This is a genomic window from Roseovarius sp. MBR-79, from assembly GCF_053628555.1.
In genome coordinates this window covers 1-53,753 of sequence record NZ_JBRJGP010000011.1, presented here as the reverse complement: position 1 = coordinate 53,753, position 53,753 = coordinate 1, and the positions used below count along the sequence as shown (strand labels likewise).

59 protein-coding genes and 1 pseudogene (1 of these 60 running past the window's edge) are annotated in these 53,753 nt (G+C 63.3%); 30 read left to right on the top strand and 30 right to left on the bottom strand.

Annotated elements, in window-relative coordinates:
* Positions 1-233 carry the 3' portion of a hypothetical protein gene (locus ACSSV8_RS12580; RefSeq protein ID WP_454282672.1) on the top strand. 166 nt of this gene lie to the left of the window's left edge, so only the last 233 of its 399 coding nucleotides appear in the window; its start codon lies off the left edge, out of view; its stop codon occupies positions 231-233.
* A gap of 18 nt (positions 234-251) precedes the next feature.
* Positions 252-671, top strand: a complete 420-nt coding sequence (locus tag ACSSV8_RS12575; protein ID WP_454282671.1) for a hypothetical protein — start codon at positions 252-254, stop codon at positions 669-671.
* Between the two features lie 15 nt (positions 672-686).
* Here the strand turns inward: ACSSV8_RS12575 and ACSSV8_RS12570 are convergent, their stop codons facing one another.
* The 11 genes from ACSSV8_RS12570 to ACSSV8_RS12520 all read right to left on the bottom strand — a co-directional run bounded on the left by ACSSV8_RS12570 (position 687) and on the right by ACSSV8_RS12520 (position 13,034).
* Complete coding sequence (locus ACSSV8_RS12570) at positions 687-1,577, bottom strand: isocitrate lyase/PEP mutase family protein (RefSeq protein WP_454282670.1); 891 nt, start codon at positions 1,575-1,577, stop codon at positions 687-689.
* Complete coding sequence (locus ACSSV8_RS12565; protein ID WP_454282669.1) at positions 1,556-2,833, bottom strand: TRAP transporter large permease; 1,278 nt, start codon at positions 2,831-2,833, stop codon at positions 1,556-1,558. Before ACSSV8_RS12565 ends, ACSSV8_RS12570 begins: the two co-directional genes overlap by 22 nt.
* 5 nt (positions 2,834-2,838) lie before the next feature.
* A complete protein-coding gene (locus ACSSV8_RS12560; protein ID WP_454282668.1) occupies positions 2,839-3,351 on the bottom strand; it encodes a TRAP transporter small permease subunit in 513 nt (170 codons plus the stop codon).
* A gap of 5 nt (positions 3,352-3,356) precedes the next feature.
* Positions 3,357-4,340 carry a TRAP transporter substrate-binding protein gene (locus tag ACSSV8_RS12555; protein ID WP_454282667.1) on the bottom strand — a complete coding sequence of 328 codons (984 nt, stop codon included), beginning with the start codon at positions 4,338-4,340 and terminating at the stop codon, positions 3,357-3,359.
* Between the two features lie 111 nt (positions 4,341-4,451).
* Positions 4,452-6,869 (bottom strand): DNA topoisomerase (ATP-hydrolyzing) subunit B, encoded by a 2,418-nt coding sequence (gyrB, locus tag ACSSV8_RS12550; protein ID WP_454282666.1) that lies wholly within the window; start codon positions 6,867-6,869, stop codon positions 4,452-4,454.
* A gap of 89 nt (positions 6,870-6,958) precedes the next feature.
* Complete coding sequence (locus ACSSV8_RS12545) at positions 6,959-7,579, bottom strand: LysE family translocator (protein ID WP_454282665.1); 621 nt, start codon at positions 7,577-7,579, stop codon at positions 6,959-6,961.
* The gene (recF, locus tag ACSSV8_RS12540; protein WP_454282664.1) at positions 7,576-8,685 is read right to left on the bottom strand and encodes a DNA replication/repair protein RecF; all 1,110 of its coding nucleotides are present in this window, start codon (positions 8,683-8,685) and stop codon (positions 7,576-7,578) included. Before recF ends, ACSSV8_RS12545 begins: the two co-directional genes overlap by 4 nt.
* Before the next feature lie 54 nt (positions 8,686-8,739).
* Entirely contained in the window at positions 8,740-9,858 is a 1,119-nt protein-coding gene (gene dnaN / locus ACSSV8_RS12535) for a DNA polymerase III subunit beta (RefSeq protein ID WP_354537668.1), read from the bottom strand.
* 126 nt (positions 9,859-9,984) lie between these two features.
* Positions 9,985-11,328, bottom strand: a complete 1,344-nt coding sequence (dnaA, locus tag ACSSV8_RS12530; protein ID WP_354537823.1) for a chromosomal replication initiator protein DnaA — start codon at positions 11,326-11,328, stop codon at positions 9,985-9,987.
* 469 nt (positions 11,329-11,797) lie between these two features.
* The gene (rpsT, locus tag ACSSV8_RS12525) at positions 11,798-12,061 is read right to left on the bottom strand and encodes a 30S ribosomal protein S20 (RefSeq protein WP_354537824.1); all 264 of its coding nucleotides are present in this window, start codon (positions 12,059-12,061) and stop codon (positions 11,798-11,800) included.
* Between the two features lie 154 nt (positions 12,062-12,215).
* Entirely contained in the window at positions 12,216-13,034 is an 819-nt protein-coding gene (locus tag ACSSV8_RS12520; protein ID WP_454282663.1) for a sulfotransferase family protein, read from the bottom strand.
* 148 nt (positions 13,035-13,182) lie between these two features.
* Between ACSSV8_RS12520 and ACSSV8_RS12515 the strand changes: the two genes are divergently transcribed.
* The 3 genes from ACSSV8_RS12515 (at position 13,183) to ACSSV8_RS12505 (ending at position 16,038) form a co-directional block, all read left to right on the top strand.
* Positions 13,183-14,760 carry a DUF5928 domain-containing protein gene (locus ACSSV8_RS12515; RefSeq protein ID WP_454282662.1) on the top strand — a complete coding sequence of 526 codons (1,578 nt, stop codon included), beginning with the start codon at positions 13,183-13,185 and terminating at the stop codon, positions 14,758-14,760.
* A 9-nt stretch (positions 14,761-14,769) separates the two neighbouring features.
* The gene (locus ACSSV8_RS12510; RefSeq protein WP_354537671.1) at positions 14,770-15,156 is read left to right on the top strand and encodes an HIT domain-containing protein; all 387 of its coding nucleotides are present in this window, start codon (positions 14,770-14,772) and stop codon (positions 15,154-15,156) included.
* A gap of 72 nt (positions 15,157-15,228) precedes the next feature.
* Positions 15,229-16,038 carry an ion transporter gene (locus tag ACSSV8_RS12505; protein WP_454282661.1) on the top strand — a complete coding sequence of 270 codons (810 nt, stop codon included), beginning with the start codon at positions 15,229-15,231 and terminating at the stop codon, positions 16,036-16,038.
* A 145-nt stretch (positions 16,039-16,183) separates the two neighbouring features.
* Here the strand turns inward: ACSSV8_RS12505 and ACSSV8_RS12500 are convergent, their stop codons facing one another.
* From ACSSV8_RS12500 to hslO, 3 genes are read right to left on the bottom strand one after another with little or no spacing between them, the layout of a single operon-like run.
* Positions 16,184-17,329 carry a CCA tRNA nucleotidyltransferase gene (locus ACSSV8_RS12500; RefSeq protein ID WP_454282660.1) on the bottom strand — a complete coding sequence of 382 codons (1,146 nt, stop codon included), beginning with the start codon at positions 17,327-17,329 and terminating at the stop codon, positions 16,184-16,186.
* Positions 17,326-17,949: a CoA pyrophosphatase gene (locus ACSSV8_RS12495; RefSeq protein WP_454282659.1), complete on the bottom strand. Its 624-nt coding sequence runs from the start codon at positions 17,947-17,949 to the stop codon at positions 17,326-17,328. Before ACSSV8_RS12495 ends, ACSSV8_RS12500 begins: the two co-directional genes overlap by 4 nt.
* Positions 17,918-18,913 carry an Hsp33 family molecular chaperone HslO gene (gene hslO / locus ACSSV8_RS12490; RefSeq protein ID WP_354537675.1) on the bottom strand — a complete coding sequence of 332 codons (996 nt, stop codon included), beginning with the start codon at positions 18,911-18,913 and terminating at the stop codon, positions 17,918-17,920. The genes ACSSV8_RS12495 and hslO overlap by 32 nt, the downstream gene beginning before the upstream one ends.
* Positions 18,914-18,988: 75 nt before the next feature.
* On the opposite strand from hslO, the gene ACSSV8_RS12485 reads away from it, so the two are divergent.
* Positions 18,989-19,432, top strand: a complete 444-nt coding sequence (locus tag ACSSV8_RS12485) for an NUDIX hydrolase (RefSeq protein ID WP_454282658.1) — start codon at positions 18,989-18,991, stop codon at positions 19,430-19,432.
* On the opposite strand, the gene ACSSV8_RS12480 is transcribed toward ACSSV8_RS12485, so the two are convergent.
* A complete protein-coding gene (locus ACSSV8_RS12480; RefSeq protein ID WP_454282657.1) occupies positions 19,407-20,684 on the bottom strand; it encodes a PP2C family protein-serine/threonine phosphatase in 1,278 nt (425 codons plus the stop codon). The genes ACSSV8_RS12485 and ACSSV8_RS12480 overlap by 26 nt on opposite strands.
* A gap of 147 nt (positions 20,685-20,831) precedes the next feature.
* On the opposite strand from ACSSV8_RS12480, the gene ACSSV8_RS12475 reads away from it, so the two are divergent.
* A complete protein-coding gene (locus ACSSV8_RS12475; RefSeq protein WP_354537678.1) occupies positions 20,832-21,149 on the top strand; it encodes an Hpt domain-containing protein in 318 nt (105 codons plus the stop codon).
* A gap of 30 nt (positions 21,150-21,179) precedes the next feature.
* On the opposite strand, the gene ilvA is transcribed toward ACSSV8_RS12475, so the two are convergent.
* The gene (ilvA, locus tag ACSSV8_RS12470; protein WP_454282656.1) at positions 21,180-22,418 is read right to left on the bottom strand and encodes a threonine ammonia-lyase IlvA; all 1,239 of its coding nucleotides are present in this window, start codon (positions 22,416-22,418) and stop codon (positions 21,180-21,182) included.
* A gap of 103 nt (positions 22,419-22,521) precedes the next feature.
* Here ilvA and ACSSV8_RS12465 point away from each other — a divergent pair, with 103 nt between their 5' ends.
* Positions 22,522-23,748: an argininosuccinate synthase gene (locus tag ACSSV8_RS12465; protein WP_454282655.1), complete on the top strand. Its 1,227-nt coding sequence runs from the start codon at positions 22,522-22,524 to the stop codon at positions 23,746-23,748.
* A gap of 221 nt (positions 23,749-23,969) precedes the next feature.
* Positions 23,970-24,470 (top strand): L,D-transpeptidase family protein, encoded by a 501-nt coding sequence (locus ACSSV8_RS12460; RefSeq protein ID WP_454282654.1) that lies wholly within the window; start codon positions 23,970-23,972, stop codon positions 24,468-24,470.
* On the opposite strand, the gene ACSSV8_RS12455 is transcribed toward ACSSV8_RS12460, so the two are convergent.
* Positions 24,471-24,989: a CAP domain-containing protein gene (locus ACSSV8_RS12455; protein ID WP_454282653.1), complete on the bottom strand. Its 519-nt coding sequence runs from the start codon at positions 24,987-24,989 to the stop codon at positions 24,471-24,473.
* Positions 24,990-25,157: 168 nt separating this feature from the next.
* Between ACSSV8_RS12455 and ACSSV8_RS12450 the strand changes: the two genes are divergently transcribed.
* Together ACSSV8_RS12450 and ACSSV8_RS12445 are read left to right on the top strand one after the other, a co-directional pair.
* Positions 25,158-25,760, top strand: a complete 603-nt coding sequence (locus tag ACSSV8_RS12450; RefSeq protein WP_354537683.1) for a L,D-transpeptidase — start codon at positions 25,158-25,160, stop codon at positions 25,758-25,760.
* Between the two features lie 144 nt (positions 25,761-25,904).
* A complete protein-coding gene (locus tag ACSSV8_RS12445; protein ID WP_354537684.1) occupies positions 25,905-26,093 on the top strand; it encodes a hypothetical protein in 189 nt (62 codons plus the stop codon).
* 72 nt (positions 26,094-26,165) lie between these two features.
* Here the strand turns inward: ACSSV8_RS12445 and hemH are convergent, their stop codons facing one another.
* Both hemH and ACSSV8_RS12435 read right to left on the bottom strand, forming a co-directional pair.
* A complete protein-coding gene (hemH, locus tag ACSSV8_RS12440; RefSeq protein ID WP_454282652.1) occupies positions 26,166-27,230 on the bottom strand; it encodes a ferrochelatase in 1,065 nt (354 codons plus the stop codon).
* A 55-nt stretch (positions 27,231-27,285) separates the two neighbouring features.
* Complete coding sequence (locus tag ACSSV8_RS12435; RefSeq protein WP_454282651.1) at positions 27,286-28,092, bottom strand: methyltransferase domain-containing protein; 807 nt, start codon at positions 28,090-28,092, stop codon at positions 27,286-27,288.
* 48 nt (positions 28,093-28,140) lie between these two features.
* Between ACSSV8_RS12435 and ACSSV8_RS12430 the strand changes: the two genes are divergently transcribed.
* The 4 genes from ACSSV8_RS12430 to ACSSV8_RS12415 are packed head-to-tail and all read left to right on the top strand — an operon-like array spanning position 28,141 to position 30,415.
* Positions 28,141-28,848 (top strand): ComF family protein, encoded by a 708-nt coding sequence (locus ACSSV8_RS12430; protein ID WP_354537687.1) that lies wholly within the window; start codon positions 28,141-28,143, stop codon positions 28,846-28,848.
* A 33-nt stretch (positions 28,849-28,881) separates the two neighbouring features.
* Positions 28,882-29,139, top strand: coding sequence for a glutaredoxin 3 (grxC, locus tag ACSSV8_RS12425; RefSeq protein WP_454282650.1), 258 nt, complete (start codon positions 28,882-28,884; stop codon positions 29,137-29,139).
* Between the two features lie 4 nt (positions 29,140-29,143).
* The gene (locus tag ACSSV8_RS12420) at positions 29,144-29,974 is read left to right on the top strand and encodes a carbon-nitrogen hydrolase family protein (protein ID WP_454282649.1); all 831 of its coding nucleotides are present in this window, start codon (positions 29,144-29,146) and stop codon (positions 29,972-29,974) included.
* Positions 29,975-30,415 (top strand): MarR family winged helix-turn-helix transcriptional regulator, encoded by a 441-nt coding sequence (locus tag ACSSV8_RS12415; RefSeq protein ID WP_454282648.1) that lies wholly within the window; start codon positions 29,975-29,977, stop codon positions 30,413-30,415.
* A gap of 6 nt (positions 30,416-30,421) precedes the next feature.
* Here the strand turns inward: ACSSV8_RS12415 and rlmH are convergent, their stop codons facing one another.
* The 3 genes from rlmH to ACSSV8_RS12400 all read right to left on the bottom strand — a co-directional run bounded on the left by rlmH (position 30,422) and on the right by ACSSV8_RS12400 (position 32,754).
* On the bottom strand, positions 30,422-30,892 hold the full coding sequence (gene rlmH, locus ACSSV8_RS12410; protein ID WP_454282647.1) for a 23S rRNA (pseudouridine(1915)-N(3))-methyltransferase RlmH: 471 nt from the start codon (positions 30,890-30,892) through the stop codon (positions 30,422-30,424).
* Positions 30,893-31,258, bottom strand: coding sequence for a ribosome silencing factor (gene rsfS, locus ACSSV8_RS12405; RefSeq protein WP_354537692.1), 366 nt, complete (start codon positions 31,256-31,258; stop codon positions 30,893-30,895).
* 182 nt (positions 31,259-31,440) lie between these two features.
* Positions 31,441-32,754, bottom strand: a complete 1,314-nt coding sequence (locus ACSSV8_RS12400; RefSeq protein WP_454282646.1) for a mechanosensitive ion channel family protein — start codon at positions 32,752-32,754, stop codon at positions 31,441-31,443.
* 94 nt (positions 32,755-32,848) lie between these two features.
* Here ACSSV8_RS12400 and ACSSV8_RS12395 point away from each other — a divergent pair, with 94 nt between their 5' ends.
* The 8 genes from ACSSV8_RS12395 (at position 32,849) to ACSSV8_RS12360 (ending at position 39,289) form a co-directional block, all read left to right on the top strand.
* Positions 32,849-33,778 carry a histone deacetylase family protein gene (locus ACSSV8_RS12395; RefSeq protein ID WP_454282645.1) on the top strand — a complete coding sequence of 310 codons (930 nt, stop codon included), beginning with the start codon at positions 32,849-32,851 and terminating at the stop codon, positions 33,776-33,778.
* A gap of 229 nt (positions 33,779-34,007) precedes the next feature.
* Positions 34,008-34,724 (top strand): succinate dehydrogenase/fumarate reductase iron-sulfur subunit, encoded by a 717-nt coding sequence (locus ACSSV8_RS12390; protein ID WP_454282728.1) that lies wholly within the window; start codon positions 34,008-34,010, stop codon positions 34,722-34,724.
* Entirely contained in the window at positions 34,717-35,049 is a 333-nt protein-coding gene (locus ACSSV8_RS12385; protein ID WP_354537695.1) for a succinate dehydrogenase, read from the top strand. The genes ACSSV8_RS12390 and ACSSV8_RS12385 overlap by 8 nt, the downstream gene beginning before the upstream one ends.
* Positions 35,046-35,387, top strand: a complete 342-nt coding sequence (gene sdhC, locus ACSSV8_RS12380) for a succinate dehydrogenase, cytochrome b556 subunit (protein ID WP_354537696.1) — start codon at positions 35,046-35,048, stop codon at positions 35,385-35,387. The genes ACSSV8_RS12385 and sdhC overlap by 4 nt, the downstream gene beginning before the upstream one ends.
* The gene (locus ACSSV8_RS12375; protein WP_354537697.1) at positions 35,387-37,141 is read left to right on the top strand and encodes an L-aspartate oxidase; all 1,755 of its coding nucleotides are present in this window, start codon (positions 35,387-35,389) and stop codon (positions 37,139-37,141) included. The genes sdhC and ACSSV8_RS12375 overlap by 1 nt, the downstream gene beginning before the upstream one ends.
* Entirely contained in the window at positions 37,138-37,665 is a 528-nt protein-coding gene (locus ACSSV8_RS12370) for a hypothetical protein (protein ID WP_354537698.1), read from the top strand. The genes ACSSV8_RS12375 and ACSSV8_RS12370 overlap by 4 nt, the downstream gene beginning before the upstream one ends.
* Positions 37,662-38,621 carry a fumarate hydratase gene (locus tag ACSSV8_RS12365; protein WP_454282644.1) on the top strand — a complete coding sequence of 320 codons (960 nt, stop codon included), beginning with the start codon at positions 37,662-37,664 and terminating at the stop codon, positions 38,619-38,621. The genes ACSSV8_RS12370 and ACSSV8_RS12365 overlap by 4 nt, the downstream gene beginning before the upstream one ends.
* Positions 38,618-39,289 carry a fumarate hydratase C-terminal domain-containing protein gene (locus ACSSV8_RS12360; protein WP_454282643.1) on the top strand — a complete coding sequence of 224 codons (672 nt, stop codon included), beginning with the start codon at positions 38,618-38,620 and terminating at the stop codon, positions 39,287-39,289. Before ACSSV8_RS12365 ends, ACSSV8_RS12360 begins: the two co-directional genes overlap by 4 nt.
* On the opposite strand, the gene ACSSV8_RS12355 is transcribed toward ACSSV8_RS12360, so the two are convergent.
* Complete coding sequence (locus ACSSV8_RS12355) at positions 39,286-40,029, bottom strand: sulfite exporter TauE/SafE family protein (protein WP_454282642.1); 744 nt, start codon at positions 40,027-40,029, stop codon at positions 39,286-39,288. The two genes, ACSSV8_RS12360 and ACSSV8_RS12355, sit on opposite strands and share 4 nt — an antisense overlap.
* Positions 40,026-40,934 (bottom strand): LysR family transcriptional regulator, encoded by a 909-nt coding sequence (locus ACSSV8_RS12350; protein ID WP_454282641.1) that lies wholly within the window; start codon positions 40,932-40,934, stop codon positions 40,026-40,028. The genes ACSSV8_RS12355 and ACSSV8_RS12350 overlap by 4 nt, the downstream gene beginning before the upstream one ends.
* Before the next feature lie 309 nt (positions 40,935-41,243).
* Between ACSSV8_RS12350 and ACSSV8_RS12345 the strand changes: the two genes are divergently transcribed.
* The 4 genes from ACSSV8_RS12345 (at position 41,244) to ACSSV8_RS12330 (ending at position 45,492) form a co-directional block, all read left to right on the top strand.
* Positions 41,244-42,221: a tripartite tricarboxylate transporter substrate binding protein gene (locus ACSSV8_RS12345; protein WP_454282640.1), complete on the top strand. Its 978-nt coding sequence runs from the start codon at positions 41,244-41,246 to the stop codon at positions 42,219-42,221.
* A 48-nt stretch (positions 42,222-42,269) separates the two neighbouring features.
* Positions 42,270-42,761 (top strand): tripartite tricarboxylate transporter TctB family protein, encoded by a 492-nt coding sequence (locus ACSSV8_RS12340; protein ID WP_354537704.1) that lies wholly within the window; start codon positions 42,270-42,272, stop codon positions 42,759-42,761.
* Complete coding sequence (locus ACSSV8_RS12335) at positions 42,758-44,248, top strand: tripartite tricarboxylate transporter permease (protein ID WP_354537705.1); 1,491 nt, start codon at positions 42,758-42,760, stop codon at positions 44,246-44,248. The genes ACSSV8_RS12340 and ACSSV8_RS12335 overlap by 4 nt, the downstream gene beginning before the upstream one ends.
* A gap of 221 nt (positions 44,249-44,469) precedes the next feature.
* Positions 44,470-45,492, top strand: coding sequence for an aspartate-semialdehyde dehydrogenase (locus ACSSV8_RS12330; protein WP_354537706.1), 1,023 nt, complete (start codon positions 44,470-44,472; stop codon positions 45,490-45,492).
* Here the strand turns inward: ACSSV8_RS12330 and ACSSV8_RS12325 are convergent.
* Entirely contained in the window at positions 45,468-45,971 is a 504-nt protein-coding gene (locus ACSSV8_RS12325) for a hypothetical protein (RefSeq protein WP_354537707.1), read from the bottom strand. The genes ACSSV8_RS12330 and ACSSV8_RS12325 overlap by 25 nt on opposite strands.
* A 121-nt stretch (positions 45,972-46,092) precedes the next feature.
* Here ACSSV8_RS12325 and ACSSV8_RS12320 point away from each other — a divergent pair, with 121 nt between their 5' ends.
* Positions 46,093-47,706 (top strand): DUF4139 domain-containing protein, encoded by a 1,614-nt coding sequence (locus ACSSV8_RS12320; protein WP_454282639.1) that lies wholly within the window; start codon positions 46,093-46,095, stop codon positions 47,704-47,706.
* Positions 47,707-47,710: 4 nt separating this feature from the next.
* Here ACSSV8_RS12320 and ACSSV8_RS12315 read toward each other — a convergent pair whose 3' ends face one another.
* The gene (locus tag ACSSV8_RS12315; RefSeq protein WP_354537709.1) at positions 47,711-48,232 is read right to left on the bottom strand and encodes an invasion associated locus B family protein; all 522 of its coding nucleotides are present in this window, start codon (positions 48,230-48,232) and stop codon (positions 47,711-47,713) included.
* 188 nt (positions 48,233-48,420) lie between these two features.
* On the opposite strand from ACSSV8_RS12315, the gene ACSSV8_RS12310 reads away from it, so the two are divergent.
* Both ACSSV8_RS12310 and ACSSV8_RS12305 read left to right on the top strand, forming a co-directional pair.
* Complete coding sequence (locus ACSSV8_RS12310; RefSeq protein WP_454282638.1) at positions 48,421-49,413, top strand: asparaginase; 993 nt, start codon at positions 48,421-48,423, stop codon at positions 49,411-49,413.
* Between the two features lie 259 nt (positions 49,414-49,672).
* Positions 49,673-49,924, top strand: coding sequence for an EF-hand domain-containing protein (locus ACSSV8_RS12305; RefSeq protein ID WP_354537711.1), 252 nt, complete (start codon positions 49,673-49,675; stop codon positions 49,922-49,924).
* A gap of 38 nt (positions 49,925-49,962) precedes the next feature.
* On the opposite strand, the gene ACSSV8_RS12300 is transcribed toward ACSSV8_RS12305, so the two are convergent.
* The 4 genes and pseudogenes from ACSSV8_RS12300 to ACSSV8_RS12285 form a co-directional block, all read right to left on the bottom strand.
* Positions 49,963-50,955: a Hint domain-containing protein gene (locus ACSSV8_RS12300; RefSeq protein WP_454282637.1), complete on the bottom strand. Its 993-nt coding sequence runs from the start codon at positions 50,953-50,955 to the stop codon at positions 49,963-49,965.
* A 78-nt stretch (positions 50,956-51,033) separates the two neighbouring features.
* Positions 51,034-51,915: a phosphoserine phosphatase SerB gene (gene serB, locus ACSSV8_RS12295; protein WP_454282636.1), complete on the bottom strand. Its 882-nt coding sequence runs from the start codon at positions 51,913-51,915 to the stop codon at positions 51,034-51,036.
* Positions 51,916-52,025: 110 nt separating this feature from the next.
* Positions 52,026-52,793, bottom strand: coding sequence for an amino acid ABC transporter ATP-binding protein (locus tag ACSSV8_RS12290; RefSeq protein ID WP_454282635.1), 768 nt, complete (start codon positions 52,791-52,793; stop codon positions 52,026-52,028).
* A 14-nt stretch (positions 52,794-52,807) separates the two neighbouring features.
* A pseudogene (locus tag ACSSV8_RS12285) lies at positions 52,808-53,659 on the bottom strand (amino acid ABC transporter permease); the annotation flags it as partial.
* Positions 53,660-53,753 lie beyond the last annotated feature (94 nt).

Here is a 53,753-nt window from a genome sequence, read left to right as displayed (position 1 = left end):
ACAATCGTGGCCATGTCTCGCGGAATCATCATCGTGACCAGGGCTACTACGCGCCGCGTCACAATCGCGGGCAAGGTTACTATGCGCCCCGGCCCCCTCGCGGCAACGCCTATGGGTATCGCAGCCACCGCAATGACGGATATCGGTCGCATCGCGGCAATGCCTATCGCCCCTATTACGGCAATCGTGGCTACGGCCATGCCGGGGGCCGCTACCGCCATGACGGCAAGTGATCCGGGAGGGTGCCGACCATGACCCTGTTTCCCCGTTTCACCGCGACCCTGAGTGCTGCCGCGCTCGCCCTCGGGGTCGCCACCACCACCCCTGCCGCCGCCAGCAATGAAGCGGGATATCTCTTCGGCGGGCTTGTGCTTGGCGGGCTTGTCGGAGCGGCCATCGCCAATGACAGCCATCGCAGCCGGGGCGGGCATCACGTCTCGCGCGGGAGCAACTATCGTGGCGACGACTATCGCGGCGGCCATCACCGGCGCGTGAACCTGCCCGGCCAATGCCGTGTCCATAGCGGCCATCGCTCGGGCTATTCCGGCAACTGCCTCTACCGGTATGATTATGATCATGCCGCCCTGCCCTCGGCCTGCGCGATACGGGTCGGCGGTCATCACGGCACGATCTACAGGGACAATTGCCTTAACCAATACGGCTATTACTGAGCGCCGCGCAGACCTTCAGTCAAGATCGCGACGGCCCGCATAGCGGGCCTCGCTCTCGTAATACGCATCAAACCCCACCCGTGAGCGCAATTCGCCAAAGGGCATGAGCCTCTCGGGCAGGTGACCCGCCTTGAACGCCTCCAGCGCCTCGCACATGGCGCGCATCGCCGCCGACATCAGGGTAAGCGGAAAGGCCGCGTGGTGATAGCCGATCTCGGCCAGAACGGTCGGCGTCAGCACCGGCGTATCCCCGCCCTCGACCATGTTGGCCATCTTCCAACCGGGCAGATCGGTGCAGATGCGGCGCATCTCGGCCTCGTCGCGGGGGGCCTCGACAAAGAGAATGTCGGCCCCCGCCTTGTGAAACGCCTCGGCGCGCCACAGCGCCTCGTCGATCCCGTGGGTATGGCGCGCATCGGTGCGCGCGATGATCAGGATGTCGCTTTCGGCCTCGTTTCGCGCATCGGCGGCGGCGCGGATACGGTCCACCGCCTCGGCACGGTCCACCACCAGCTTGCCGCGCGTGTGGCCGCAGCGTTTGGGCGCAAGCTGATCCTCGATCATCACCGCCGCAGCACCCGCGCGCGCATAGCCCGCCACGGTGCGGCGCACATTCATCGCGTTGCCATAGCCGGTATCGCCATCGGCCAGCACCGGGATCGACGTTGCGGCGCAGATATCGCGCACCGCATCGCGCATCTCGCCATAGGAGATCAGCCCCGCGTCGGGCGCGCCGATCCGGTGCGCAGAGACGGCAAAGCCCGACATGAACATCGCGTCGAACCCCGCCTGCTCGATCAGCCGCGCCGAGAGCGCATCGCCGCAGGACGGCGTGACCAGCAATGCGCCGGTCCCAAGCCGCGCGCGCAACCGCGCGGCGGCACTCAGAGAACCCTTGGAAGCCATAGAACGATATCCTCGACCCAGTAGATGATGAACACGGTCAGGAGCATGAGCGCGACGAACGGTGCCGCACCACGCGCCACCTCACCCAGCGTGGCGCGCCCGATGGCCTGAATGACATAGAGGTTGAGGCCCACGGGCGGCGTGATCAGCGCGCATTCCACCATCAGCACGAAGAAGATGCCGAACCAGATCGGATCAATCCCGAGGGCCGCGACCGCGCCCGCCAGCACCGGCATCATGATGAGCATCATCGACAGCGCCTCCATGAAAAGGCCCATGAGCAGCAGGGTGCAGCCGATCGCCACGATGAAAAGGCCCACCGTATCGACATTGGCGGTAATGAAGCCCGACACATCCTGCGGAATGCGCCAGAGCGCGATGGCCTTGCCGAAAACCTTGGCCCCCGCCACGATCAGAAGGATCGCGGCCGAGGCGCGCATGCTGTCCATCACGGCCAGCCGAAGCCCCGCGAGGTCGATCGAGCGCAACACGACGAAAGTCAGGAACAGCGCCCCGATGAAACCGATGGCCGAGGCCTCGGTCGGCGTGAACCAGCCCGCATAAATCCCCACGATCACAACCATCGCCAGCCCCATCGTCGGCAGGGCGCGCAGGCCCGTGCTGCGCCGCTCCTCCCACCCGGCACGGGGCATGGTCTGATACCGGGGCGAGAGCCGCGCATAAAGCATGGAATAGAGGATGAAGAGCGTCATCAGCAAAAGCCCCGGCCCGATTCCGGCCAGAAACAGCCCCAGGATCGAGGTTTCGGTGATCACCCCGTAAACGATGAGGATGATCGAGGGCGGAATGAGAATGCCGAGCGTTCCCCCCGCCGCCAGCAGGCCAAAGACGAAGCTGCGCGGATAGCCGCGCTTTGTCATCTCCGGAATGGCGACGGCACCGATGGTCCCCGCCGTGGCAACCGACGAGCCGGAAATGGCGGCAAAGAGACCGCAGGACAGCACCGTCGCCACGGCAAGGCCCCCCGGCCAGTGCCCCACCCATGCCTGCACGGCGGCGAAGAGGTCGCGCCCCACGCCACCGCGCAACAGCACGTTGGACATCAGCAGAAAGAGCGGCACGGCGATCAGGATGAAACTGTCGAGTGACGACAGCAGCGCCGTGCTCGCCATGCGGGGCGCGAAATCCCCGATGATGAGCAGCGCCATGCCAAGCCCCCCAAGGGCAAAGGCCACCGGCACCCCGATCAGCAGAAGCGCGAAGAGCGCGGCGAGAATGAGAATGACTGTGAGCACGGGCGCTATTCCGGGTGGGGGGCGTCAGAGGGCAGCGGCGCGCCCATGGCGCAGCGCAGGAATTCGAGCGCGGCCTGAAGCCCCACAAGCGCGAAGGTAAGCGGCACCGCCGATTGCGCCCACCATGCCGGGATATCGAGCATCGAGCCGGAGGTGCGCCCGCGCGCATAGGAATTGAGCGGCGCATCTATCCCGTGCCAGACCAGCAATACGCAGAACAGGATCACCACCGCCAATGCCATAAGCCGCATCAAACGCTGCGCCCCCTCCCCCATCAGCGCGGTCAGAGCGGTCACGCGGATATGCTGGTTGTGCCGCAGAAGGGCAGGCGCCGCCAGAAGCGTCGCAAAGACGAAGATCAGCCGCGACAGTTCCTCGGCCCAGATCGTCGGCGCAGTGAAGAAATACCGCGCCACCACCTCATAGCCGAGCATCAGGCCCACGACGAAATAGGCCCAGCCGCAGAGCCGGGCCAACCCGTCGGAGGCCCGGTCCACAAGAGAGGCAATCGCCTGCATCGCGCTCAGAACTGGCTTGCGGCGTCAAGCAGTTGCTGGCCAAGCGGCCCGGCTTCCTTGAGCCAGGTCTCGATCACCGGGGCAGAGGCGGCGCGCCAGGCGTCAATCTCCGCGTCGGTCGGGAAATGCACCGCCATGCCGTTGGCCTTGGCCTGTTCCACGGCGTTGATCTCGAACTCGGTCATGTAGTCCCGCACCGCCGTTTCGGCATTGCGCGCGGCCGTTGTCAGGACCTCGCGCTGCGCCTCGGTCAGCCCGTCCCAGATATCCTCGTTGATGATCACGAGAAACTCGATATCGGCATTGTTCACGACGGTGATCGTGTCCATCACCTCCCAGAGCTTGCGCGAGACGACCCCGGACAGCCCGGTCATGCCGATGTCGACGGTCCCGCGCTGGTAGGCCAGAAACTGCTCCGATCCGGAAATCAGGGTCGGCGCGCCGCCCAGTTCCTTGACCCATTCCCCGAGCCACTTGCCGAACACCCGCGCCTTCTGGCCCTTCATGTCCTCGGGGCCTTTGAGCGGCGCTCCCTTGCTCAGAAGAACGTTGCCGCCATAGGCCTGCCACCAGAGCACATGCGCGCCGGTCTCGCGGATGGCGTCGTCAATCGGCTGACGCACGGTCGAGCCGGGGGCGACGGCGGCCCGCACCTTGTCCTCGGTGTTCAGCACGAACGGCATGTAGAAGATATCGACCGCCGGTATCTCGCCCACGTATCGGGTGAGCGAGGCCACGCCCATCTCGATCTCGCCAGAGCCCACGGCCTCGGGCACTTCGGCATCGCGATAAAGCTGCGCGCTGTCGAAGATCTCGATCTTCATGTCGGACTTGGCCTCGACCTCTTCCTTGAACACCAAGAGGTTCTGGCCAAGATGGCTGGTCATGGGCAGTTGCAGCGTTATGCGCAGCGTGGTTTCTGCCAGGGCGGGCGAGACCACGAAAAACGCAGCAGTGACGGCACCGGCCAGGCGGCTGAAATGAAGCATGTGAACTCCTCCCAAAGTTCGTTGTCTTTCGCGCGCCCATGCTCCGGGTGCGCGTGCCGTGACACGGTGCGGCAGAATTCAGCAGGGATCAAGCGTTTTGCCGAGCGTGCCTCAAAAGTCGAGATTGGCGACGTTGAGCGCATTGTCCTGAATGAATTCGCGGCGCGGCTCCACCACATCGCCCATCAATTTGGTGAAAAGGTCGTCGGCCTCGGCCACATCGTCAATCTTGACCTGCAAGAGCGTGCGCGCGTCCGGGTCAAGCGTCGTCTCCCAGAGCTGGCCGGGGTTCATCTCGCCCAAACCCTTGTAGCGTTGCAGCGTCAGCCCCTTTTCACCCTCTTTCAGGATCGCATCGAAGAGGTCGAGCGGGCCGTAAATCGGCTGACTCCGGTCCTTGCGGACAAGCGTGGCGGGCTCTGCATAGACCTCGCGCAGCGTTTCGGTCATCTGCGCCATGCGCCGCGCCTCGCCGCCGCGCAGGACCGGGCCGTCAAGCACGCGCGCCTCTTCGACACCGCGCACCATGCGGCTCAGGCGCAACCCGTGATCCTGTGTCGGGCGGCCCTGCCAGCCGCGTTCGTATTCGTTCGAGATGAGATCGAGCCTTGCCGCCACCGCATCGGCCACGCCCTGTAGATCACCATCGACACGCCCCGGCAGGAACGCCTCGGCAATCGCCGCCTGTTCGAGAATGTGGCGGGGAAAATGCGTCGGAAAGGCCTCGAGGATGCGCCGCGCCTGACGCGCCTCTTCGACCACGCGGACAAGATCCGGTCCGGCGATCTCCTCGCCCGAGCCAAGCCGCAGCGCAGCGTCGGTCGTGCCCTGTGCAATGAGGTAATCCTCCAGCGCCGGCTTGTCCTTGAGATAGACCTCGGACTTGCCGCGCGCGACCTTGAAGAGTGGCGGCTGCGCGATATAGAGGTATCCGCCCTCGATCAATTCGGGCATCTGCCTGTAGAAAAACGTGAGCAGCAGCGTGCGGATATGCGCGCCGTCGACATCGGCATCGGTCATCAGAACGATCTTGTGATAGCGCAGTTTCGAGATGTCGAACTCGTCCCGCCCGATCCCGGTGCCAAGCGCCATCACCAGATTGCCGATCTCCTGGCTCGACAGCATCCGGTCAAAGCGCGCCCGCTCGACATTGAGGATCTTGCCTTTGAGCGGCAGGATCGCCTGTGTGCCCCGGTCGCGCCCGGTCTGGGCAGAGCCACCCGCCGAATCACCCTCGACGATGAAAAGCTCGGTCTTGGACGGGTCCTTGCTTGAGCAATCCTTGAGCTTGCCGGCAAGGAAATTCACGTCCATCGGGTTCTTGCGGCGCGTGAGGTCACGCGCCTTGCGCGCCGCCTCGCGGGCGTGGGCCGCCTCGATGATCTTGCTCACGACGATCTTGGCGATGGCCGGGTTTTCCTCGAACCATTCGGCCAGCTTCTCGTTCACCAGCCCCTCGACCGCCGGGCGCACCTCGGAACTGACCAGCTTGTCCTTGGTCTGGCTGGAGAATTTCGGATCGGGCACCTTGACCGAAAGCACGCAGGTCAGCCCCTCGCGCGCGTCATCGCCGGTAAAGCTCACCTTTTCTTTTTTCGCGATCCCGGTGGTCTGGGCATAGTTGTTGATGGTGCGCGTGAGCGCGCCGCGAAACCCGGCCAGATGCGTGCCGCCGTCGCGCTGCGGGATGTTGTTGGTAAAGGGCAGCACCGTCTCGTGGTAGCTGTCGTTCCACCACATCGCCACCTCGATGCCGATCTCGTCGCGCTCGCCGGTGATGAAGATCGGTTCCGGCATGGCGGGGGATTTGTGGCGGTCAAGATATTTGACGAATTCCTTGACGCCGCCCTCGTAGAACAGTTCCGAAGTAAGCGGCTCGGTGGGGCGCTCGTCGCGCAGGATGATGCGCACACCCGAGTTGAGAAAGGCCAGTTCGCGCAGGCGTTTTTCCAGCGTCTCGAAGCTGTAGTCGAGATTGGAAAAGGTCTCCAAAGATGCCAGAAACCGCACCTCGGTGCCCTTGCGGCCCTGCGCCTCGCCCACCACGCGCAGCGGCTCCACGGTAAAGCCGCCCTCGAAGCGGGCGTAATGTTCCTTGCCGTTTCGCCAGATGCGCAGTTCCAGCCATTCCGACAGCGCGTTCACGACCGAGACGCCAACCCCGTGCAACCCGCCCGAAACCTTGTAGGAATTGCTGTCGAATTTGCCGCCCGCATGGAGCTGGGTCATGATGACCTCGGCCGCCGACACGCCCTCACCCTCGTGGATATCCACCGGAATGCCGCGGCCATTGTCACTGACCGACACCGATGAATCGGCGTGGATGGTGACGTTGACCGCATCGGCGTGACCGGCCAATGCTTCGTCGATGCCGTTATCCACGACCTCATAGACCATGTGATGCAGGCCAGAGCCGTCATCGGTATCGCCGATATACATGCCGGGGCGCTTGCGGACAGCCTCCAACCCCTTGAGAACCTTGATGGAATCGGCACCATATTCCTCTGGCACGCGGACGGGTTCGGACATGCGGTTTTTCCTTCGGATTTTTGTGAACTTTATACGAAGTCTGGGGGGGAATGTCACGGCCCTCCCCCATATTTTGCGGTGCCACACGGTCAGGTGAAGGGAATGACAATCCCCACCAGAATGAGCAGCCCGCCAGAGGCCATGTTCATCCGGCGAATGGCCGCCGGACTCTGCAAGAGCCTGCGCGCCCGGTCGAGAAAGAAGGCAAGGCCGAGGTTCCCCAACATCGGCACGATGGCCGAAACCGCGAGAATGGCCGCGATGTCGGGCACCGTGACGGAGGACAGATCAAAAAAGCCCGGCAGGAACCCCATGTAGAACAGGATCGCCTTGGGGTTGCCGATCACCGCCGCCATGCCGACCGAGAACCCGGCCCAGATGCCGGGCCGCGTCATGCGGCTGTCGGCGCCCGGTGCGCGGGCGGGTTTGCGGATCAGGAGCACCCCCATCACGATGAACACCCCCGCCGCGACCCAGCGCATGAGTTCCAGCGCATCGCCATAGACCGACAAGACCCATGCAAGGCCAAGGATTGCGCAAAGCGGCCAGATCAGATCGCCCAAGGCCACGCCCACGGCCAGCGGCCATGCCCCCGCCATCCCGCCCGAAAGGGCGCGCGCGGTAAGCGCCACCCAGACCGGCCCCGGCACGGCCCAAAGCCCCGCCATGGCAGCGGCGTAAAGCATGAGATCGAAAGCGGCGATGGTCATGGTCTCGGGGGCTCTATCCGGCTGGTGCCATCGCTTTCGGTCACATGGATATGCTGTGCGCGCGCGCCCAGTTCGGAAAACAGTTCCGGACCCGTGCCGGTCATCCACGCCTGAGCACCGAGGGCGCAGATTTCGTCATAAAGGGCCGCGCGGCGGGTGGCGTCAAGATGCGCTGCCACCTCGTCGAGCAACAGAATCGGCGGCGCGCCGAAATCGCGGGCCAGCGTACGCGCATTGGCAAGAATGAGCGACACAAGCAGCGCCTTCTGCTCGCCGGTGGAACAGTCGGCGGCAGGCACGCCCTTGGCGGCATAGACAGCGTAAAGGTCGGCGCGGTGCGGCCCCACCAGCGTGCGCCCGGCGGCCAGATCACGAAACCGGCTCTCGGCCAGCGCCTCCCGCAGGTCGTCCGCCCCCTGCGGCATCTCGCCCTCGGTCTGGGTCAACTCCAGTTCGGCGGTGGGAAAGGCCGTTTCCGCCTGCATCTGCGCGCCGGTGATGAGGGCGAGCGCGTGCCGCCGGTTGGCGTGGATTTCCGCGCCGCTCCCGGCCATCTGACGCTCCAGCGCCAGATACCAGTGCGCGTCACGCACCTGATCCTTGAGCAGGCGGTTGCGCTCGCGCATGGCCTTCTCGTAGCTCAGGATCGCCTCGGCATGGGCAGGAAAAAAGCTCATGGTCATGCGGTCAAGAAACCGGCGGCGCCCGTCCGCCCCCTCGATCCAGAGCCGGTCCATCGCCGGGATCAGCCAGAGCACCCGCGCGATGCGGCCAAGCGCAAGCTGGCTTGCGGCCTTGCCGTCGATCCGCACCTGTCGCGCCGCGCCTCCCTCGGACACGATCTCGACCTCGTGCACCTGATTCAGCGACTGAAGGATCGCCGTCACCTTCCAGCCCAGCGCCTCGGGCCGCCGCGCCATCTCCTGCGCCGCCGCCCGCCGCAGCCCGCGCCCGGGCGACAGGAGCGACACCGCCTCGATCAGGTTGGTCTTGCCCGCACCGTTGGGGCCATGGATGGCCACGGGCCGCGCATCAAGCACCAGCCGCGCGGATTTGTGCGAGCGGAAATGCGAGAGGCTCAGTTCTGTCACGGAAAGGCCGGGCATTCTCGGCCCCTTCATCGTTCGTAAAATACTCCCGCCGGAGGCATCCGACAGAGGTTACACCCGCATCGGCATGACGACATAGACCGCCGTGGTGTCATTACCCTCTCGCATCAGGGTGGGATCGCCCGAAGAGTTGAAGAAGAACACCGCATTCTCCCGGTCCACCTGGCTGGCGATTTCCAGCAGGTATTTGGCGTTGAAGCCGATTTCCAGCCGCTCGTCGCCATAGGCCACGGCCAGTTCCTCCTCTGCCACGCCGCTGTCGGGGGCATTGACCGAAAGCACCAGACGATCCTCGTCAAGCGAGAGCTTCACCGCGCGCGAACGCTCGGAGCTTACCGTCGCCACCCGGTCCACGGCCTGCGCGAACTCGGCGGCGTCCACTTCCAGCCGCTTGGTGTTGCCCTGCGGAATCACGCGGGTGTAGTCGGGGAACGTGCCGTCGATCACCTTGGAGGTCAGCGTGATATCGGGGGTGGCAAAGCGCACCTTGGTTTCCGAGACCGACACGGCCACCTTCATGTCGTCATCGTCGAGAAGCTTGCGCAATTCGCCGACCGTCTTGCGCGGCACGATCACGCCCGGCATGTCAGCCGCCCCTTCCGGCAACTCGGCGTCGATCCGGGCAAGACGGTGGCCATCGGTGGCCACGCAGCGCAGGACCTTTCCGCCATCCGCCTCCGACACATGCATGTAGACGCCGTTGAGGTAATAGCGTGTCTCTTCGGTCGAAATGGCGAATTTCGACTTGTCGAAGAGCCGCCGCAGCACCGGTGCAGGGGCCGAGAAATTCGAGGCGTATTCCGACGACGCCATCACCGGAAAATCTTCCCTGGGCAGGGTGGCGAGATTGAAATTAGAGCGCCCCGCCTGCACTGTGAGCCGCCCCGAGGCGCTGTCCTCGGAGATCGAGACCAGCGCGCCATCGGGTAGCTTGCGCACGATTTCGTGCAGCAGGACGGCCGAAACGGTGGTCGCGCCCGCGCGCTCCACCTGTGCCGGGGCCTTGTCCACAATCTCTATGTCGAGATCGGTGGCCCGGAACTGCACCCGGTCGCCTTCGGCCTCGATCAGCACGTTGGCGAGGATCGGGATGGTGTTGCGCCGCTCGACCACCGATTGCGCCTGCGCGACCGCCTTGAGCAGCGTGCCCCGTTCGATGCTGAATTTCATGCCCTCGCTCCTGTCAGGTGCCGGTCTTGCGCCGGGAGGGGCACGTTAGCCAATTCCCCTCGCCGCTCAAGTGTTTTCTGGACTTTTCAGCCGGATGGCAAGGGGCGTCAAGGGCTGGCGCGCGGCTCAGCCTTCGAGGGCGCGGCGCAACAGTTCCAGATCGTCGGCAATCTCGGCATCCTTGCCGCGCAACTCGCCGATGCGGCGCACCCCGTGCATGACGGTGGTATGATCCCGCCCGCCAAAGCTGCGTCCGATTTCGGGCAGCGAGCGCGAGGTGAGTTGCTTGCACAGATACATCGCCACCTGACGTGGACGCGCATAGCAGCGCGTGCGCTTCGGGCCGACCATGTCGGACAGGCGGATATTATAGTGATCGGCCACCTTGCGCTTGATCTCCTCGATCGAGACCTTGCGCTCGAAACTGCGCAACATGTCGGCAAGGCAATCCTGCGTCAGATCCTGCGTGATCGGCTTGCCCACCAGCGAAGCGAAGGCGAAAAGCCGCGTCAAAGCCCCCTCAAGCACACGCACATTTGTGTTGATCCTGTGCGCGAGGAATTCCAGAACGCCCGGTTCCATCACAAGATCGGGGTATTGCTCGCGATGGCGCTCCAACCGTGTCTGAAGAATGCCAAGCCGCAATTCATAATCGGTCGGGTGCAGATCGACCACGAGACCGCATTGCAGCCGCGACTTGATCCGGTCTTCCAGCTTGGCGATGTCGCCCGGCGCGCAATCCGCAGAAATCACGATCTGCTTGTTCTGGTCGACAAGCGCGTTGAAGGTGTGAAAGAACTCCTCCTGCGTGCTGTCCTTGCCGGCAATGAACTGCACGTCATCCACCATCAGCACATCGACAGAGCGGAACATCTGCTTGAAATCCATGATCTTGCGATCACGCAGCGCCTGGATGAAACGATACATGAACTGTTCCGCAGACAGATAGAGGACGTTTGTTCCGGGCTGTTTCTCGGTCAGTTCCCAGGCAATGGCATGCATGAGATGGGTCTTGCCGAGGCCAACGCCACCATAAAGGAAGAGCGGGTTGAACGTGGTCTCGCCACCCTCGGCCACACGGCGCGCGGCGGCATGGGCGAGATGGTTGGGCTTGCCCACGACGAAACTCTCGAAGCGAAAACGATCATCGAGCGGCGCAGAGTTGAAGGGGGAATCGCTGCGCACCGGGCTTGGTGCCGGATCCGCCTGCCGGGGGCGCGCCACCGAATTTGCGGCCACCCGAAAATCGAGCTTGCGCACCTTGGGATCAACCCGCGTGATCTGGTAGAGGATAAGATCGCCGTAATGTTGTGACACGTAATTGCCGAGAAATGTCGTCGGCACCGCGAAGGTCGCAACCCCGTCGTCGACAGTCGCAAACTCAAGCGGCTCGATCCAGTTGCGAAAGTTGTTTTGCCCCACCGATTGACATATTTGACGCTTCAATTCGCCCCATTGTTCCAAAGTCATCTCTGCCATTCCGCTGCTCTGTTGAGGCACACGCAACCATCGGTCACATGCACCTTGTCCCGTTTGGGCGGCTCACGGAAAGGGGGCAAAGCAAAGGTAGTCCGCTGGCATGGTGCCAACGGAAACCCACCTGACCTTCACAAGCATTCCAGAAAAAAGCACTCGATGACAGCCCGTCCCACAGGCCGCAAGAGTCCCTTCCCTGAAATTCATTTAGACAAGACCAGGGCTTTAATGCCCGATGTTACGCAAGGTCCCCGTGACAAAGGTTCCGTTGCGCGGCGGCCTGTCCCCCCAAGCGTGAATCGCGTGCTCGAAATTAGCAACCTTGGGCGCGCTCCGACAACTCATCAATGCGCTTGACAGAGGGCGGGACAGAAAAGAATCTCTCGCTTGCGCAGCGATGCGACAATGAAAAAAGGCACCGCGCGCGGGCGGTGCCTTTTGATTCAAGAGGTTGGCCGAGATGTCAGCCGAGCGCCTTCACCCGCGATGCCAAACGCGACATCTTGCGCGACGCGGTGTTCTTGTGGAACACGCCCTTTGTCACGCCGCGCATGAGTTCGGGCTGAGCGAGACGCAGCGCGGTTGCAGCGGCTTCCTTGTCGCCAGAGGCGATCGCCTCTTCGACCTTGCGCAGGAAGGTGCGTATGCGCGAGCGACGCGCCTTGTTCACGGCAAAGCGTTTTTCGCTCTGGCGGGCGCGTTTTTCGGATTGGGGCGTATTGGCCATGGGTGTCGAGCCTTTCTGGGTTCTGTTTATGCGTGTCGCGCGTATACCCAGTCCCGCCCCCATATCGGGGCGTCAGCTCTTGCCTGAGAAGCGGGCATCACGCGCATGTCTGGCGCGCCTTTTAGACGAGTCGCTGGGAAATGCAAGACCGGGCTTACTCTCCCAGCTTCGCATGCACCTCCTGGAGGTCGATTTCGCCGATAGGCATCTTGTTGGCGGGGTTTTCGAAATCGTATTTGAAGATCTCGAAATCGCGCTTGTAGATCTCGTAGACCAGATGCATCGAGAGATCATCGAAATAATCCTCGACGGGATGGGCGCGTTTCGGCCCGTGGCCCTCGGACTCGTTGAAGCGGGGGATTTTCTTGAGGTCAACCTTGTGCCGGGTTTTGATCCCCTTGAGCACCTCGGCCATGCCTTCGTTGAAGTTTTCGGTCCAGAAAATCTTGTTGTAGCGCCCACCATTGACGATGAAGGTCGAGACATGACCCGACATGGCCGACCAGTGGATATCCGGCTCCATCGGCCGTTTCCACCGGATCGTGTCACGGGCAAACAGCAGGAAGCGGCGAAAGCTCCTGATCTGGTCGAACTCTTCCTTGCCGTCCTCGCCGCCGACCTCGATGCCATATTTCTGGATGATCGTCGGCACCAGCTTGCCGCGATAGCGCTTGCCGTTGCGCTGGATGCCGCAGATCTTGTCGAAGAACGACGAGAGAATCCGCGTGTAGGGATTGCGCACGCAGGTAAATGCATAGCTCGTATGCGTGCGCACATTGGCCGAGATGATCTTCTGGCTGTCCTCGATCGCCCACTTGTGCAGGCCTGTCGTCGCATCATGAATGTCGCCGTCGAAGAACTTGCCGTGATCCGAGTAATACATGATCTGGCCGATGGTCGAGCAGGCGCATTTCGGCACGACGCGGTAGACCACGCTCTCGCTCTCGGTCATCCATGTTCCGGGAAAGCCCATCTGCCTGCCTCCGACCCTTGCCGCCACTTTTCGCAGCTTTCACCCTGTCTAACCCGTTCAAATAATCAAAGAAAGCGTGTTTATTTAGGCGTCCTTGACGGTTAAGGATGTAAACAATCACCAAGTAAGCAGGCAAACCGTTTCCGATATGGCCAAAATCGCCTTCATTCTGCTCTGCCACAAAGACCCTGAGGCCATCATCCGTCAGGCGCGGATGCTGACCGAGGCGGGCGATTACATCTCCATCCATTTCGACGCGCGCGCCAGACCCGATGCCTTTGCCGCCATCCGCGATGCACTCGCCGACAATCCGAACGTGGCCTTCGCCAGAAAGAGAATCAAGTGTGGCTGGGGAGAATGGTCGCTTGTTCAGGCGACGCTTTACGCGGTGGAGGCGGCGCTTGACGCCTTTCCGCGCGCCACGCATTTCTACATGCTCTCGGGCGATTGCGCGCCGATCAAATCGGCCCGCTTCGCGCATGAATTTCTGGACAACCGCGATGTCGACTACGTCGAGAGCTTCGATTATTTCGACAGCGACTGGATCAAGACCGGCATGAAGGAAGAGCGGCTCATCTACCGCCACTTCTTCAACGAGCGCACCCAGAAATGGCGCTTCTATACGTCTTTCGAGCTACAGAAGCGCCTCCGGCTGACGCGGGACATCCCCCATGACATCCAGATCCAGATCGGCAGCCAATGGTGGTGCCTGCGCCGCCGCACCGTGGAATGGATTGTCGATTTCACCCGGAAACGTCGTGATGTGATGCGGTTTTTCCGCACCACATGGATCCCCGACGAGACCTTTTTTCAGACGCTCGTGCGCCATCTCGTGCCCGATGCCGAGATCGAGACGCGCACACTTACCTTCCTTATGTTCACCGATTACGGGATGCCGGTGACCTTTTACAACGATCACTACGACATGCTGCTCAATCAGGATTACCTTTTTGCGCGCAAGATCAGCCCCGAGGCACTGGAACTCAAGCGCCGCCTTGGCGCGCTCTACAATAACGCGGACGTCACGTTCAACATCTCGAACGAGGGGCGCAGCCTGTTCAAGTTTCTCACCGCACGCGGCCGCGAGGGGCGCCGCTTTGCCCGCCGCTTCTGGGAGGCCGAGAGCACGCTGGGGCGCGAGCGCGAACTGATGATCGTGGTGTGCAAGAAATGGCATGTGGCCAAGCGTCTTCTGGCGCGCATCCGTCAGGTGACCAACCTGCCCGCCATCGAATACCTCTTCAACGAGGAATCAACCGCCTTGCCCGATCTCGGCGGGCTTCAGGCCACGCTGTCCAAGCGCACCCGCCATCGCCGCGCGCTGATGCGGATGTTGTATGACTATTACGAAACCGACCGGCTGATCGTCTGCATGGACCCCGGCAACATGGACCTGCTCGAAGATTTCTGCCGCGACCGTGCCAAGACCAAGTTGCTCGAGGTTCAGTGCACCTTCACCGACGACTATCTCATCGGCCACGCCAAGCGTGTCGGGCTGGCAGGCGACCAGACCCCGCAAGACACGCTTGCGCGGCTTCTGCCCACGATCCGGGGCGATATCACCCATGAATGCGACCGTATCCGCGATGCCGAGTTCGAGAATCACCTGATCCTGCGCGAGAGTGACGGGCGCGGGCAATATCCCGACCTTCTGGCGCGCTTCCTTGATATTCCGCCCGAAAAGGCGCAGGAAATCGCGCAAACCAAGCACCTGTTCGCCGATTGAGGACTGACCATGCCCCAGAGCTATGACGACCAGAACATCTTCGCCAAAATCCTGCGCGGCGAGATCCCCAACAAGACCGTGCTGGAGACCGAACACACGCTGGCCTTCGAGGATATCCAGCCACAGGCACCGGTGCATGTCCTGGTGATCCCCAAGGGGCCGTATGTGGATTACGCGCATTTCGCCGCCGAGGCGAGCGAGGCCGAGATCGTCGATTTCAACCGCGCCGTCGCCGAAATCTGCCGCCTCACGGGCGTGACCCCCGGCGCAGGCGGCGGCGGCTTTCGCGCCATCTCCAACGCCGGAGAGGCCGGCGTGCAGGAGGTGCCGCATTTCCACCTGCACATCCTCGGCGGGCGGATGCTGGGGCGGATGCTGGCGCGGGCGCAGGGCTGAATCGCCGCTTGCGGACCACCACATCCACGCCCATATGAAACGCGGTCGCACCATGGTCAGAACGGGCAGGACATGACATTTCGCAGCCGCGTCGGCGCGTTTCTCGACACGACGCTTTTTCAGAACACGATCCTGGCGATCATCCTCTTCAATGCGGTGATTCTGGGAATGGAGACCTCTGCGCCGATCATGGAGCGGGCCGGGCCGCTCATCATCGCGCTTGACCGGTTCTGTCTTTCGGTCTTCGTGGTCGAGATTGCGGCCAAGCTCTATGCGCGCGGGATTGTCGGGTTTTTCAAACGCGGCTGGAACATCTTCGATTTCGTGATCGTCGGCATTTCGCTTCTTCCCGCCACGCAGGGCCTTGCCGTGCTGCGCGCGCTGCGCATCCTGCGACTGTTGCGGGTGGTCTCGGTGGCACCCTCGCTGCGCCGCGTGGTCGAGGGGCTGGTGAGCGCGCTGCCGGGGATGGGATCGGTCTTTCTGCTGATGGGGATGATCTTCTACATCGGCTCTGTCATGGCGACGAAGCTCTTCGGTGCGGCCTTTCCCGACTGGTTCGGCGATCTGGGGCGCAGCGCCTATTCGCTCTTTCAGATCATGACGCTGGAATCCTGGTCCATGGGTATCGTGCGCCCCGTGATGGAAATCTATCCTCAGGCCTGGGCCTTCTTTGTCCCGTTCATCATGGTCACCACATTCGCAGTGGTGAACCTTCTTGTGGGTCTCATCGTCAATTCCATGCAGGATGCCCACCACGCCGAGGACACCGCAAAGACCGACAGCTACCGCGACGAGGTGCTGATGCGCCTCACCGCGCTGGAAGACCTGATGCGAGAAGAGCGGGCGCGCCAATCCGCAGGATCCGGCTCACGCGACTAGCCTCGTCAATGGAGGGCCTGATCCACCCCGCAGCGGTCCGTCTCCAGATAGCTGTGTTCGGTGCGCATTTCCAGCCTTCATGCAGTGCGACCTGCCCCGGTCGAGCGACACATGGCCTCCCGGCGAGGTCGTGATCCCGAGGCGCTCATAAAAGATCCTCACGCCGGAGGGTGAAGCCCGAGGCGATCCAGCGCGTCTCGAGCGCGCGCAGGCGGTCGCCAAGGGCGGGGCCGCTCAGGGCAGGCAAGAGGTCGGCGGGTTTGACCGGGAAAACAGCCTCGGCCCCAGTCCGGAGGTCCTGCCATGCCTTTGGATCGGGGGCGGTGCCGGTGAGCGCGGCGCGCAAAAGCAGGATATCCGCGCCCGCGTCCGGCCCGTGACGGTAGCCAAGTTCGGCGGCGGGCATGTCCTCGGCAAGCCCGCGGCGCAGCACGTCCAGCCTGCGCGCCTCGGCCCGCGACAATCGCAAGCGTTCGGCCACCTCCTCTCCGCCCAGAAGGGCAAGCCGCCGCAGGGCATTTCGGGCGATATCAGTCTCTGATTCCAGATGCACCAGCAGCGCCATTGCCGCCGCCTCCGCCCCCGGCAGCACACTCTGCAAAATCCCCGCAGCCTGCATCGCGGCCAGCGCGGGCGCGGGGTCGGGAGCGGCCAGAAGCTTGCGCATCTCGGCCCCGATGCGTTCACGCGATAGCCCGCCAAGCCCGTCCTGCAAGGCAGCACAGGCCGCGTAGCCCTCGGGGTCCAGTCCGGCCTCCGGATCGCCATACCAGGCATGAAAGCGAAAGAATCGCAGGATGCGGAGATAATCCTCCTGAATCCGACGCTCCGGATCTTCGATAAACCGCACACGCCGCGCGGCTAGATCCGCCAGCCCGCCCAAGGGATCGATCACCGTGCCATCCGGGCGGGCATAAAGCGCATTCATGGTGAAATCGCGCCGCCGCGCGTCGGCGGCGATGTCGGCGCCGAACGCAACCCGTGCGCGGCGTCCATCAGTCTCTATATCGGCGCGAAAGCTGGTTACCTCATGCGGAACGGCACCAGATACAACGGTGATCGTGCCATGGTCGATGCCGGTCGGAACGGGCTTGAGCCCCGCTCGCTGTGCGAGTGTCACCACGTCTTCGGGCCGCGCGTCAGTGGCGATGTCGATATCGCTGACAGGTGCCCCCAGAAGCGCGTTGCGCACACAACCACCAACGAACAGCGCCTGATGCCCCGCGCCCGTGAGCGCCTCGCAGACCGCGCGCGTCTCGGGGCGGGTGATCCAGTCATCCGCGATCTTCATGACCGTCCCGCCATCACGGCCATCATCCGCAGGATGCGCGCCGTCGCGCCCCAGATGTAATAGGGGCCGAACGGCACCGCATAATACCGGCGCCAATCCCCCTTCCAACGCCGTTTTTCGACCCTGTACATGCCCAAATCCATCAGATGCGCCAGCGGCACGTCAAACACCTCGGCCACCTCGCCGCGATCCGGAACCGGCACGAACGGCGCGCGGAGACGCGCCAGCACCGGTGTCACGTCAAACCCCGTGACCGTCTCGTGACGGGGCAGGTGACAGAGGATCTCGACGTTGCCGGGATCGAGCCCGATCTCCTCATGCGCCTCGCGCAGGGCCGTGGCCCGGATATCCGGGTCCCCCGCGTCCTGCTTGCCGCCGGGAAAGGCGATCTGGCCCGGATGATGCCGGAGCACGGAGGAGCGTTTGGTGAGGAGCACCCGCGCCTGCGGTCCCTCGCCGATGACGGGCACGAGAACGCCCGCGGACCGAAGCGTTCGCCCCAAGGGAAGCGCAACCCCGGGGTTGAGATCATAATCCGAGGTGCCGCCAAGCCCGTCCTCGAGCGCGGCGAGGATCGGCGCAAGCGGATCAGCCCTGCTCACCCGATCCCCCTGCCGCATCAAACCCGAGCGTGGCCGGATCGAGCGCATAATGCGCACCGCAAAACTGGCAATCGGCTGTCACGATGCCGTCCTCGGTGGTCATCCGCGCGATGTCGCGCGCCGAATAGATCGACAGGCTGTTGCGCACGCGCGCCTCGGAGCAGGTGCAGCCGAAGCGGACCGGCTGCATCTCGAAAACGCGCGGCCCTTCCTCGTGGAACAGCCGAACCAGAAGATCCGTTGGCGAGACCGACGGCCCGATCATCTCGAGGTCTTCGACCGTGTCGAGAAGGAGATTGGCGCGCCCCCAGTTCTCGGCGTCGTCACCATCGACCAGGTCGCGCGCCTCAAGAAGGCCGCCCGCACCCGACCCGCCATCCACAGCAAAGGGCGATGCCTTGGGCATGTGCTGGAGCATCACGCCGCCGGCGCGCCAACGCGGGGCCTCGCCGGGCAGGGTGGATTTGCCGAAACTGAGCGCGAACCTGGTCGGGATCTGCTCTGACTGAGCGAAATACGCCTCGGCGCAGCGGTGAAGCGCATCCCCGGCCAGCGGCGTGATCCCCTGATAGGGGGTCGTGCCCTTCCCCTGATCTATGAGAACGGCGAAATAGCCGTCGCCCAGTTGATCGAACGGGCGCGCATGGCGCAAACGGTCCGCGTCGAACCCGGCATAGGCACGCATCCTTGCCGGTTCGCCCTCTGATTCGGGGGCGAAATAATCGGTGGCGATCATGCGCACCGCGCCCCTCGTCTGGACCTGAAGCGACAGTTTCCAGCGCAGTTTGACCGTCTGGCCGATCAGCGCGGTCAGAAGCGCCATTTCGGCAACCAGCGCCTCTACCGGGGCCGGGTAGTGATGCTGCGCGAGGATCGCGTCCAGCACCCCATCGAGCCGCGCAACGCGGCCCCTTATGTCGGCATGGTCAAGCTGAAACGGCAGCACCGTGTCATCCCAGGCGATTCGCTGTCCAAGGCTCATGGGCTTTCCTTTCGTGACGGGCTCCCGCATATCGCGTCCATGTGAGCGCGACAAGGCAGGGGACAGGAGACCGGCATGATCCGACGATTTGGCGAGGTGCCGAAACGTGATATCCGCTATCGGCTGCGGCACGGTGTTTACGCGGTGCTGGTGCGCGACGGCCGCGTGCTGGTGACGCATCAGATCGCGCCGGTGCCTGAATATCAGCTTCCCGGCGGCGGCGTGGATCCGGGCGAGACACCCTTGCAGGCTCTCTATCGAGAGGTGATCGAGGAAACGGGATGGCGCATTGCACGGCCGCAGCGCCTCGGAGCGTTCCGGCGTTTCACCTACATGCCGGAATACGATCTCTGGGCGGAAAAGCTCTGCGTCATCTATCGCGCCTTTCCCGCCCGGCGTCTTGGCACACCCACCGAAGCAGGCCATCGCGCGGAATGGCTGTCACCGCGGGATGCCGTGGTGCGTCTTGGCAATATCGGGGATCGGCATTTTGTCAGTCGAACCCTGGGCAATCCTTGAATTCCAGAAGGATAGCCGAAACGTCATCCGTGAAATCCCCATCCTGTGCATGATCCGCAAGCTTCCACATCAGCGATTCGAGAAAGGCCGGGCCGTGCGTCTGCCGCAGATCGGTCATCAACTGCGCCAGTCCGCCCTCATCGAGCAGGGTGCCGTCGGGGGCCGCACATTCGGTCAACCCGTCGGAGTAAATGAGCAGCCGATCACCGGGCGACAGGGTAAAGCTCACCTCATCGAAGCTGGCATCGCCGATCAGCCCGACCGGAAGACCCCCCCGCCCGACAAACTCGACCTTGCCATCGTGACGCTGCACGACCGGATGAGGATGACCAGCCTGCGCCAAAAGAACGCGCCCGCTCACAAGGTCCACATCCGCAAGGGCAATCGTGAAATAGTGATCCGTGTCGAGGTCGGCCATGATGATGTGATTGAGCCGCGCCAGAGTGTCCCCCGGAGCGCGGGCGGCGAACCGCCCCGGTGCGATTTGCTCAAGCGCGAGGTTCTGCTCGGGCACCGTCGCTGACAGATAGCTCGCCAACCGCGCCGTCATGAGGGCGGAGCTGACCCCGTGACCGGACACATCGATTCCATAAAGACCGATTCGTCGCTCCGAAATCGGATATGTGCCCACCAGGTCGCCGCCGACATGCCCCGCCGAATGAAGGGCGAGCGAAAGGTCCGCCACGCCGAAATCCCGATAGCGTTCGCTCAGCAGCGACTGTTGAAGCTTCCTGGCCTCGAGCAGATCGCTGTCGAGCGAGTCGTAAAGCGCCTGCAATTCGTCCAGCGTGCTCTTGATCAGCCGGTTCTTTTCGGTCAGCTCTCGCTCCATCTCGAGAATGCGATGACCGGCCGTCAGACGCGCACGCAGTTCCGCCGGATTGACCGGCTTGGTGAGGAAATCGTCAGCCCCGGCATCGAGACCGACCGCTATCTCCTCCTTGCTGCTTTTTGACGTCAAGAGGATGAAATATCCGTAATTCGGGCGAGCCATCGCCCGAAAAACGCGACAGAAATCGATACCGCTCATGCCCGGCATGATCCAGTCGCTCAGGATGATGTCCGGCGGTGCGCGCCGACACGAAACAAGCGCCTCATCGCCGCTTTCTGCCTCCTGCACGATGAAGCCCCACTGTCGGAGATGGGTGCCGACAATGCGCCGCTGAAGCCTGCTGTCGTCAACGACGAGTATGCGCAACGGCATCTTGTTGTCGTTTTCCTGCCTCGCCTCCGTCCGTGTTGCCAGCCGCACTTGAACACCCTTAACCTGCCGCGAATCGACATTGGCGTATAAACTCCTAAGAATACGTGAAGTTTCAAATTCTGCGCTTTTTCGGTCTGACGTTAACCCGATCTGAACGAACACGGCGCAGAATCGATGCAGCAAGGAGAGAGGGTCATGATCAACTGGAATCGCGTTCGAGAGTTGCGGCACGAAATCGGTCCGGAGGCCTTTGAGGAGGTGATCGATCTTTTTCTTGAGGAGGTTGAAACCGGTATCGACGACATGCGCGACGGCATGGACCTGGCGGCGCGTAGCGAGCAGCTTCACTTTCTTGCCGGAAGTGCACTCAATCTGGGGTTCGCGACCTTTGCCGAGCTTTGCCAATCGGTTGAGCGCGGGCAACGCACGGCGCAAACAGAGGAGATTCGCACCTGTTATGTCAGATCACGGGCCGAATTCTTCGCGAATATCGGCAAGGCGATCGCCGCATGACAGCGGAAAACCGGAGCGCTGATGCAAAGCCTATATCAGAAACTCGGCCAGCACCTCGTCATGCGTGATATCGCGGTATTGAAAGCCCGTATTGTCGAGCTTTTGAAAAAATGTGGCAAAGTTCTCCGGCTGCAGCGTTTCGATTCCGATCAGAACCGAACCGAAGTTGCGCGCCGATTTCTTGAGATACTCGAACCGGGCGATATCGTCGTCGGGCCCGAGTACAGCCAGGAAGTCGCGCAGGGCACCGGGTCGCTGCGGCATGCGCAGGATGAAATATTTCTTGAGGCCCGAGAATCGCTGCGCTCTTTCCTTGACTTCCGGCAACCGCTCGAAATCGAAATTGCCGCCGGACGTCACACAAACCACCCGTTTCCCTCGGATCGCCTCGCGCATGTCCTTGAGCGCATCGATCGAGAGAGCGCCTGCAGGTTCCAGCACGATCCCTTCGATATTGAGCATTTCGAGAATGCTGGTGCAAAGACGGTCCTCGTCGACGGTCCGGACCTGGTCTGCTGGTGTGTTGCGGAGCCGCGCAAAGGTCCGCGCACCGATCTGCGCCACCGCCGCGCCATCGGCAAAGGTGTTCACATGCGACAGTCTGACAGGGCGGCCCGCCGCTATCGCCGCGCCAAGGCAGGCACCGCCCGCTGGCTCCACGAGGGTAAGCGCCAGGCTCTGCCCGAAATAGCTCCGGACGCCCGAGGCAAGACCCCCGCCCCCGACGGGCAGGATGAGATGGTCGGGAACACCGTCAAGCTGAGCCTCGATCTCCACTGCGACACTCGCCTGCCCCTCGATCACATCCTCGTCGTCAAAGGGCGACAGGAAATGTGCCCCCACCTCGGCACAATAGGCCTGCGCAGCCGCCAGCGTGTCGTCGAAATAATCCCCGGTGAGCCGTATCCTGATTGCGTCACCGCCGAATTTTTCGGTTTTTCCGATTTTCTGTTGGGGGGTCGTCACCGGCATGAAGATGACGCCGCTCACTCCGAAATACCGACACATGAAGGCCACGCCCTGCGCGTGATTTCCGGCGCTGGCGCAAACGAATCGCGTAGCGTCGGGACGCGCGTCAATCACTTTTCGCATGGCGTTGAACGCGCCGCGCAACTTGTAGGATCGCACGGGGCTCAGATCTTCCCGCTTGAGAAAAATCTCGGCCCTGTAAAGCTCGGACAGGTGATCGTTGCGCTGCAACGGTGTCGGCTCGAACACGCTGCGCATGGCAGCCTCGGCCGCGCGGGCGTTATGGCGAAAATCAGACATCCATGATTCCCTGCCGCAAACAAGGCCAACTGGCAAGGGGCGCTGCTTGCGAACAAGACGGAAACCGGGTAACGGCGCGGAAAATCCGCGAAAGGACCGCGTTATGACCGCACCGAAAAAAGTCGTGCTCGCCTATTCGGGGGGCCTTGATACCTCGATCATCCTCAAATGGCTGCAAACCGAGTATGGGTGCGAGGTGGTGACCTTTACCGCCGATCTGGGTCAGGGCGAAGAGCTGGAACCGGCTCGGGAAAAGGCGCAACTCCTTGGTATAAAACCTGAAAATATCTATATCGAGGATCTTCGCGAGGAGTTCGTGCGCGACTTCGTGTTCCCGATGTTCCGCGCCAATGCGCTCTATGAGGGACAGTATCTGCTTGGCACCTCCATTGCCAGACCGCTGATTTCAAAGCGACTTGTGGAGATCGCCGCCGAGACGGGGGCGGACGCCGTTGCGCACGGCGCGACCGGCAAGGGCAACGATCAGGTGCGGTTCGAATTGGCAGCCTATGCGCTCAACCCCGAGATCAAGGTGATCGCGCCCTGGCGGCTCTGGGATCTTACAAGCCGCTCGAGGCTTATTGATTTTGCAGAGAAAAACCAGATCCCGATCGCCAAGGACAAACGCGGCGAAGCGCCGTTCTCGGTGGATGCGAACCTTCTGCATACCTCGTCCGAAGGCAAGGTTCTGGAGGATCCGTCAAAAGCCGCGCCCGACTATGTTTACCAACGCACAGTCAGCCCGGAGTCCGCGCCGGACAGCCCTGAATTCATCGAGGTGACCTTCGAGAAGGGCGACGCCACAGCGATAAACGGCACGGCAATGAGCCCCGCCACCATACTGACGGTGCTCAACGACATTGGTGGGCGACACGGGATCGGGCGGCTCGATTTTGTCGAGAACCGGTTTGTCGGCATGAAATCCCGCGGCATCTACGAAACGCCGGGCGGCACGGTCCTGTTGGAGGCACATCGCGGTATCGAGCAGATCACGCTCGACAGCGGATCGGGACATCTCAAGGATTCGCTCATGCCGCGCTATGCGGAACTGATCTATAACGGATTCTGGTTCAGCCCGGAACGCGAAATGTTGCAGGCGGCGATCGACCATTCGCAACATCATGTTTGCGGCACCGTGCGACTGAAGCTCTACAAGGGGCATGTGGCGTGTGTTGGTCGCTGGTCGGATCACAGCCTTTATTCCGAGGCGCATGTGACCTTTGAAGAGGATGCCGGGGCCTACGACCAGAAGGACGCGGCAGGGTTCATCCAGCTCAACGCGCTGCGGCTCAAGCTCATCGCGGCACGGAACCGGCGGTCGAAGGGCTGATAAGGGCACCTCTGGAAAGAGGCCCTTTTTCACGAATGGGCCTCTTCGCGGGCGGGTGCCCGGCGTCATCTGATCGATCTGGGCCGCCGGTCGACGCATGGGGTATTGGTGCCCGGACTCAGCCTGAAAACCGCGTTATGCAGCGAAATCCGGCTATCCCGAGGGGCGATGTTGCGCTATTCTGACCGCAAAAATCGGGCAGGCAACGAGCGGACAGACCAATGAAGATCACACGGCGTTTTGCGCTTCTTGCAGGGGCGGCGGCCCTTGCGGGCTGTGCGGAGAAATCGAAATTCAGGACCTATCGCGGCCCCGAGGTGACGCGCCTTGTGGTCAACAAGGGCGAACGCGAGATGTTTCTCTATCACAACCGGCGGGTTCTCAAACGTTACGATGTCGATCTTGGATTCGCACCGGCGGGCCACAAGGCGTTCGAAGGTGACGGCAAGACGCCGGAGGGCGAGTATCATATCGACCGGCGCAACCCCGACAGCGCCTTTCACCTGTCGCTCGGTGTTTCCTATCCGAACGAGCAGGATATCTCTTTTGCCCGCGCCCATGGGAAATCTCCCGGTGGCGATATCTTCATCCATGGCGAGCCGAACCTGTTGGGCTTTCTCAAACCGGACTGGACGGCTGGCTGCATCGCGGTGACGAATCGCGAAATGGAGGATGTCTATGCCATGGTGCGCACCGGCACGCCGATCACGATCAACGCCTGATCAACTGCCGAGCGTCATCGTCCACCAGATCTTGCCGCTCGGGTCCTGATGCCAGGCAAAGCCCATCTGACGCGCATCGGGCGACAGGATCACGCGGCGCGTGACCTCCTCTTCCATCCATGCGGCGAGGGTCTCGAGCTCTGTCTCGTAGGTTTCCGAGATCGTCTCGCCGACAAGTTGCCCCGTAAAGCCGACGCGCCGGACCCGATCCACGGGTGACGATCCGTCAGAGCCGAAATGCCATGGCCGGTTCTGCACAGACATGTCGCGCGCATGGGTTGCGGCGGCGGCGGTCAGACGGTCATCAAGCGTGAGAGGCCCGGCCCCGGCGGCCTGACGCAGGGAATTTACCGAATCGAGCATCCGGAACTGGATCGTCCGCGTGTCGCCCGGTCTGATCGTGTAGACGCGTGGCAGCGGCTTGCCATCGGCGCCAAGCTGCGGTGACGACGGAGGCGGAGCGGCACAGGCCGCCAGAGCCAGAAGAGCCGACACACAAAGTATGAAAAGACGCGCCATGAGACCAAGCCACCCGTTGAGTTGTTTCAACCGCTTTATCGCGGCGGGCCGGGTTGTTCAAACCGGCATCTGCGAAACTTCGCCAAATAACATGCGTTTGAATTGCGATTGCGACCCCAAGGCCATATATTGCGCGCAATCGTGGCAGGAAAAACTGGAGACACAACAATGCCCCCCATTTTCCGGGACAAGTGGAATCGCCGTGCCTTTCTGGCGGGGGGCGCAGCCTTGATCGGTGCGCCCGCCCTCGCTCAGAGCGTGGATGGCACCGGGACGGTCGAAGTCGAACGCGACGTGACCCAAAGCGTGCGCCGCAACATTTCGGCCTTCCAGACACGGGACTGGCGACCCTATTTTTCAAATCTCAGGAATGGCGCGATTCTGGCGGATATCGATTCGCGCGCCGTGCATTACTGGGGCGAGGATGGCCAGACCTACAAGCTCTACCCCTCCTCCGTGCCGCTGTCCGAAGATCTGACGCGCCGCGGTCGCACCTCGGTCGTGCGCAAGGTTGAGGGGCCAAGCTGGCGGCCCACGCCCTCCATGCTTCAGCGCAACCCGGAATGGCCGGCCTATGTGCCGCCGGGGCCGGACAATCCGTTGGGCACCCACGCGCTCTACCTGAGCTGGACCTATTACCGGATCCACGGCACGCATGACACGCGCAAGATCGGTCGCCGGTCGTCGAATGGCTGCATCGGCCTCTACAACGAGCACATTCAGGAACTGTTCGCGATGGCCAAGGTTGGCACACAGGTGTTGCTAATTTGACAAGAATGAGGGGGCACCTGAGGCGCAAACGCAAAGTTGCGTTTGCATTTCCCGGATTTTGCTGATTATTCCAGAACCACGAGGTAAGCATTGGAGCTGTCGCTGCTATCTGCCACGCCGCGATGGTAAAATCTGGAGGATATCATGAAGAAACTCGCTCTCGCCGCCGCCCTGTCTGTTGCTGCAACCGCCGGTTTTGCCGGCACCCTGGCCGAGCCGGTCATCGAAGCGCCGGTGATCGTCGAAGAAACCAACGCAAGCTCGTCGGCTGCGGCCGTTTGGGTTCCGCTGTTGATTCTCGCGATCGTGGCTGCGGCTATCGCCGCAGACTGATCCGTGTCACGATTGGTGTTGAAAAGGCAGCGAGAATTCGCTGCCTTTTTTCGTTGACCGAAGCGCCACACCTCAATCGATCCAGCCTTTCAGATTGGTCTCGACAATGGACGAGAGCGCCGCGATATGCGCATCGTCGTCATTGAGGCAGGGGATGTAGGTGAACGCTTCCCCGCCCGCCTCCTCAAAGCTTTCGCGGATTTCCTCGTTGATCTCTTCCAGCGTCTCGATGCAATCGGCGGAAAAGGCGGGGGCGATGACGGCGATTCGTTTCTTGCCCTCCTCGCTGGCCAAACGTGCCACCTCATCGACGGTATAGGGCTTTAGCCACTCTTCGGGGCCGAACACCGACTGGAACGTGGTGGTGATCTCGGTCTCCTCCCAGCCCAGCCTCTCGCGCAGCAGGCGCGTCGTCTTCTGGCACTGGCAATGATAGGGATCGCCCTGCATCAGATAGCGTTTCGGCATCCCGTGATAGGACACGACAAGGATTTCGGGCCGTGTCTCAACCGCTGCATAGGCGCGTTCCACCGATTGCGCGAGCGCCTCGATATAAAGCGGATGCTCGAAATAGGGCTCTGCCACGCGCGCCACGGGCTGCCAGGTCTCGGCCATCAATGCGCGAAAGAACTGGTCATTCGCGGTGGCCGAGGTGGCCCCCGCGTAATGCGGATAGAGCGGAAAGAACAGGATGCGGGTGCAGCCTGCCTCGGTCAGTGCGCGCACTTTGGATTTCGTGGACGGATTGCCGTAGCGCATACAGAAATCGACCATGACCTGATCGCCATATCGCTCGTGCAGCGCGGCGGAAAGCTTCGCGGTCTGGTCGCGCGTGATCGTCATCAACGGGCTTTCGCCCTTGTCCTCGTTCCAGATGGATTTGTAGGCCGCACCCGAGGTAAAGGGCCGCTTGCTCAGGATGATGAGCTGCAAGAGTGGCTGCCATTTCCAGGGGGAATAGTCGATCACCCGCCTGTCCGAGAGAAATTCGTTGAGATAGCGCCGCATCGGCCAATAGCTGTAATGGTCCGGCGTGCCGAGATTGGCCAGAAGAACGCCCGTTTTCGCACGTGGTACGCTGGGATGCCCGGCGGGGGCATGGCCTGGGCGCGTGGCATCGGGTCGGGCGTCGAGCATGGCGGCGGTCCTTCGGTCTCGGGTCAGGGGTGACATAACGGCTGGGGGCCAAAGGTCAATCTTCAAGCCGGGTTTCGCGTGCCCCGAGCGCGTCGGCCAGCCGTGCGGCAGCGGAACCGGGGCGCAGCGGCTGTGGCTGGGTCGGGTCCGGGGACCAACCGGTGAGAAAGACCATCTCGGCGGTTGCACGTATGCCGCCATCCTTGTGGCCAAAGCTCTGGGCATAGACCTCGCAGGCGCGCGCCAGCACCTGACGACGCAGCAGCCCGCGCGGGCGTGCGGCCATCGCATTGGTCTCGCCCATGGCACGCAACTCGCGCATCAGCGCCAATGGATCGCGATAGCGCAGGTCGAGCAGCAACCGGTCCGCCACCGGCAGCGCCAGCCCCGCCCGTTGCAACAGCGCCCCCAGATCCCGGATTTCCCCCATCGGCAGGACGCGGGGCGACAGCCCGCCCGCCACATCCGCCTCGGCCTGGGCCAGCGCCGCGCGCAACTCCTGCAAACTGCCGCCGCCAAACAGCACCGCCAGCAACAGCCCATCGGGCCGCAGCGCGCGCCGGGCCTGCACCAACTGCCCCACCGGGTCGTTCGCCCAATGCAGGCAAAGCGCGTGAATGACCAGATCATGCGCGCCGGGCGCAAGCCCGATCACCTCGTCATCGGGCACCACGACAGCCGCGGGAAAGCGCGCCTGCCAGAAATCGGGCCACCCGCTGACAATGCCGGGTGCCGTAAAGGATTTGTTAACCATTGCCAGCCGATCCTCGATTTCATCGGCGGCCAGATCTTGCAGGAACAGCGCGGGCGCGCAGGCGGCGCGCGCGCGGTGACGCAACAGGGCGGGGCGGTCGGTCAGCATGGTCTGGCTCATGTCAGGGAGGATAGTGTGGCGCACCCGGCTTTACAAATGGCGGTCCGGCTTGTCTATCCGCCGCGCTGCACGCTTTGCGGGGTGCCCGTGGCCGATGATTTCGGCCTCTGCGGGGCGTGCTGGCGCGATACGCCCTTCATCACCGGGCTGGCCTGCGATCTTTGCGGCACGCCGCTGCCGGGTGAGAGCAAGGGTGTCGTGCATTGCGACGACTGCCTGAGCATCGCGCGACCCTGGGCGCGCGGGCGCGCGGCGCTGCGTTACGAGGCAAACGGTCGGCGGCTGGTGCTCGCGCTCAAGCATGGCGACCGGCACGATGTGGCGCGCCCGGCGGGCAAATGGCTGGCGCGCGCCGCCGCGCCGCTTCTCGCCCCCGGCACGATCCTTGCGCCGGTGCCGTTGCACTGGCTGCGGCTGGTGACCCGGCGGTTCAACCAATCCGCCCTTCTGGCACAGGCGCTGGCGCGCGAAACCGGGCTGATGCTCGTGCCCGATCTGCTGGTTCGCTCCCGCCATACCCAAAGCCTGAAGGGTCTCGACCGCTCCGCGCGCCATGCCACACTCGACGGGGCGATCCGGGACAATCCCCGCCACAACGCCACGCTGCGCGGCGCGCATGTGATCCTTGTCGATGACGTGATGACCTCCGGCGCGACGCTCTCGGCGGCAACGCAAGCAGCTTACGCGGGCGGAGCGGAAGAGGTGTGCATTCTCGCACTGGCGCGCGCGGGAAAGGAGGCTTAGATTCGCCCCGAACAGGACCGAAGAGGCGCACCCATGCAACCCGTCGAAATCTACACCTCGCCGCTTTGCGGCTTTTGTCATGCCGCCAAGCGCCTTCTGAAACAGAAGGGCGTGAATTTCTCCGAAATCAACGTGCTCGCGCAGCCGGCACGCAAGTCCGAGATGATGAAGCGCGCAAACGGCCGCCACACCGTTCCGCAGATCTTTGTCGGCAAGACCCATGTCGGTGGCTGCGATGACCTCTATGCGCTGGAACAGGCGGGCAAGCTTGACGCGCTGCTGAAGGGTTGAGGAGATGCGCGCGGCGCTCTTGCAACTCACCTCTGGCGACGACCCGGCCGAGAACCTGGCCACCCTTCGCGCCCTCATGGCCGAGGCGCGCGCAGGGGGGGCGGAATTCATTCTGACACCAGAGGTGAGCAATTGTGTTTCCGCCAGCCGCAGCCATCAGAACGCGGTGCTCACCCCCGAAGAAACCGACCCTGTTCTGGCCGGATTGCGCGAAGAGGCCGCGCGCCTTGATGTCTGGCTCCTGATCGGTTCGCTTGCGCTCAAGACCGACGATCCTGACGGTCGCTTTGCCAACCGGTCTTTTCTGATCGACGACACAGGTGCCATTCGCGTCCGTTACGACAAGATCCACATGTTCGATGTGGACGTCTCCCCGGAGGAGACTTATCGCGAATCGGACGGCTTTCGCCCTGGCACGCGCGCGGCAATCGCAGAGACCCCTTGGGGCAAGGTCGGCCTCACGATCTGCTACGACATCCGCTTTCCCCATCTCTATCGCCGCCTCGCGCAAGCAGGCGCGTCGATTATCACCGTGCCCGCCGCCTTTTCACACATCACCGGGGCCGCCCATTGGGAAAGCCTGCTGCGTGCGCGGGCCATCGAGACGGGGTGTTTCGTTCTGGCACCCGCACAGACAGGCACCCATAGCGCACAACAGGGCAAGACCCGCCGCACCCATGGCCACAGCCTTGCCGTGGCCCCCTGGGGCGAGGTTCTGGCCGATGGCGGCACCGCATCGGGCATCGTCATGGTTGATCTCGACCTCTCGGAAGTGGCACAAGCACGCAAACGCGTGCCTTCCCTGCGCCACGACCGGGAGTTCGACGGCCCCTGAATGGATGAGACAACCAGCAATTCCCTTGCGGTCGCGCTGTTCAGCGAGATCCTGACCAACGAGCAGCTGATTCGCTCGCGGCTCAGCCGTGTGTTGCCAAAGGGCATGGAAATCTCGCATTTCTCGGTGTTGAATCACCTGGCCCGCCTGGGTGACGAGCGCAGCCCGGCGCAGCTTGCCAAAAGCTTTCACGTGACCCGCGGCGCAATGACCAACACGCTCTCCAAACTGGAATGGGCCGGCTACATCCATATCCGCCCCGATTGGGAGGATGCGCGCCGCAAGATGATCTCGATCAGCCCCTCTGGCCGTCAGGCGCGCGATGCCGCCATTTCTGCGATCACGCCCATGGTCTCTGACCTGATCCGTGACCTGGGCGAGGACCGCGTCCGCGCAAGCCTTCCGGTGCTGCGCGAATTGCGCAGCAAGCTGGAGGGTTAAGGCGCATCATTCGCGGTGATAGGGACTGCCCGCAAGGATCGAAGCGGCGCGGTAAAGCTGTTCGGCCAGCATCACCCGCACGAGCATATGCGGCCAGACCATCGGCCCGAACGACAGCACCATATCCGCCCGCGCCCGCAACTCTGGCAAGAGACCGTCCGCCCCGCCGATGAGCACCGCGACATCGCTCCGCCCGGCATCGCGCCACTGCGCGAGGCTATCGGCAAATTCGGGCGAGCGCATCATCCGGCCCCGCTCGTCCAGCGCCAGGACGGCCGCCCCTTGCGGGATTGCCCGCTCCAGCAGCGCCGCCTCGGCGGTCCTGCCGCCACCGCGCCTGTCCTCGACCTCCTGCACGCTCACTGGGCCGAGGCCGAGCGCGCGCCCGGTCCGGTCGAACCGTTCAAGATAATCGTCGATCAACGCGCGTTCCGGTCCGGTGCGCAACCGGCCGACCGCGCAGATGCGCAGCCGCATTCAGATGCGGGCGGTGGCGGCCTGCCCGGAGGGCAACCACATCTTCTCGAGCTGGTAGAACTCGCGCACCTCTGGGCGGAACACGTGGACGATGACATCGCCCGTGTCGATCAGCACCCAATCGCCGGTTTCCTTGCCTTCGATCCGGGATGGCACGCCGTGCTCCTGCTTGAGCCGGTCCACAAGCTTTTCGGCGATGGCCGAAACCTGCCGTGAGGACCGCCCCGAGCAGATCACCATGTAATCGCCCATGGCCGATTTGCCGCGCAGATCAATCTGCACGATATCTTCGGCCTTGTCATCGTCGAGGGATTTGAGGATCGCCGCAAGCTGCGCTTCGCTATCCGAGAGGTGTGCGGCCGTCATATGGACCGCCGCCATATCTGCGGCAGGGGCCGCATGAGACATGAGAGACAGGACATTGTCCTCCTTGGTTGCGCACCGCGATGCCGCGATGCCGATTGTGTTTCAAACGTAGCAAGAGAAGCGTGACTTTTCAATGAACGCCCGTGCTTGGGATCCGCAAAACGCGGAGAAGTGCGTGAATTTTACCCATTTGCGCCGGTTTGGTCCAGCATCCGAACCTCGCGCTGAGGAAAGGGAAACGAGATGCCCTCCGCCTGAAACGCATCCCAGAGCGCCAGATAGACATTGCCGCGAATATTCGTGAGCCCCTGAGTGGGGTCCCGAATCCAGAAACGCAGAATATAATCCACACTGCTGTCGCCAAAGCCCACGATGTGACAGACAGCGGGCGGGTCGGTCAGCACGCGACCGACAGCGCCCGCCGCCGCGACTGCGATCTTGCGCACTTTGTGCGGATCGTCGCCATAAGCAGTGCCGAAAAAAATATCGAGCCGCACGAAATCATTGGAATGAGACCAGTTGACCACCTGCCCGGTGATCAGGTCCTCGTTCGGGATAAGGTATTCGCGCCCGTCTCGCGTGGTGATCGAGACATAGCGCGCGCCAAGGCTGTTGATCCAGCCGAATGTCTCTCCAAGGCTGATCACGTCGCCCGGCTTGATCGACTTGTCCAACAGGATGATGACGCCAGAAACGAGATTGGACACCACTTTTTGCAGACCAAAACCAAGACCCACGCCAATGGCCCCCGAGAGCACGGCTAGCCCGGTAAGATCGAACCCGACGGCGCGCAACCCGATGAAAAACGCCGCGCCATAAAGCAGCACCTGAAGCAGCTTGACCGCCAGCACCTGCATCGACGGCGAAATATCGGCATTGCGGCGGATGCGTGCCGCGCTTGTGGTCGAAACGAACCGCGCCATGGCGAAAAGCGCGCCGATCACGATCACCGCCTGCACCACGATCCAGAGCGACAGCCGCGTGTCGCCGATCTCGATCGCCCAGCCTTCCAGCAGCGTCCGCGCCTCGTCGGTCAGGTTGAGAATGACAAGCGTGACCCAGGTCCAGCCGGCATAGCGCACCGCCGCGCGCAGGAATCCGTTGCCGATCAGCCGCGTCACGATGGCGATGACCAGCCAGGCCAGCGCCAGTTCGGCGGCAACGGCGAGCAGAAAGGACCGGCTCGGCCAGGTCATCGCGCGCATGATCCAGACGGTCGGCCAGATCAGTGACACGAAGAATATCAGCCGCAACCGGCGGTGCAGCATCACCAAAAGCCGCATCCGCCATTTCGGCCAGCCTTCGCGCTCCCGCATCCAGGCATGACAGGCCGGACCAAGCCACCGCTCCAGCAGATGCGCCACCGCAAACAGCGCTAGCGCGATGCCCACCTGATAGGCGTTCCACGGCCGCAGCAGGCTACGCAGGAACGTTTCGCCCTGCGCCCAGAGCCCGAGCGCGATCTCCTGCGTGAGCGTAACGGCTTCGCTTTCCATCCGCCAAGAGTGGCACGCGCCCCCCACCCCGACAAGCCCGCTCTGGACAACCGACCGGAATCCGGGTCTTTTCCTGCCAGGATGGAGGAGTGCCATGACCACAGCCCTGATCACCCATGACGATTGTCTCGACCACCTCACGCCGCCGGGCCATCCCGAACAGGTGGCGCGGCTCACAAGCGTGTTGACCGCACTCGAGGGCAAGGACCTGCGCCGCGTGAACGCGCCTTTGGTGGCCGAGGATGACCTCTTGCGCGTGCACCCGAAATCCTATGTCGAGAGCATCCGCGCCGCCGCCCCCGCCGAGGGACGCGTGCAGCTTGACGCCGATACCTGGATGTCGCCCGGAAGCCTCGCCGCGGCGCATCGCGCCGCCGGGGGTGCCGTGCGCGCGGTTGATCTGGTGCTCTCGGGCGAGGTGCGCAACGCCTTTGTCGCCGCCCGCCCGCCGGGGCATCATGCCGAGCGCGAAACACCGATGGGATTCTGCCTTTTCGGCAATGTCGCGGTCGCCGCGAAACATGCGCTGGTCCATCACGGACTTGCGCGCGTGGCGGTGGTGGATTTCGACGTGCATCACGGCAACGGCACGCAGGACCTGCTCGAGGATGAGCCTCGCGCGCTCTTCGTCTCGTCGCATCAATTCCCGCTCTGGCCCGGCACCGGCACCGCCGACGAGACCGGACCGCACGACACCATCCTCAACGTGCCCCTCGCCCCCGGCACCGGCTCGGAGGGGTTTCGCCGCACCTATCAGGAGACGGTCTTTCCCCGCGTTGCGGCCTTCCGGCCCGATCTGATCCTGGTCTCGGCGGGTTTCGACGCGCACCGGGCCGATCCGCTCGCGGAATTGCGGCTCGAGACCGAGGATTTCGCCTGGGTTACCGAGCGGCTCTGTGACCTCGCGGATGCGCATTGCGGCGGGCGATTGGTGAGCTGCCTCGAGGGCGGCTATGACCTCGACGCGCTGGCCGAGAGCGCGGCGGCGCATGTCGATGTGCTGATCGCTCGCGCGGCGGGCTGAGGGCACTGCGCGTCGGAGGTGTCGCGACCTTCTGTGCATCGGCGTCGCAACGATGCCGACCGCCTGCCGGAGCCAGGGAATGGCTTTCGTGTTTTGCCATGAGTATGGAAATCCTGGCTTACAATAACCATTAGATTTTATTCCTTTTGGTTAGCTGGCCTGATAATTACACTCGGTCCTGTAGTCAGCGCAGCAGCCAAGGGGCCCGCCCGTGAGCACAGATCACGACATGTTGGACGTCACCGTCCAGCGCGGCACGGCGGATCATGTTCATCATGACCGCTTTCAGGTGCCCGCCCGCGACAACCAGACCGTTCTGGACGTGGTGACGTGGATCCAGCAGATGGCCGATCCGACGCTCAGCTATCGCTTTGCCTGCCGCGTGGGCATGTGCGGCTCTTGCGCCATGATGGTCAACGGCGTGCCGCGCTGGACGTGCCGCACCCACGTCAGCCGCGTTGCGGGCGATGGGCGGCTCGACATCGCGCCCCTGCGCAACCTTCCGGTGATCAAGGATCTGGCGACGGACATGGACCCGTTCTTTGACAAATGGGTCGCCGCCGAGGCGCGGCATCATCCGACACGCGGACGGCTGGAAGAGTTTGACCCGATCAAGCCGGACGCGCCAGACCGGGCCGAGGCCAATCTTGGCATCGAATGTATCAACTGCGGCATCTGCTACGCCGCCTGTGACACGGTGGCAGGCAACCCCGATTATCTGGGACCCGCCGCATTGCAACGCGCCTGGACCCTGCTCAACGACAGTCGTGATGCAGACCGGCCGGGTATTCTGGCGGCGGTCTCGGGCAAGGGCGGTTGTCATAACTGTCACTCGATGGGCAGTTGCGCGCAGTATTGCCCCAACGGTTTGAACCCGATGCGCGCGATTGCGGGGTTAAAGCGGGAAACGGTCAAGGCGGCCTTGCGGGGGAAACGCGATGCTTGATCTGCGGCTCTACATGGCGCAACGCCTGAGCGCGCTGGTGATGGCACCCTTGGTCCTTGGACATATCGCGGTGATGATCTACGCCATTCAGGGCGGGCTCAGCACGGCGGAAATCCTTGGCCGCACCCAAGGCAGTCTCCTGTGGTTCCTGTTTTACGGCACCTTTGTTATTGCGGTCTCCATCCATGCCGCCATCGGGGTGCGTGTCATCGCACATGAATGGCTGCGCCTGCGCGGCGTCGCCCTAAGCGTGCTGACATGGGGCATTTGTGCGGCCCTTCTCGCCCTTGGTCTCAGCGCCGTTTTCGCAGTGACACTGCCATGAAACAGCCGCCCCGGTCGCACCCTCTCTGGCTAGCGTTTGTGCTGCACCGCCTCTCGGGTCTGGCGCTTGCACTCTTTCTGCCTGTGCATTTCTGGCTCTTGTCGCAAGCGATCACTGCACCTGCGCGGCTTGATGGCTTTCTTGCCTTTGCCGAAAACCCGCTGGTGAAGATTGCCGAATTCGGCCTCGTCTTTCTGCTTGCCGTCCATATGTTCGGCGGCCTGCGCCTCATGGCGCTCGAATTCCTGCCATGGTCTGACCGTCAGAAAACATTGGCGGCGGGGGCGGTGGGCGTGGCGCTCTTTCTCTCTGGCACGTTTTTCCTGAGGGCGATCTGATGACCCATATCGACCGGCACGACACGGATATTCTGATCATCGGCACCGGCGGCGCTGGGCTGTTCGCGGCGCTCCATGCGCAGCAGTCGGCACCTGCGGGCACGCGGATCACCATTGCCGTCAAGGGCCTTATTGGGAAATGCGGTTGCACGCGCATGGTGCAGGGTGGCTACAACGTCGCATTGGGGAACGGCGACACGGTCGAGCGGCACTTCATGGATACAATCCGGGGCGGCAAGTGGCTGCCCAATCAGGATATGGCGTGGAAGCTCTGCGAACAGGCGGTGGTGCGCATCCACGAGCTTGAGAATGAAATCGGTTGTTTCTTTGACCGCAACCCCGATGGCAGCCTGCACCAAAAGGCGTTCGCCGGGCAAACCGCCGACCGCACCGTGCACAAGGGCGACCTCACGGGCATCGAGATCATCAGCCGGTTGATGGAGCAGGTTCTGGCGCGGCCCGTCGACAAGCTACAGGAACACCGCGCCATTGGCCTCATTCCCACCCGCGACGGCAGCGCGCTCGCGGGCGTGCTCTTCATCGACATGCGCACGGGCGGGTTCCGGCTGGTGCGCGCCAAGACGGTGCTGATGGCGACGGGTGGCGGCCCGACCATGTATAAATACAACACGCCCTCGGGTGACAAGACGATGGATGGTCTTGCCATGGCGCTGCGCGCGGGGCTGGAATTGCGCGATATGGAGATGGTGCAGTTCCATCCCACGGGCCTCTTGGCAGGGGACCACACCCGCATGACCGGCACCGTGCTGGAAGAGGGCTTGCGCGGCGCAGGCGGTCAGCTTCTGAACGGCGCGGAAAACCGCTTCATGTTCGACTATGACCCGAAAGGCGAACGCGCCACCCGCGACGTGGTCAGCCGCGCCATCTATTCCGAGATGCGCAAGAACAACACGTCTGCGAATGGTGGCGTCTTTATCTCCATGGCCCATCTTGGCCCCGACAACGTGCGCGCCAGGTTCCCCGGCATGGTCAAGCGCTGCGCCGATAGCGGCTTTGATCTGGCCGGTGGTCTGGTGGAGGTGGTGCCGACCGCGCATTATTTCATGGGCGGCGTGGTGGTCGACCCCGAAACCCGCACGGCGATGGAGGGGCTTTACGTGGCCGGAGAGGATGCAGGCGGCGCGCATGGCTCCAACCGTCTGGGCGGCAATGGCGTGGCCAATTCCACCGTCTATGGCGGGGTGGCGGGCGATGTGATGGGCGCGGATATCCGCGCCATGGGCGCGCTGCGCGATCCCTGCCCAGAGGTGTTGCAGGCCGAAATTGACCGCGCCCTGCATCCCCTCACGCGCCCGCCCGCGCCGGTCCATCCCCTGCGCACCGCCCTGCAAGAAGCGATGTGGGAGGATGTCGGCGTCCTGCGCACCGCCACGGGAATGGAGCGTGGCTTGAGCCGCGTTGCCGAGATTTCCGATGCGCTGATGGATGTCGGCGTCGCGGGCGATAATCTGGCCTTCAATCTCACATGGCACGATTGGCTCAACCTGCGCTCGCTCTGCGATGTATCCGAGGCGATCACGCTCGCAGCCCTTGCCCGCGAAAACTCACGCGGCGCGCATTACCGCGAGGATTTCCCCGACGAGGGCGATCTCGATGCGTCCTATTATACCGTGATCACGCAGACGGGCCGCGATCCGACCGTGCGCCGTGACCCGGTGCAATTCACCATCATCCGCCCCGGCGAGACGATCCTTCCCGAGAAGGAGCCCGAAACACTGGTGGCCGCGCAATGATGAAGTATTTTTGTGATTTGCCCGTCTATCGTATCAGTGAAAAGGGGTATTATCGACGCCGAGATATCGAAATATCAAAGCGCGTGGAAATGTGTATGAGGCGTCTCGATCCTTCGGAGGAAATGTTGCGGCGCAATCGCGAATGGCGTGAACAGCGTTTTTACGAGAAATACGGCCCTTGGAGTTTCAATGAGATCATTGGTTACTTAAAGCTACACTTTCTCGGCTCTCAAATCCGCGGTGAATTTTTTTCCGCTGAGAAGAGTCGAGTAGGATTAACAAGAAAGAAGCTTTTTACATGGCAAACTTTCAAGCTAGCGCCTGAAGAACAGCTATGGGGTGAGGAAACTAACGAGGAAATTATTAAGGCGATAAGGACATATATAGCGGCATGCAAAAAAGAACTTCGCAAGGGTCGCGTGATTGATACGCATAACTTTGACGCGCTTGCGGATTATGTCGATTGGCGCTCTTTTCTGGGTTGGGCAGACGATCGAAATACTGAGGAGCAGAGAGCGCAATGATCCCGATCGACCTCATCCAGAGCACCGCCGAAACCTTGATGGACAAGGCGGCCATAGAAATTCCCGAGGATTACCTTTTGGGCCTTGAGGTTGCGGCCGAGACCGAGGATGGCGATCTGTCGTCCTTTGTCCTTCAGGCCATGCTGGAGAATTACAAGGCGGCCAAGGAGGACCGGCGCGCGATGTGCGGCGATACCGGCTGTCCGCGCTGGTATGTGAAAATGGGCAACGAGGCCCGGATAGAAGGCGGGCCGGTCGCGCTCGAATCCGCGCTGCGGCGGGCGACGGCCAAGGCGACCTATGATGTGCCCCTGCGCCCCAACCGCGTGCATCCGCTCTGGCGCACCGATCACAACAACAATGTCGGCATCGGCGCGCCCGAAATCGAATACGGGTTCGAGCCGGAGGGCGAGTGGATCGACCTCATCACCGTGCACAAGGGCGGGCTTTTCGGCACCGATTACCGGATGCTGTTCCCAAGCGACGGGATCGAGGGGATCAAGCGGTTTTACCTCGACAGCCTTGTCGCCTTTGGCAAGCGTGGGCTGGCCTGTCAGCCGGCGATCATCGGCATCGGCCTCGGGGGCTCCAAGGATACCTGTATGGTGCTGGGCAAGCGCGCCGCCTGCCTGCGCGTCGTGGGCAGCGAGAACCCGGACCCGAAAATTGCGGCGCTGGAGAGGGAGTTCAAGGATCTGGGCAACTCCATCGGCATGGGGGCCATGGGGTTTGTCGGCAAGAACATGGTGATCAATTGCAACATCGAGGTGGGCTATTGCCATACCGGGGGCATGCAGATGTCGGTGCATGCCTTTTGCCTGTCGTCCCGTCGGGCCGTGGCGCGCCTCTATCCTGATGGACGCGTCGCATACCGCACCGACCCCGACTGGTTCACCCCCTATCAGCGCCGTGAAACCGTCGAGTGGCCGGGCGGCGCGCAGGAGGCCGCCGAATGACCAAACCCCGCGAAATCCGCCTCAGCACCACGCCCACGCCAGAGGCGCTGGCCGAGTTGCGCCTTGGCGATATCGTCTATCTCGACGGGTTGCTCTATACGGCGCGCGAAGGCGTCTACATGCGCGCGCTGGAGGAAAAGGCGAATATCCCGCTGGAATTGCCCAGCCAGAGTGCTGCGAATTTCCATTGCTCTCCCGCCGCTGCCATTCGCCCCGATGGGTCGTTCAACATGGGGGCTGTCACGGCCACCGCCTCTTTCCGGTTTGCCAAATGGTTGCCGGAATGGATGGCCAAGACCGGCGCCAAGCTGATCATCGGCAAGGGCGGTATGTCGTCCAGGGATTACAAAGCCTATTTCGTGCCCAATGGCGCGATTTACCTCTCGACCGTGGGCTATGGCACCGGTGCGCTTTTGGGCCGCGGCATCGAAAAGGTAGAGGCGGTTCATTGGCAAGAGGAACTGGGTCTGGCGCAGGCGATGTGGGTCATTCGCTGCAACAGGATGGGACCGTTCATCGTGGCCTCTGATCTTGAGGGAAATTGCCTCTTCGAGCGCGAGAACGCCAAGATCGCGCAGAACCTCGCACGGGTCTACGAGGGCACGCGCCCCGCGACGCTCAAACGCTATGGCGAGACGGATGACCGCTCTGACGAGGTGATCGGCTAAAACAGGTCCCGCAGCAAAAGCACGGCACCTGACACGAATGTCATCACGATCAGCAGGCGGCGAAAGGCGGCATCCGTCAGGCGGCGAAACACCGCAATGCCGATCTGTGCGGCCAGCAGGGACGCCGGCAAGGCAATCACCAGATAGGCCAGTGTTTCGCGTGTATACGCGCCCCGGAACGCCAGCAGCACCATCGTCACCGCCAGAACGGCCACATTGAACGGTTGCAGCACCGCGCGCGTTTCGTGTCTGGGCCAGGGGCGCAGGGCGCACCACATCATCGGCAGCGCCCCCGAGAGCGCGGCCGCGCCGCCCAGAACACCGCCCGCGAACCCCACGAGCATATCCAGAACCGGTGTCGGGCGCTCGAACCGGGGCAGACGCGCGCGCAGCGAGAAATAGCCGCCATAAAGCAGCAACATCCCCGCAATCACCAGTTTGAGCGTGCGCGCGTCGATCATGCCGAGGATGACCACCCCCAGCGGGATGCCGACAAGGGCGGGCATCAAAAACCGCATGAGCCGCGCGGGCCGCGCCGTGATCGCATGGCGCACCACCCATATCCCCTGCAACCCGGTCACCACCGAAAGCGCCACCACAATCGCCACCGCCTGCACGGGCGGCATCACGATCAGGAAAAACCCGAGCGCGAAAAGCGCCGTGCCGAACCCGGCAAGCCCGTTGATCAGGCCGCCCGCCACGGCACCGGCAATCACATACGCCACGACCTCGGGGGTCATCGCGCCGCCGCTTTCGTGGCCGGGGTGAATACGCCGATCGCCACCGCGCCAAGCAGGGCCTTGTGGATCTCCTGAATGACCCGCACGCGCGGATTGTCGCGCCGCCACGCAAGGCTCAGAACCCGCACCGGCGCGCCATCAGGCAGCGGCAGGCGTTTGAGCGGCAACGGGTTGAAGCCGCGCACGCAGCGCGCGGGCACGATCGACACGCCCAACCCGGCCAACACCATGCTGGCGATCGCCTCCAGCCCTTCCAGTTCCATGGTGACCGACACCTTGATGCCGCTCTCGCGCAACCAACTGTCGATCAGGCTGCCCACCACCGCGTCACGGCTGAACCGGATGAACGGATAGTGCGCCAGCAAGTCCAGCGGATCAGCGCTCTCGGCGGTCTCGGGGGCCAGCAAATGCATCGGTTCCGCGGCCACATCGGCATATTCCATATCCGGCAGCATCGGGCCCTGCCGCGACAGGACCGCCGCATCCAGCGCACCGCGATCCACCTCGGAGACAAGTGGCGTGGTCATGCCGGGAAAGATCCGCACATGCAGATCCGGGTAGCTGTCCTTCAGAAGGCGCACCGACAGCGGCGTGAGACCGGTCAGCGTCATCGGCACAGCCCCGAGCGAAATCTCGCCCTGAAACCCCTCGTCCCCCAGAACCGACGGCACGATCCCGTCATAGGCGCGCACGATCTCACGCGCGCGCGCAACAAAGGCCCGGCCCGCCGGGGTGAGTTCGGGGGTGCGCCGCGAGCGGTCGAACAGGGCCACGCCCCATTCCTCCTCAAGGCTGCGCATTTGCTGGCTGACGGCCGCATGGGTCACGAACACCGCATCCGCTGCCGCGCTGAACGTGGTGTGATCCTCCACCGCAATCAGGGTCCGCAGACGCCGGATAGACATGCCGACACTCCTTTTGTAAGATTTTACGTCAATTTATGTAAAATAATATCACTTAGGTTAAGCATCTCTTAAGGTTAATACATAATCCATGTGGCTCGCAACCGTTCGCAAGATGCGCGACCGAACCCGCGCCGCATCGGACCGTGTCGGGCTACGGCGTGCGGTCACAGGGGAGGGAGGGATAAGTTTTCCCCTAAAGGGGAGCAAAACGACAGGGCTGATCTCTGCGGCGGCCGTTTTCGGCATTGCACGATGATCGGCGAACGTTACGCTCCGCAACACAAGATCAACAAAGCACAGGAGAGGAACATGACTGCCAAAGCACTAGCGAGCGCGCTTGCCCTCGGAGCCAGTCTTGGCGCGACGGCGGCCTTCGCCGAATATCCCGAACGTCCCATCAACATGGTCATTCCCTACAGCGCCGGCGGGGCCACCGACATTTCCGCCCGCAGCATCGCCGAGCCTCTGGGCAAGGCTGTGGGCCGGCCGCTTGTGATGTCCAACATCACCGGGGCTGGCGGGGCGACCGGTTCGGTTGCGGTGCAAAACGCCAAGCCCGACGGCTACACCATGCTGTTCGCCCGCGTCGGCTCGCATACCGTCAACCCTGCGATGAAGGAAACGCTGCCTTATACGCTCGACGATTTCCGCTTTGTCACCGTCTATGAAATCAACCCCGTCGCCTGTGCGGTGCGCCCCGATTCCGGGATCGAGAGCATGGAGGATCTGGTGGCGCTGACCGAAAGCGAGGGCACCAGCTACAGTTCGTCCGGCGTCGGTTCCATGCTGCATCTGGCGGCGGTATTCGTGCTTGACGAGTTCGGCGTCTCGGACCCGCTGGAAAAGGCCACGCATATTCCGCAAAAAGGCGGCGGCGAGGCGGCGACCGCGGTGCTCAACGGAACGGTGACGTTTATTTGCACCAATACGTCGGCCTTGGCGAGCTTCGTGGCCAATGGCCAGCTCAAGCCGCTGATGGTCACCACAGACGAGCCGGTGCCGGGCTTTGATGTGCCCTCGGCCAGGTCTCTGGGCAGGCCCGACCTGACGCAGCTTGTGGGTTGGACCGGCATTGCCGGGCCAGATGATCTGCCCGACGACATCGCCGCAAAATGGGGCGAATGGATCGCGGAGGCTGCCGGAAACGAGACCTTCGTCGAACAGATGACAGCGCGCGGTTCGGTGATCGAGGTCATGAGCCCCGAGGACGCCGACGCTTTTATCCAGCGGCAATACGAGACCTTCCGCGCGTTGGTCGATAAACTGGGAATGCGGATCGAGGGCTGACAGGATCCGCAACACACTTGATCGAGACGGCGGCCGGGGAGGGTCAGGGTGAGCAAACGCGCAATACAATTCCAACTGGGCATCGGTGCGTGCCTCGCTTGCCTCTTCCTGATCCTCTACGCCATTCCCCACTGGATTTCCTCGCCCAGCAATATGCGCAACATCGTGCTGTCGCCCCGGTTCTGGCCCAGTATCGTCGCCGGGCTGACCGGGCTTGTGGGGCTTGGCCTGCTTGTGGTCAGCCGCAGCACGCCGCATGACCGCGGCCCCGCCAACACGCCCATCGACGCCCCCCGCGCGGGCCTGCTCCGATTGACGGGTCTGGCCGGGCTGATGATTGCGACATTCTGGTTGCTGCCGCGCCTCGGCATGGTCTGGGTGTCGATCCCGGCGTTTCTCGCCCTCGCCTTTCTGGCCCGGACGCGCCACCCGAAGACCGCGCTGGTCTGCGCCGTCGCGGTCCCGGTCCTGCTCTATGGCTTTTTCGCCCATGTCGCCGGCATCGCCATTCCGCAAGGCGATTATGTGAGGCTGCCATGAGCATGATCGACAACGTGATGGCGGGCTTTGCGCTGGTCGGCAATGTCGACGCCTTTCTCGCGCTTGCCATCGGCATCGTGATCGGCGTGATTGGCGGTGCGATACCGGGGATTTCGGCGACGATGGCGGTGGCGTTGGCGCTTCCCTTCACCTTTCCGATGCAACCGGTCAACGGCATCCTTCTGCTTCTGGGTGTCTACAAGGGCGGTATCTTCGGCGGTTCGATCCCGGCCATCCTGATCAAGACACCGGGCACGCCCGCCTCATCGGCGACCATCCTGGACGGTCACCCGATGGCCGAGCGCGGCGAGGCCGGGCGCGCTCTGGGCATGGCGCTGTGGGCATCCTGCACCGCGGATGTGATCTCGAACCTGTCATTGATCCTCTTGGCTGGCTGGCTTGCCTCCTTCGCGCTCAGCTTCGGCCCGCCGGAATTCTTTGCACTGATCCTGTTCTCGCTGACCATCATCGCGGGCGTCTCGGGCGAAAGCCTGCTGCGCGGCGCGCTCTCGGCGCTTCTGGGGCTGCTGTTGGCCACGATCGGGCTTGACCTGGTCTATGGCACGAACCGCTTTACCTTCGGCAACCCGAACCTGATGGGCGGGTTGAATTTCATCGCCGTTCTGATCGGCCTGTTTGCCATTCCAGAGGTGATAAACACGGTCTGGAACCCGACGGGCCATGTGGGCAAGGTCCGGACTCTTGGCAGCAAATGGGTGACAGTCGCCGATTATCGCCGCTGCTTCCGGTCCATCTTGCGTGGCAGCTTCATTGGCGTCTTTCTCGGATCCATCCCCGGCATCGGGGCTGCTCCAGCGGCGTTTCTGTCCTATTCCGAGGCGCGGCGCACGTCGCCCAACAAGGCAAATTTCGGCAAGGGAGAGATTGAGGGCGTCGCCGCCTCGGAGGCGGGCAACAATGGCGTGGCGGGTGCCACCCTCATCCCGCTTCTGGCGCTTGGCGTCCCCGGTGACGTGATCACCGCGATCATCATCGGGGCGTTCATGGTCCACGGGCTGCAACCCGGACCGATGATGTTCGTGATGAATGTGGATATCATCTATGGGCTGTTCATCGGGTTGATCCTGTCCTCGGGCCTGCTGTTCATCGTGGGCAGCCTGGCCATTCGCGGCTTCAAGCCCGTGGCGGACATCCCCAAGCGCATTCTCATGCCGATTGTGCTGGTGCTGTGCATCTACGGGGTGTTCGCGGTCAACAACAGCATCTTTGACGTGGGCGTGATGTTCGTGATGGGCTGGGTCGGTTTCCTGATGTCGCGGTATCATATCCCTGCGGCGCCCTTTCTCATTGCCTTCATCCTTGGCCCTCTGCTCGAGGACAACTTCCGCCAGTCGATGCTGATGTCCGGGGGCACACCCGATATCCTTCTGCGCGGGCCGATCACCTGGTTTTTCTGGGCGCTGACGCTGATAACGATCATTGCCATCACCCGGGGCACGCTTGACAAGGCACGGGAAAAGGACTGAGCGGCACGGGCTGACAGGCCCAGAACCGACGCGCATGCTCAAGGGGTTTCGCCGCAAACTTTCTGTCCGGCTTTCACCGTGTCGCGCTTTTCTCGGGCGTGCTGGCGCCTGGTCTCGCACTCCATCGCTTCAGCCGCGACAGCCTCGACTGAGCAAACCGCTTTTATCCCGCGCCGCTTGCCTGTATGACGCCCCCGCAACCCCGCACTGGAGGCAACATCATGGGTTACAAGGTCGTCGTCGCGGGCGCCACGGGCAATGTGGGCCGCGAAATGCTCAACATCCTGGCCGAGCGCCAGTTTCCGGTCGATGAGATCGCCGTGCTGGCGTCGCGCCGGTCGCTTGGCACCGAGGTGAGCTTTGGCGACCGAACTCTCAAGACCAAGGATCTGGATACGTTCGATTTCACCGGATGGGATATTGCGCTTTTCGCCATCGGCTCGGACGCGACCAAGATCTACGCCCCCAAGGCGGCCAAGACGGGCTGTATCGTGATCGACAACTCGTCGCTCTACCGCTACGACGCGGACGTGCCGCTTGTCGTGCCAGAGGTGAACCCCGAGGCGGTTCTGGGCTATGCCAAGAAAAACATCATCGCCAATCCCAACTGCTCCACCGCGCAGATGGTGGTGGCGCTCAAGCCGCTGCATGACCGCGCCCGGATCAAGCGCGTGGTGGTCTCGACCTATCAATCGGTCTCGGGCTCGGGCAAGGCGGCGATAGACGAACTTTGGGACCAGACGAAATCCGTCTACAATCCGACCGACAATTACCAGGCGAAGGTCTACCCCAAGCAGATCGCCTTCAACGTCATTCCCCAGATCGACGTCTTCATGGAGGACGGCTCGACCAAGGAAGAGTGGAAGATGGTGGTCGAGACCAAGAAGATCATCGATCCGAAAATCAAGGTGACGGCGACCTGCGTGCGCGTGCCGGTCTTTGTCGGCCATTCCGAGGCGATCAACATCGAGTTCGAGGAGTTCCTCGACGAGGACGAGGCGCGCGACATCCTGCGCGAGGCGCCCGGCGTCATGGTGATCGACAAGCGCGAGCCGGGCGGTTACGTCACGCCCATCGAATGTGTGGGCGATTACGCCACCTTCATCAGTCGTATCCGGCAGGACAGCACCATCGACAACGGGTTGAACCTCTGGTGCGTCTCCGACAACCTGCGCAAGGGCGCGGCCCTCAACGCGGTGCAGATCGCCGAGACGCTGGGTCAGCGGGTATTGAAGAAAGGCTGATCCTCCTCGATGATCATGTCCTCGTCGGGCGCGCCCTGCGGTGCGCCCGATTGCGTTTCCGAGAGCATCCGCTCGGCCAGCCAACCATGAGGGTGGCCGGGAAAGGGCGCTTTGAACCGACGCATCAGGCGGCTGTAGCTGAAGCCAAGCTCTGACGCCTTGCACAGCCGCCGATCATCCGGCCAGTCATGCAGCGCCAGACCGCCACCCGCGGCGCGCAGCGCGTAGCCTTTTGCCATCAGCCGCGCTTGCAGTTCCCGCCAGTTCCGCGCGCCCGCCAAATCCCCCGCGAGGCGCGCACGCAAGGGCGCGACGAGCCGCTCATCCGCCCGGATGGGCGGCCTCGCATTGCATGCCCGCGAGATTTCGCGCGCCAGGAGGTCGCGTATCATTTGCCCGACGGTCACATCGCGCTCCTTCGCTAGCCTTGCGGCAGCGTGCAGCAACTCCTGCGGCATTTTCATCTCGACCCGTTCCATCACCCCATCACATCCCGAATCGGGTAAAAACGGCGTTAATTCGCGCAAGCGGGTCGCGCCCGCTTGCGCATGGCCGCCTCCCGCCCGAGAGTGCCATCGTGCGATTTTCAGGAGCCTCCCCATGCGTGCCCTCATCTTCTGCCTTGCCTGCCTGCCCTTTGCCGCGTTGGCCGAGGACATCCCCCTCACCAGCCGGGTAAGCGCCGTCACCCTCTATCCGCAAGGTGCCAGCGTCACCCGCGAGGTGCCTTTTGCCATGCCCAAAGGCGCGCATGACCTGATCCTCGCCGACCTGCCCCGGAGCACGCCGCTTGCAGCGATCCGCGTCACGATTGGCGGTGCGCGGATGGGCGGCGTCAGCACGCGCAGCGATTATGTCCCGCCCCGCCCCGAGACCGAGAGCGAGGCCTACATGGCTGCGAAAACCGAGGTGGAGCGCCTGCAAGACGCACTGCGCGACGCCCGCGCCGGTATCGCCGACATCCGCCTCGAGGCCGAGGCGGCGAGCGCGCGCATCGCCTTTCTCGACGGCATCGGGCAGGGCGACGGGCTGGCAGCCCTCGGCCCCGACGCGTTGCGCGATCTGGCGGGCATGATCGGTGCCGAAACGCTTGCCGCACGCCGCGAGAGCACCGAGGCCACCCGCCGGGCCGAGGCCGCCGAGCGCGGCCTCGCGGATCTGATGCAGGAGCTGGCCCGCGCCGAGCAGGCGCTCAAGGCGCTTGTGCCCGAGACACAGGCGCGCGCCATGCTCGCCGTCAGCGTCACCGCCGAGACCGCGACCGAGGGGATGCTTCACGTGACCTACACCATCCCCGACGCGGGCTGGCAGCCGCTCTATGATCTGCACCTTGCCCGCGAGACCGGTGCGCTGCGCATCGAGCGCGGGGCCTTCGTGCATCAGCATACCGGCGAGAACTGGCGCGACGTGGATCTGACACTTTCGACCCGCCGCCCCTCGGAACAGGGCGCGCCGGGGGATATCTGGCCGTGGATCCCGCGTCTTGCCGATCCCGAAGAGATCGCCCCGATGCCGCGCATGAAGGCCGACGGCGTGGTGCTGATGTCCGCGCCCATGCTTGAGGGAGCCGCCGACATGGCACAGCCGGAGTTCGACGGCTTGGCCGTAAGCTATGCCTATCCCGCGCCGGTCAATGTCGCCACCGGGGCTGATCGCGTCCGCCTGATGCTGCCGCCTCTCGACGCAGAGGCCGGGATCACGGCCCGCGCCGTTCCGCTGCTGGACGAGACGGCGTTTCTTCTGGCGCGCGTCACGATCCCGGCCGAGGAGGTGCTGTTGCCCACGCCCGAAGCGCGGTTCTATCTCGACGGGCGCTATACCGGGCAACGCTGGTTGCCGCTGGTGGCGGGGGGCGATGAGGCGGATCTGTCCTTTGGCCCGATCGAGGGGCTGCGCCTGTCGCGCGTGGTCCGGGAGCGCATTGAGGGCGACCGTGGCCTCATCACCCGCGCCACGGAGGCGCGCGAGGAGGTGGAGATCGCGGTCGAGAACCTGACCGGCACCGCCTGGCCGGTCCATCTGCTTGACCGCGTGCCGGTCTCCGAGCAGACCGACCTGCGCATCACATGGGAAGCCTCACCGCCGCCCGACGAAAAGGATGTCGAGGACAGGCGCGGCGTGCTCGGCTGGCGTTTTGAACTGCCCGGAGGGGAACGGCGCACCATCACGCTGAACACGCGGATGAACTGGCCCGAAGGAAAGGTGCTGCGATAAGCGCTTACTTGCAGCGCTTTTCGGCCTCGTCCACCGCTGCCGTATAGCCAAGGAGCGAGAACGTATCCTTGGTCTGAGTGCCGCGCGCCGAGCGCGCGGTCAGCACCGCATCGACCCCGCGTTTCATCGCGGCAAGGATTTTCGCGTCATCCTCGGCGCTGGCGGGCCAGGCCCATTCCCCCTCGGTGAAAAGCTCGTATCCCTCGTCGCCGACGCGCATGTTCACGGTCGAGCCGGGGGCGAAGGGATAGCCGCCGGTAAAGGTCACCTGCCCCTGCACACCCGCACCGGGGCGAAAGAAGGTCATCAACAGGATATCGCCCCGCCGCACCGCGACCACACGCCCGTCACGGGTATTGACCGTCTCTGTCGGGGCCGAGACCGCCCAGCATTCGCGCGGGTCGGATTCCTCGAACACGCTCCATGCCGTGCTGGTGGCCACCTGGTTCGTGCTTGTGCCTTGCGCTGCCACGCCCGTCGCTATCGCTCCGGCCAGAGCGAGTCCTGCCGCAATCCGTGCTATCATTGTCCAGCCTCCAAGCCGTCCGTGCCTCAATATCTTCGGTCGCGCGTCGCCCTTTACGGGATCGTTGTTTTATGCGACCTGTTCCTACTCGACGATGCAACATTATCCTGAAACAGGCGAGAAGTGAAAGGTGGAATTGGCGGATTTTCGCCCGCCCGGCCTGCCCCCGCTCGCCCCGGAGCCCGCACATGACCCAAGCTGTCCCCCTCACCGAAATCTGGCGCGGCCCGCAGCCCGAGAGCGTGCATCTGGGACACGCGGTGATCTGTGACGCCTCGGGCGGTATCGTCGAGGCCTGGGGCAACGCGCAAGAGGTGGTGCTGCCGCGCTCCTCGGCCAAGATGATCCAGGCGCTGCCGCTCCTGACCTCGGGCGCGGCGGATGCGCACGGGCTCGGCACCGAGCAACTCGCTCTGGCCTGCGCCTCGCATAGCGGGGCCGCGATCCATACCGATCGTGTCACCCGCTGGCTCGATGGGCTTGGCCTTGCCGATGCGGATTTCCGCTGCGGCGCGCATATGCCCTCCGACCCGGCGGCACACAAGGCCCTGCTTTGCTCGGACACCGCGCCCTGTCAGGTTCACAACAACTGTTCGGGCAAGCATGCGGGGTTTCTGACCCTCAACCGGCATCTTGGCGGCGGGCCAGACTATGTTGACCCCGGCCACCCTGTGCAGCGCGCGGTGATGGAGGCGTTCGAGATGACAACCGGTGAGACCTCGCCCTATTATGGCATCGACGGCTGTTCCGCCCCCAATCCGGCCACCACATTGCAGGCCATGGCGCGCGCGATGGCATGGTATGCGGCGGCCTCCGAGGACACGGTCGAGGAGCGCGCCGCCCGCAGGCTTTGGCAGGCGATGGTGGCCCATCCCGATCTTGTCGCGGGCGAGGGGCGCGCCTGCACCGAGTTGATGCGCGCCTGTTCCGAGCCGGTCGCTCTCAAGACCGGGGCCGAGGCGTTCTTCATCGCCATCCTGCCCGAGCGCAAGATGGGCGTCGCGCTCAAGATCATCGACGGCGGAACGCGCGGCGCGGAATGCGCCATTGCCTCGATTCTCGTGCGGCTTGGTGTGCTCGATCCCGATCATCCGTCCGCGCACAAGTTCCGCAATGCGCCCATCACCAACTGGCGCGGGATCGAGACCGGTGCGATTCGTCCCGCCACCGCCCTGGCCTGAACGTCCCATCGGCAGGGATTGACCGATCGCGGTCGTCGGCGCTTTTCCGGCGCTGCCCTGCCCAAAGACACCGTCGCGCTCGGCGGTCCGTGGCCAAGGCTGTTTTGGCGGCGGAAGAACGCTCAACCGAGACGTGTATTCCGGCGCGCTTCCGCGTCAATCCCGCCTCTCCGCCCCATCCCCGAGACACGGCATACGGTCCGGGACAGTCTCTCCGCACGGGGGCGCAACAGCCCCTGCAACCGAAGGAGAAAACGTCATGACCATGAAACGCACCCTGACCGCGACCATGATCGCCCTCACCCTGCCCATGGCCGCTCTTGCCGCCGATTTCGACACGCTTGACGGCGATAGCGATGGCTATGTCTCGATGGCAGAGTTTCAGGAGGCTCTGCCCGGCCTGTCGGCCGATGCCTTCCTGAGCGCAGACAGCAACGCCGACGGTGCGCTCAGCCCCGAGGAGGTGAGCGCCGCGCAATCCGAAGGCATCCTGCCGCCAAGCGAGGGCTGACCCTTGCCGCCGGGGCGCGATGGCGCCCCGGTATCCCGTCAGGCGACAAGCGCGCTTTCCCATCGTCGCAGACAGCGCCGCGCCGTGCTTCCTGTCTCTTCCGTCCCCGCCAGTTCGGGAAACAGCGCGTCGATCTCGGCACGCTGCGCGGCGTCGAGCGTTCCGGTTGCCATCGCGCCCAGATGCAGGCTCTCGCTCGGGATACCTTCGGCAAAGATCACCTCATGCGCCTCGAAGGCAAGGTGAACGTAGGTTATCCGTGATCGGGGCACCTGCCGGATGGTGCGCCCGTTGACCAGATGCAGCGCCGCGGCCAGAACCTGCGTCTGCCCGAAATGGACCTCGGCGCGCCAGCCCTCGATCAGCATCCGGTGCTGCGGCGAGACCACCAGATCGCGCCAGTTCCCAAGAGCGCCCGCCGTGATCTCGACCGGGGCCATGGCACCGCGCCCCGGCACGGTGCGTCGTCCGCTCCAGACAACCGGTTGCAGCCCGTGATCGAGCGTGCGCACAAGATCGCCGGGCCGGATCGCCTCGATGGCCAGAGGGCCAGTATCGGTCTCGATCAGCGTTCCGGCAGCATAACAGGGAAAGACCGGCGGATCGGGCGGGAAGGTTTCAAATGAAAGCTGCTGATCACGGGGCGGGTTGATCCCCGGCCCGTATTGCAGCGTTCCCGACGTGATCCCGGTCACGTCGATGACGATATTCGCCGGGTTGGTGATGATCTGATGGTTGCCCGACGAGGCCCGCCCCTGAAACTGATCATGTTGCGGGTTGAGGCTTGAGAAAAGCGGCGGCGACGGCGGGTCGGTGTCGGGCCAGACGTAAACATCCACGAACTGCCCGTTGGAAAACAGCGTGTCTCCGTCATTCACCTGCCGCACCACGATGCGGAACACATCCGTTGCACTGCCAAGCGTCTGGACCCCTTGCAGGGTCACCTTCATCCCGTTGCTGTTCCCGCTCGTCGAAACGCTTGAAAACGTGCCAATCTGATCGCCGGTGAGGAAAAGCTCGACCTCAGCCATTCATGTGCCCTTTACAACAGATCCCCCCAGGATTTGTTGTCGCGGCTGATCACACGATGCCTGAAACGACCGCGCGGTTCAAGGACAAGCCGGGGCAACGAACGCCTCGCGGGAATAGCCCTGAAGGTAGAGCAGCGCCGTCAGGTCACCGTGGTTGATGCGGATATCGCATTCTGCCGCGACGCTCGGCTTGGCATGGAGCGCCACGCCCGCGCCCGCGCGCGCCAGCATCCCCAGATCGTTCGCCCCGTCGCCGACCGCGATCACATCGCCCGCCGTGATCCCCAGCCGCGCCGTGATCTCGTCCAGCGCGCGCACCTTGGCATCGCGTCCCAGGATGGGGCGTGCCACATCGCCAATGAGCCGCCCGCCCTGGGCCAGGAGCATGTTGGCGCGGTTCTCGTCAAAGCCGAGCCGCGCCGCGATGGCCTGCGTGAACGCGGTGAACCCGCCCGAGACCAGCGCGCAATAGACCCCGTGCGCCTTCATCGTGGCAATCAGGGCGGGGCCGCCCGGCATGAGGGTGATGCGCTGCGCCAGAACCTCGCCGATGACCGTCTCGGGCAGATCGCGCAGGAGCGCCACGCGCTCGATCAGCGCGCCCTCGAAATCAAGCTCGCCATTCATCGCCCGCGCCGTGATCGCGCGCACATGCGCGCCCACGCCCGCCATCTCGGCCAGCTCGTCAATACATTCCTCGCGGATCATGGTGCTGTCCATGTCGGCCAGCAGCATCCGCTTGGCGCGCCCGTCAGCGGGCTGCACGACCAGATCGACGCGCGCGCGCTGTAATTCTTCCCAGATGTCCCAGCGGTTGCCGGGGATCTCTGCCATCTCGAACTCTGCCGCCTCATCAGGCGCAAGCCAGCGCAGATCGCCGCCGCCCCAGGCATTGCGCAGCGCCTCGGCCAGCGCGGGCGACAGCGCGCCCACGGGCGCAATCAGGGTGGTGGTGAACATGGGGCGGGTCTCCGGCGCGGTTTCGCGCATGTTCTAGCCGGGTTTTCCGCCACGAAAAAGCCCGCGCCGACAGGTGCCGGGCGCGGGCGGTCTTGCGGTCTGTCGCGGTGTCAGTGACCCAGAATCTGGCTCAGGAAAAGCTTGGTGCGTTCCGATTGCGGGTTGTTGAAGAACTCTTCGGGTTCGTTCTGCTCCACGATCTGCCCCTGATCCATGAAGATCACCCGGTTCGCCACCTTGCGCGCAAAACCCATCTCATGCGTCACGCAGAGCATGGTCATGCCTTCTTCGGCAAGCTCGATCATGGTGTCGAGCACCTCCGAGATCATCTCGGGATCAAGCGCCGATGTCGGCTCGTCAAAGAGCATGATCCGCGGCCTCATGCAGAGCGACCGGGCAATCGCCACCCGCTGTTGCTGACCGCCCGAAAGCTGACCCGGGTATTTGTCGGCCTGTTCCGGAATCTTCACCTTCTTGAGGAAATGCATGGCAATTTCCTCGGCTTCTCGCTTGGGCGTCTTGCGCACCCAGATCGGGGCCAGCGTGCAATTCTCCAGAATGGTCAGATGCGGGAAAAGGTTGAAGTGCTGGAACACCATGCCCACTTCCGACCGGATCCGGTCGATGTTCTTGATGTCGTTTGACAGCACCGTGCCATCCACGGTGATCGAGCCTTTCTGATGCTCTTCCAGCGCGTTGATGCAGCGGATGAGCGTCGATTTCCCCGAACCCGAGGGCCCCGCGATGACGATCCGCTCGCCCTGATAGACGGTCAGGTCGATATCGCGCAGCACGTGGAAGGCGCCATACCATTTGTTCATCTTGGTGATCTCGACCGCGACCTGATCGGAGACCTGCATTTGTGTTTCTGCGGCCATGATGAGGGCCCTCCTTACCGGTGATCGGTCTGAAGCTGACGCTCCAGCCATTGCGAATATTGCGAAATGCCGTAGCACACGATGAAGAACAGCAGGCAGGCAAAGCCAAAGAGCTCCCAATAGACACCGTTCCATTCGGTCGAGGCAAGGATCGGCCCCCGGATCATGCCGACGATGTCGAACATCGAGATGATCGAGACGAGCGTGGTATCCTTGAAGAGGCCCACAGCCACGTTGACGATGCCGGGGATCGAGATCTTGAGCGCCTGCGGCAGGATGATGAACTGCATCGCCTGTGCGTAATCAAGGCCGAGACTGTCCGCCGCCTCATACTGTCCGCGCGGCAGCGCCGCGAGGCCACCCCGGATCACCTCGGCGATATAGGCCGAAGAGAACATCGTGATCATGATGATCACCCGCAGGATAAGGTCGAACGTCGTGCCGGGTGGCAGGAAGTAGGCCAGCACCACGTTGGCCACGAACAGGAGCGTGATCAGCGGCACGCCGCGAATGAACTCGATGAACACGACGCAGATCCACTTGATGATCGGCATCGAAGATTGCCGCCCGAGCGCCAGCAGGATCCCGATCGGCAGTGACAGCGACACGCAGATCACCCCCAGCATCAGGTTGATCATGAACCCGCCCATGTCGCGCGACGCGACCGGCTCGAGCGCCATGACCCCCTCCATCGGCGTGGTGACAAAGCCCGCTGCCCACCAGACCACCATTGCCGCGACAAAGCCCGCCAGCACCGCGACACCGGCACTGACCGTAAGCATCCGGCGATAGACCAAAGCGCCCGCCAGGACGCCCACGAGGGCCGCGATCGGCACCAGCACCGTCCCGCCCCAGATCAGCCAATAGGGGTCTGATGCCGGAGGGGGCAGAATAGTACGCTAAGGGCTGATTTTGGCTCCTGTGCGGTGCAAAGTTCTGTAGATCGTTGGCCTTGAGACC

What these genes read in the sequence shown, in the direction of transcription:
- ACSSV8_RS12575 (WP_454282671.1), top strand. Translation starts at nt 252, where the DNA reads ATGACCCTGTTTCCCCGTTTCACCGCGACCCTGAGTGCTGCCGCGCTC.
- ACSSV8_RS12570 (WP_454282670.1), bottom strand. Translation starts at nt 1,577, where the DNA reads ATGGCTTCCAAGGGTTCTCTGAGTGCCGCCGCGCGGTTGCGCGCGCGG.
- ACSSV8_RS12560 (WP_454282668.1), bottom strand. Translation starts at nt 3,351, where the DNA reads ATGCAGGCGATTGCCTCTCTTGTGGACCGGGCCTCCGACGGGTTGGCC.
- ACSSV8_RS12555 (WP_454282667.1), bottom strand. Translation starts at nt 4,340, where the DNA reads ATGCTTCATTTCAGCCGCCTGGCCGGTGCCGTCACTGCTGCGTTTTTC.
- gyrB (WP_454282666.1), bottom strand. Translation starts at nt 6,869, where the DNA reads ATGTCCGAACCCGTCCGCGTGCCAGAGGAATATGGTGCCGATTCCATC.
- ACSSV8_RS12545 (WP_454282665.1), bottom strand. Translation starts at nt 7,579, where the DNA reads ATGACCATCGCCGCTTTCGATCTCATGCTTTACGCCGCTGCCATGGCG.
- recF (WP_454282664.1), bottom strand. Translation starts at nt 8,685, where the DNA reads ATGCCCGGCCTTTCCGTGACAGAACTGAGCCTCTCGCATTTCCGCTCG.
- dnaN (WP_354537668.1), bottom strand. Translation starts at nt 9,858, where the DNA reads ATGAAATTCAGCATCGAACGGGGCACGCTGCTCAAGGCGGTCGCGCAG.
- dnaA (WP_354537823.1), bottom strand. Translation starts at nt 11,328, where the DNA reads ATGACTTTGGAACAATGGGGCGAATTGAAGCGTCAAATATGTCAATCG.
- rpsT (WP_354537824.1), bottom strand. Translation starts at nt 12,061, where the DNA reads ATGGCCAATACGCCCCAATCCGAAAAACGCGCCCGCCAGAGCGAAAAA.
- ACSSV8_RS12520 (WP_454282663.1), bottom strand. Translation starts at nt 13,034, where the DNA reads ATGGGCTTTCCCGGAACATGGATGACCGAGAGCGAGAGCGTGGTCTAC.
- ACSSV8_RS12515 (WP_454282662.1), top strand. Translation starts at nt 13,183, where the DNA reads ATGGCCAAAATCGCCTTCATTCTGCTCTGCCACAAAGACCCTGAGGCC.
- ACSSV8_RS12510 (WP_354537671.1), top strand. Translation starts at nt 14,770, where the DNA reads ATGCCCCAGAGCTATGACGACCAGAACATCTTCGCCAAAATCCTGCGC.
- ACSSV8_RS12505 (WP_454282661.1), top strand. Translation starts at nt 15,229, where the DNA reads ATGACATTTCGCAGCCGCGTCGGCGCGTTTCTCGACACGACGCTTTTT.
- ACSSV8_RS12500 (WP_454282660.1), bottom strand. Translation starts at nt 17,329, where the DNA reads ATGAAGATCGCGGATGACTGGATCACCCGCCCCGAGACGCGCGCGGTC.
- ACSSV8_RS12495 (WP_454282659.1), bottom strand. Translation starts at nt 17,949, where the DNA reads ATGCGGCAGGGGGATCGGGTGAGCAGGGCTGATCCGCTTGCGCCGATC.
- hslO (WP_354537675.1), bottom strand. Translation starts at nt 18,913, where the DNA reads ATGAGCCTTGGACAGCGAATCGCCTGGGATGACACGGTGCTGCCGTTT.
- ACSSV8_RS12485 (WP_454282658.1), top strand. Translation starts at nt 18,989, where the DNA reads ATGATCCGACGATTTGGCGAGGTGCCGAAACGTGATATCCGCTATCGG.
- ACSSV8_RS12475 (WP_354537678.1), top strand. Translation starts at nt 20,832, where the DNA reads ATGATCAACTGGAATCGCGTTCGAGAGTTGCGGCACGAAATCGGTCCG.
- ilvA (WP_454282656.1), bottom strand. Translation starts at nt 22,418, where the DNA reads ATGTCTGATTTTCGCCATAACGCCCGCGCGGCCGAGGCTGCCATGCGC.
- ACSSV8_RS12465 (WP_454282655.1), top strand. Translation starts at nt 22,522, where the DNA reads ATGACCGCACCGAAAAAAGTCGTGCTCGCCTATTCGGGGGGCCTTGAT.
- ACSSV8_RS12460 (WP_454282654.1), top strand. Translation starts at nt 23,970, where the DNA reads ATGAAGATCACACGGCGTTTTGCGCTTCTTGCAGGGGCGGCGGCCCTT.
- ACSSV8_RS12455 (WP_454282653.1), bottom strand. Translation starts at nt 24,989, where the DNA reads ATGGCGCGTCTTTTCATACTTTGTGTGTCGGCTCTTCTGGCTCTGGCG.
- ACSSV8_RS12450 (WP_354537683.1), top strand. Translation starts at nt 25,158, where the DNA reads ATGCCCCCCATTTTCCGGGACAAGTGGAATCGCCGTGCCTTTCTGGCG.
- ACSSV8_RS12445 (WP_354537684.1), top strand. Translation starts at nt 25,905, where the DNA reads ATGAAGAAACTCGCTCTCGCCGCCGCCCTGTCTGTTGCTGCAACCGCC.
- hemH (WP_454282652.1), bottom strand. Translation starts at nt 27,230, where the DNA reads ATGCTCGACGCCCGACCCGATGCCACGCGCCCAGGCCATGCCCCCGCC.
- ACSSV8_RS12435 (WP_454282651.1), bottom strand. Translation starts at nt 28,092, where the DNA reads ATGCTGACCGACCGCCCCGCCCTGTTGCGTCACCGCGCGCGCGCCGCC.
- ACSSV8_RS12430 (WP_354537687.1), top strand. Translation starts at nt 28,141, where the DNA reads ATGGCGGTCCGGCTTGTCTATCCGCCGCGCTGCACGCTTTGCGGGGTG.
- grxC (WP_454282650.1), top strand. Translation starts at nt 28,882, where the DNA reads ATGCAACCCGTCGAAATCTACACCTCGCCGCTTTGCGGCTTTTGTCAT.
- ACSSV8_RS12420 (WP_454282649.1), top strand. Translation starts at nt 29,144, where the DNA reads ATGCGCGCGGCGCTCTTGCAACTCACCTCTGGCGACGACCCGGCCGAG.
- ACSSV8_RS12415 (WP_454282648.1), top strand. Translation starts at nt 29,975, where the DNA reads ATGGATGAGACAACCAGCAATTCCCTTGCGGTCGCGCTGTTCAGCGAG.
- rlmH (WP_454282647.1), bottom strand. Translation starts at nt 30,892, where the DNA reads ATGCGGCTGCGCATCTGCGCGGTCGGCCGGTTGCGCACCGGACCGGAA.
- rsfS (WP_354537692.1), bottom strand. Translation starts at nt 31,258, where the DNA reads ATGACGGCCGCACACCTCTCGGATAGCGAAGCGCAGCTTGCGGCGATC.
- ACSSV8_RS12400 (WP_454282646.1), bottom strand. Translation starts at nt 32,754, where the DNA reads ATGGAAAGCGAAGCCGTTACGCTCACGCAGGAGATCGCGCTCGGGCTC.
- ACSSV8_RS12395 (WP_454282645.1), top strand. Translation starts at nt 32,849, where the DNA reads ATGACCACAGCCCTGATCACCCATGACGATTGTCTCGACCACCTCACG.
- ACSSV8_RS12390 (WP_454282728.1), top strand. Translation starts at nt 34,008, where the DNA reads ATGTTGGACGTCACCGTCCAGCGCGGCACGGCGGATCATGTTCATCAT.
- ACSSV8_RS12385 (WP_354537695.1), top strand. Translation starts at nt 34,717, where the DNA reads ATGCTTGATCTGCGGCTCTACATGGCGCAACGCCTGAGCGCGCTGGTG.
- sdhC (WP_354537696.1), top strand. Translation starts at nt 35,046, where the DNA reads ATGAAACAGCCGCCCCGGTCGCACCCTCTCTGGCTAGCGTTTGTGCTG.
- ACSSV8_RS12375 (WP_354537697.1), top strand. Translation starts at nt 35,387, where the DNA reads ATGACCCATATCGACCGGCACGACACGGATATTCTGATCATCGGCACC.
- ACSSV8_RS12370 (WP_354537698.1), top strand. Translation starts at nt 37,138, where the DNA reads ATGATGAAGTATTTTTGTGATTTGCCCGTCTATCGTATCAGTGAAAAG.
- ACSSV8_RS12365 (WP_454282644.1), top strand. Translation starts at nt 37,662, where the DNA reads ATGATCCCGATCGACCTCATCCAGAGCACCGCCGAAACCTTGATGGAC.
- ACSSV8_RS12360 (WP_454282643.1), top strand. Translation starts at nt 38,618, where the DNA reads ATGACCAAACCCCGCGAAATCCGCCTCAGCACCACGCCCACGCCAGAG.
- ACSSV8_RS12355 (WP_454282642.1), bottom strand. Translation starts at nt 40,029, where the DNA reads ATGACCCCCGAGGTCGTGGCGTATGTGATTGCCGGTGCCGTGGCGGGC.
- ACSSV8_RS12350 (WP_454282641.1), bottom strand. Translation starts at nt 40,934, where the DNA reads ATGTCTATCCGGCGTCTGCGGACCCTGATTGCGGTGGAGGATCACACC.
- ACSSV8_RS12345 (WP_454282640.1), top strand. Translation starts at nt 41,244, where the DNA reads ATGACTGCCAAAGCACTAGCGAGCGCGCTTGCCCTCGGAGCCAGTCTT.
- ACSSV8_RS12335 (WP_354537705.1), top strand. Translation starts at nt 42,758, where the DNA reads ATGAGCATGATCGACAACGTGATGGCGGGCTTTGCGCTGGTCGGCAAT.
- ACSSV8_RS12330 (WP_354537706.1), top strand. Translation starts at nt 44,470, where the DNA reads ATGGGTTACAAGGTCGTCGTCGCGGGCGCCACGGGCAATGTGGGCCGC.
- ACSSV8_RS12325 (WP_354537707.1), bottom strand. Translation starts at nt 45,971, where the DNA reads ATGGAACGGGTCGAGATGAAAATGCCGCAGGAGTTGCTGCACGCTGCC.
- ACSSV8_RS12320 (WP_454282639.1), top strand. Translation starts at nt 46,093, where the DNA reads ATGCGTGCCCTCATCTTCTGCCTTGCCTGCCTGCCCTTTGCCGCGTTG.
- ACSSV8_RS12315 (WP_354537709.1), bottom strand. Translation starts at nt 48,232, where the DNA reads ATGATAGCACGGATTGCGGCAGGACTCGCTCTGGCCGGAGCGATAGCG.
- ACSSV8_RS12310 (WP_454282638.1), top strand. Translation starts at nt 48,421, where the DNA reads ATGACCCAAGCTGTCCCCCTCACCGAAATCTGGCGCGGCCCGCAGCCC.
- ACSSV8_RS12305 (WP_354537711.1), top strand. Translation starts at nt 49,673, where the DNA reads ATGACCATGAAACGCACCCTGACCGCGACCATGATCGCCCTCACCCTG.
- ACSSV8_RS12300 (WP_454282637.1), bottom strand. Translation starts at nt 50,955, where the DNA reads ATGGCTGAGGTCGAGCTTTTCCTCACCGGCGATCAGATTGGCACGTTT.
- serB (WP_454282636.1), bottom strand. Translation starts at nt 51,915, where the DNA reads ATGTTCACCACCACCCTGATTGCGCCCGTGGGCGCGCTGTCGCCCGCG.
- ACSSV8_RS12290 (WP_454282635.1), bottom strand. Translation starts at nt 52,793, where the DNA reads ATGGCCGCAGAAACACAAATGCAGGTCTCCGATCAGGTCGCGGTCGAG.